We start from the raw sequence: 57,520 nt of genomic DNA on the forward strand, positions 1-57,520 counted from the left end.
GACCAACTGATGACGGCGCGGCAGATGCAGATCATCCGGGATCCGCGGCCCGTCGGTCAGGTAGGCGACCGGCAATTCATGACTGATGGCCAGGCTCAGCACCTCGCCCAGGCTCGCGGTTTCGTCGAGCTTGGTGAGGATGCAACCGGCCAGGCCGCAGCGCTTGTAACTATGATACGCAGCGGTAAGAACCTGTTTCTGGCTGGTGGTTGCAAGCACCAGGTAATTTTTCGACTTGATGCCACGCCCGGCCAGGCTTTCCAACTGCATGCGCAAGGCCGGGTCGCTGGCTTGCAGGCCGGCGGTATCGATCAGCACCACGCGCTTGCGCAGCAGCGGGTCGAGGGCGTTGGCCAGGGACTGGCCCGGGTCGACATGGGTCACCGGCACATTGAGAATGCGGCCCAGGGTCTTGAGCTGCTCCTGGGCACCAATACGGTAGCTGTCCATGCTCACCAGCGCGATATTCTGAGCGCCGTACTTGAGCACGTAACGGGCGGCCAGCTTGGCCAGGGTGGTGGTCTTGCCCATGCCGGCAGGGCCGACCATGGCGATCACACCGCCCTCTTCCAGGGGTTCGATTTCCGGGGTGGCGATCATCCGCGCCAGATGGGCCAGCAACATGCGCCAGGCCTGGCGAGGCTCTTCGATCTCGGTGGTCAAGGCCAGCAGGTCGCGGGACAACGGGCCGGACAGGCCGATGCGTTGCAGGCGGCGCCACAGGTTGGCCTGTTGCGGTTTGCTGCCTTGCAACTGGTTCCAGGCCAGCGAGCCCAACTGCACTTCGAGCAGTTCACGCAAACCGTTGAGTTCAAAGCGCATCGAATCGAACACGCGCTGGTCAACCGCCGCTGCCGGGGCTGGCGCAGCGGGACGCGGCGGCTCTTTGAAGGTCGGCTCAACCAATGGCTCGGCGGCGGTCAGCGGCAGGCCGGCGAACAACTGACGATTGGTGGTGGCATCGCTGTCGCCACGCATGCTCAGTTCAGCCTGGGCCGAGACGATGCGCGAAGCGGTCTTGCGCAGCTCGTCTTCGAGCTCCATGTTCGGCACGCGCGGCGCCAGGGCCGAAGGGGTGTAATCCAGGGCAGCCGTCAGCTCGACACCGCCGGCAATACGACGGTTGCCGATAATCGCGGCGTCGGCGCCCAGCTCATCACGAACCAGTTTCATGGCCTGACGCATATCGGCGGCGAAAAAACGCTTCACTTGCATAACCCACTACCCTCAGCCGTTGGGCCCTACTGTCGCGACGATAGTCACTTGCTTGTTGTCAGGAATTTCCTGATAAGCCAAAACGTGCAAATTCGGTACTGCCAGGCGCCCAAACCGCGACAACATCGCCCGGACCGGGCCTGCCACCAGCAGGATCACCGGTTGGCCTTGCATTTCCTGGCGTTGCGCGGCGTCGATCAACGAACGCTGCAGCTTCTCGGCCATGCTTGGCTCCAGCAGAACGCCCTCTTCCTGGCCTTGTCCTGCCTTCTGAATACTATTGAGCAATATTTGTTCCAACCTGGGTTCCAAGGTGATCACAGGCAGCTCGGAGTCAAGCCCTACAATGCTTTGCACGATTGCACGCGACAATCCGACGCGCACCGCGGCCACCAGCGCGGCAGTATCTTGACTCTTGGCGGCATTGTTGGCGATAGCCTCGGCAATGCTGCGAATGTCGCGCACCGGCACCTGTTCGGCCAGCAACGCCTGCAATACCTTGAGCAACTGGGACAGCGACAGAATGCCCGGCACCAGCTCTTCGGCGAGTTTTGGCGAGGCTTTGCCGAGCAAACCCATCAATTGCTGGACTTCTTCGTGGCCGATCAGCTCGTGGGAGTGCTTGTACAGGATCTGGTTGAGGTGGGTGGCGACCACGGTGCTGGCGTCCACCACGGTGTAACCCAGGGACTGCGCCTGGCTGCGCTGACTGATTTCGATCCATACCGCGTCCAGGCCAAAAGCCGGATCTTTGGCGGTAATGCCGTTGAGGCTGCCGAACACCTGCCCCGGGTTGATTGCCAGCTCGCGGTCCGGGTAGATCTCGGCTTCCGCCAGGATCACGCCCATCAGGGTCAGGCGGTAGGCGCTGGGCGCCAGGTCAAGGTTGTCGCGGATATGCACGGTGGGCATCAGGAAGCCCAGGTCCTGGGACAGCTTCTTGCGCACGCCCTTGATCCGCGCGAGCAATTGACCACCCTGGTTGCGGTCCACCAGCGGAATGAGGCGGTAGCCGACTTCCAGGCCGATCATGTCGATCGGGGTCACGTCATCCCAGCCCAGCTCCTTGGTTTCCTGGGCGCGGGCAGGGGATGGCAGCAGTTCCTGCTGGCGCGCAATCTCCTGCTGGGCCTGGACCTTGACCGCATTCTGCTTTTTCCAGAACAGGTAGGCCGCACCGCCGGCCAGGGCCGCCATGGTCAGGAACGATACGTGGGGCATGCCCGGCACGATGCCCATGATCGCCATGATGCCCGCCGCCACGGCCAGGGCCTTGGGCGAGGCGAACATCTGCCGGCTGATCTGCTTGCCCATGTCTTCGGAGCCCGAAGCACGGGTCACCATGATCGCCGCTGCTGTGGATAACAACAGTGATGGCAATTGCGCCACTAAACCGTCACCGATGGTCAGCAAGGCGTAGACCTTGCCCGCATCGCCGAAGGTCATGCCGTGTTGGAAGATACCGACGGCCATGCCGCCGATGAGGTTGATGAACAGAATCAGCAGGCCGGCGATGGCGTCACCGCGCACGAATTTGCTGGCACCGTCCATGGAGCCGTAGAACTCGGCTTCCTGGGCCACTTCCAGGCGGCGTGTCTTGGCCTGGTTCTGGTCGATCAGGCCGGCGTTGAGGTCGGCGTCGATCGCCATTTGTTTGCCGGGCATGGCGTCGAGGGTAAACCGCGCGCTCACCTCGGAAATCCGCCCGGCACCCTTGGTCACCACCACGAAGTTGATGATCATCAGGATCGCGAACACCACGATACCCACCACGTAGTTACCGCCGATCACCACCTCACCAAAGGCCTGGATCACCTTACCGGCGGCGGCGTGGCCGTCCTGACCGTGGAGCATCACCACGCGGGTGGACGCCACGTTCAGCGCCAGGCGCAGCAAGGTGGCGACCAGCAGGATGGTCGGGAATACCGCAAAATCCAGCGGCCGCAGGGCGTACACGCAGACCAGCAGCACCACGACGGACAGGGCAATGTTGAAGGTAAAGAACACGTCGAGCAGGAACGGCGGCATCGGCAACATCATCATTGCCAGCATCACCAGCAACAACAACGGCACACCCAGATTGCCCCGCGAGAGGTCAGTCAGGGTGCTGCGCGCCGTGCCGAGCATTTGAGAGCGATCCACCAGTATTCCTCGTGTCCTTTGAAGCAAAGTTTTGACGCAGTTGGGCGTCCTGAAGGCGGTATTGCAAGAAGCCTTCCAACTTTTGTTTTGGAACGTCGATCGCTATGAACACTCACGTTTTTTCGGAAAGAACATATTTTAAATGTGGGAGGGGGCTTGCCCCCGATTGCAGCTTGCCAGACTAAGAGTCGGTGACTGACACAACGCCATCGGGGGCAAGCCCCCTCCCACACTTGGATGTGCGCGCAGCCGGTACTACTGGGGAAATTTCCGATAAGGTTTTGCGGTTGCCCCTAGGAAACTCGCTCTCTAGTCTCCGTACACCGCTGCAAACGCAGTGGGCGGGCGTCGCGGCCCGGCTTACCAATGCGCAGAAGCGCCATTGTCCGCTTTCAGTTGACGCCTTTTTATCGTCTACTGTGCGGCCTTATGGTGACTGTGCGCGGGATACCCTCGGGTATGCCGGGTCCATTGGTAACCGGTCCGCGAACCTGCGCACAGCTGCCACTCTCCATCGCGTCGCGGCGATCAGTGGCGGCTCCACTTACATGAGTGACTTTGCCTTCGAGTTGGACCGGACAAAACGCGAAGGTGCGCTGGGCGTAGCGCAGTTGATCGGGCTGGCGAAGCTGCTGGCTGACAGAGTGCTGGAGGACAGCGAGCACTTGATGGCCTGATGGCTGATCGTTCCTGTATCACCCTGCAGGAACGATCATCAAGCTCATAGGACGCGGACGTTCTCGGCCTGAGCGCCTTTGGGCCCTTGCGTAACGTCGAACTCCACTTTTTGGTTCTCTTCAAGCGTCTTGAAACCTTCGCCCTTGATGGCCGAATAATGGACAAAAACATCAACGCCACCTTTTTGGGCAATAAACCCAAAACCCTTCTCCGCGTTAAACCACTTCACCGTGCCTGTTGCCATTACGGTTCTCCTGACATCTCACTCAAGGACTTGTTGGATGACCCTGACATCGCACGCAAAGATACCGTCAGGTCGATGGATCCGCTGAAACACCACCTGCACCCCCACCGCAAGCCGGACGTCCCGCGAACCAATGAGGTCCACCGGAACAGTCTCGCCATCCACGACAATCAAACCCTTTCCAGTTTTCCGGTTATAGGATTTGACGATGCCTCTGGTAAACCGATTCAAAACCACTCTCCCTGCATCTCGTTTACAGCCTGCGCGCAGTGCATAGGGCAATAGAACCGCGAGCAGCGCGCTTTGGCTACTGTGAAGTCTGACAGGTAGACGACAGTTATCGATGAGTGGTAGGCAGGGCGGGAGTACGTCAGGAATCGCGGCGCAAATCCGGCGGAATCGGCAAATCCTTGAGCGGATCCGGGCGCTTGCCTTTGCCGGCGCGGTATTGGCGAATCTGATAGACATACGCCAGCACCTGAGCCACCGCCAGGTACAACCCGGCGGGAATCTCCTGGTCCAGGTCGGTGGAGTAGAAAATCGACCGCGCCAGCTCCGGCGACTCCAGCAACAGGATGTCGTTGGCCACCGCGATCTCGCGGATCTTCAACGCGGTAAAGTCACTGCCCTTGGCCAGCAGCATCGGCGCGCCGCCCTTCTCCGGGTCGTATTTGAGGGCGACGGCATAGTGGGTCGGGTTGGTGATGACCACATCGGCGTCGGGCACCGAGGCCATCATCTTGCGCTGGGACATCTCGCGCTGCAGTTGGCGGATGCGTTGCTTGACCTCGGGGCGCCCTTCCTGGTCCTTGTGCTCGTCGCGCACTTCCTGTTTGGTCATCAACAGTTTCTTGTGGCTTTCCCACAACTGGATCGGCGCATCCACCGCCGCGATGATGATCAGCCCGGCCGCCATCCACAGCGCACTCCAGCCCACCACCTGCACGCTGTGGATGATCGCCGACTCCAGCGGTTCATGGGCAATGAGCAGCAGGTCATCAATGTCGGACGACAGCACCATCAGCGCCACGAACAGGATCAGGATGAACTTGGCCAGCGCCTTGAGCAGCTCCACCAGGGCCTTGGTGGAGAACATGCGCTTGAGCCCGGCGCCAGGGTTCATGCGGCTGAACTTGGGCGCCATGCTGCCGGCAGCGAACAGCCAGCCGCCCAGGGCGACCGGGCCGATCAGTGCGGCGAGCAGCAAGGTGATCAGAATCGGCTGCACCGCCAGGATCGCGATCTTGCCCGAATGCAACAGGTACCGGCCCATGGCGTCAGGGTTGAGCAGCACCTCGCGGGGCAAGGCGAAGTTGTGTTTCATCAACTCCATCAAGTCCAGCGCCAGGCCGCCGCCGTAGATGAGCAACGCGCCGGCACCGGCCATCATGGTGGCGACGGTATTGAGCTCTTTTGAGCGGGCAATCTCGCCCTTTTCCCGGGAGTCCTTTTTACGTTTCTCCGTGGGGTCTTCTGTTTTGTCCTGACCACTCTCGCTCTCGGCCATGGCTCAGCGCGCCCGTGCCAGATCACGTAAGAACTGCAGGGCGTCGGTCGCCAGCGGTTGATACTGATTGAGAATGTCGGCCAGGCCGATCCAGAAAATCCCCATGCCCAATACCAGGGTCAGCGGGAAACCAATCGAGAAGATGTTCAATTGCGGCGCCGCACGAGTCATCACCCCAAAGGCGATGTTGACCACCAGCAATGCGGTGATCGCCGGCAACACCAGCAACAGCGAAGCACCCAATACCCAGCCGAGCCGCCCGACCACCTCCCAGAAGTGATTGACCACCAGCCCCGAGCCTACCGGCAAGGTGATAAAGCTTTCGGTCATCACCTCAAAGGCCACCAGGTGGCCGTTCATGGCCAGGAACAGCAAGGTCACCAGCATGGTCAGGAATTGCCCGATCACCGCCGCCGACACACCGTTGGTAGGGTCGACCATAGAGGCGAAGCCCATGCCCATCTGGATCGAGATGATTTGCCCGGCGATCACAAAGGCCTGGAAGAACAGCGTCAGGGAAAAGCCCATCAGCGCGCCGATCAGGATCTGCTCGGCAATCAGCAGCAACGCACTCAGATCAATGGCATTGACCGGCGGCATCGGCGGCAGCCCAGGCACGATCACCACGGTAATCGCCACCGCAAAGTACAGGCGCACGCGCCGTGGGACGAGTGTGGTGCCGAACACCGGCATGGCCATGAGCATGGCCGTGACCCGGAACAGCGGCAGGATGAAAGACGCCACCCAGGTGCTGATCTGGGTGTCGGTCAACGCCAGCAAGGACTGCATCGGGTCAGCCGATCAACTGCGGAATACTGCCGTACAACTGCAGGATATATTCCATGAAGGTCTGCACCAGCCACGGGCCGGCCACGATCAGAGTGACCAGCATCACCAGCAGGCGCGGCAGGAAGCTCAAGGTCTGTTCGTTGATCTGGGTCGCCGCCTGGAACATCGCCACCAGCAGGCCGACCAACAGGCTCGGCACCACCAGCACGGCGACCATCACGGTGGTCAGCCACAATGCTTCACGGAACAGGTCGACGGCGACTTCTGGCGTCATTGCGCTATACCCCGCCGAAACTGCCGGCCAGGGTGCCGATAATCAGCGCCCAGCCGTCCACCAGCACAAACAGCATGATCTTGAACGGCAGCGAGATGATCAGTGGCGACAGCATCATCATACCCATGGCCATCAGTACGCTCGCCACCACCAGGTCGATGATCAGGAACGGGATAAAGATCATGAAGCCGATCTGGAACGCGGTCTTCAACTCCGACGTGACGAACGCCGGCACCAGGATGGTCAGCGGCGCCTGGTCCGGGGTGGCGATGTCGGTGCGCTTGGACAGGCGCATGAACAGCTCAAGGTCGCTGGAGCGGGTCTGCGACAGCATGAAATCCTTGATCGGACCCTGGGCCTTGTCGATCGCATCCTGGGCGGTCATTTTCTCCGCCAGGTAGGGTTGCAAGGCTTGCTGGTTCACCTTGTCAAACACCGGCGCCATGATGAACAGCGTCAGGAACAGGGCCATGCCGGTGAGGATCTGGTTCGACGGCGTCTGCTGCAGGCCCAGTGCCTGGCGCAGGATCGAGAACACGATGATGATCCGCGTGAAGCTGGTCATCAGCATGACAAACGCCGGGATAAAGCTCAGCGCGGTCATGATCAGCAGGATCTGCAGGCTGACCGAATACTCCTGCGCGCCCGCAGCGTTAGTCCCTAGCGTAATCGCCGGGATCGACAACGGATCGGCGCCGAACGCCAATGGCGCGGCCAGCAACAGCATGAGCGTCAATAAAACGCGCATTACTTCTTATCCTTCTGATCCTTGCCCAGCAACTCCATCAGGCGCTGGGCGAATTCTGGCGTGGCGGACTGGCCCTGATCCACGCTCACCGGGGTCTTGAGCACGTGCAACGGGGTGATGCGGCCGGGGGTGATACCCAACAGGATCTGTTCCTCGCCCACCTGCACCAGCACCAGCCGATCACGCGGGCCGAGGGCGCGCGAACCGATCATCTCGATCACCTGGCCGTTGCCCGGCCCTACGCGCTGCACGCGGCGCATCAGCCAGGCCAGCACGAAAATCAGCCCGACCACCAGCAACAGGCCCAGCACCAGCTGGGTCAATTGTCCGCCGATACCGCTGCTCACCACTGGTGCGACCGCCGCCGTCGCTTGCGCGGCCGGCTCAGCCGCGAGGGCGCTCAATGGCAGCGCCAGAAACAGTCCCGCCATCGAATACTTCATATCAGCGCAACTTCTTGATGCGTTCGCTCGGGCTGATCACGTCGGTCAGGCGGATGCCGAACTTTTCGTTGACCACCACCACTTCGCCGTGGGCGATCAGGGTGCCGTTGACCAGCACGTCCAGCGGCTCGCCGGCCAGGCGGTCAAGCTCGATCACCGAACCCTGGTTGAGTTGCAGCAGGTTGCGGATGTTGATTTCGGTGCTGCCGACTTCCATGGAAATCGACACCGGAATGTCGAGGATCACATCCAGGTTCGGGCCATCGAGGGACACCGGCTCGTTGTTTTTCGGCACGCTGCCGAATTCTTCCATAGGCAGGCGGTTGCCGGCCGGAGCGGTGGCGGCGTCAGCGGCCAGCAGCGCGTCGATATCGTCCTGGCCAACATCGCCGGTTTCTTCCAGGGCAGCCGCCCATTCGTCAGCCAGGGCCTGGTCTTCGGCGGAAGTGTTTTCGTGTTCGGTAGCCATTACATGTCCTCGGCGGAGCAAACATTCATAAATAGGGTTGCATCAACGACGGGTGATCGGCTCGACCACCTGCAGCGCCAGGTTGCCCTTGTGGGAACCGAGCTTGACCTTGAATGACGGCACGCCGTTGGCGCGCATGATCATTTCTTCCGGCAGTTCGACGGGGATGATATCCCCCGGCTGCATGTGCAAAATATCGCGCAGGCGCAGTTGCCGACGGGCCACGGTGGCGCTCAACGGTACGTCGACGTCCAGCAGGTCTTCGCGCAAGGCCTTGACCCAACGTTCGTCCTGGTCGTCCAGGTCGGACTGGAAACCGGCGTCGAGCATTTCGCGCACCGGTTCGATCATCGAATACGGCATGGTCACGTGCAGGTCGCCGCCACCACCATCGAGTTCGATGTGGAAGGTCGACACCACAATGGCTTCGCTGGGGCCGACGATGTTGGCCATGGCCGGGTTCACTTCGGAGTTGATGTACTCGAAGTTGACTTCCATGATCGCCTGCCAGGCTTCCTTCAAATCGATGAAGGCCTGCTCCAGCACCATGCGCACCACCCGCAACTCGGTGGGGGTGAACTCACGGCCTTCGATCTTGGCGTGGCGGCCATCGCCGCCGAAGAAGTTGTCCACCAGCTTGAACACCAGCTTGGCGTCGAGGATGAACAGCGCGGTGCCGCGCAGTGGCTTGATCTTGACCAGGTTGAGGCTGGTGGGCACGTACAGCGAGTGCACGTACTCGCCGAACTTCATCACCTGCACGCCGCCCACCGCCACGTCCGCCGAACGACGCAGCATGTTGAACATGCTGATGCGGGTATAGCGGGCGAAACGTTCGTTGATCATCTCCAGGGTCGGCATGCGTCCACGGACGATGCGATCCTGGCTGGTGAGGTCATAACTTTTGACGCTGCCGGGCTCGGCAGCCATTTCGGTCTGTACCAGACCATCGTCGACGCCATGCAGCAGCGCGTCGATTTCATCCTGGGACAGCAGGTCTTGCACGGCCATGTCGTGATCCTACTGCAATACGAAGTTAGTGAAGAGCGCCTGCTCGACCACGACTTTGCCGAGCTCCTTCTGGGCCACTTCCTGCACGCTGGCCGTGACTTTCTGGCGCAGCATTTCCTGGCCCACCGGGGTGGCGAGTGTGTCGAAGCTCTGGCTGGAGAACAGCATGACGAGGTTGTTGCGGATCACGGGCATGTGCACCTTGAGGGCGTCCAGGTCCGAAGCGTTACGCGCCAGCAAGGTGATGCTCACCTGCAGGTAGCGTTGACGACCGTTCTGATTGAAGTTGGCGACAAAGGCCGGAAGCATCGGTTCGAAGATTGCCGGTTGCTTGACGTTAGTGGCGGTTTCGGCGGCGGGTGCCGGCTTGCTGGCACTGCTGTGCATGATGTACCAGGTGCCACCCACCGAGGCGCCGATAGCCAGGAGCAGGCCCAGGACTATCAACAGGATAAGCTTGAGCTTACCTTTGCCTGCGGGTGCTTTTGCTGCGTCTTCGCTCTTCGCCATGCCAATAATCCGTCACTATTCGGGGATTCATAGATCTACGGAGAGGCAAGAGCAAGTGTTATGCCAGAGTTGTCTGGAAGTCGAGGAGGTACGGGCACAGCAAATCAAATTGTGGGAGGGGGCTTGCCCCCGATAGCGGTGTATCAGTCACCCATGTTTCAGCTGACACGCCCTCATCGGGGGCAAGCCCCCTCCCACATTTCGTCCGGATCAGGCGTAGTAGTCGACCGCACTGGAGCCGATTACGGTTGAGGTGACCGGCGTCACGGCTTCAGCCACATCAAGGTGGTTGCCGCTGTCGCCATTGTCACCGCCCCGCCCGCCGCCACCGCTCACACCACGGGTCTGGGCCTGCTGCTGTTGTTGCTCCTGCCCACGGGACTGGTCCGACACGTTCACGTCCACCTGGCCCATGCCCTGCTGGGCAAACATCTCCCGCAAGCGCCCGGACTGGCTTTCCAGCGCTTCACGTACCACCGGGTGGGCGCTCATGAAGTTGACCTGGGCCTGTTGGTCGGCGGTCATGTTGACCTTGATATCCAGGCGACCAAGCTCAGCGGGTTGCAACTGGATCTCCGCCGACTTGAGGTTGGCACTGGACAGGTACATCACCCGGTTGACGATTTCATCGGTCCAGCCGCTCTGGTGCATGGCCAAGGGCGCATTGGTCACCGGTGGCAAGGCGTTGGCGGTTTTCGGCGTGGCCGCCTGGGTCAACGCGGCGAGGCGGTTGGCGAAGTCATCGACACGGGTGTCGCTGCTGGCGTTCTTCAGGTCCTTGAGACCGTCTTCGATCAACCCGCTGAAGGCCTTGTCGCCGCCCTGGTCGGTGCTGTCCTTGGTGGCTTGCTGGTCAACCATATTGGCCAGGCCGGCGGCGAAATTCTGTGCGGCAGTGGGTTGATCCTGAGTCGGTGCCGGAGCGGTTTTTGCCTGCGCCTGGCTGCTGGCCGATACGTGACCGCCCTGCTCCATCGCCAGGCGCACGGCGGGCATGGCATCCAGGGGATCTGCTTCAGGATCGAAGGCCGGCTTGGCTTCCTCGGTCGCTGCGACCGACGCAGCAACCACCGGCTGAGCCTTGTCATCCTTGGTCGTGGTCGCGGGCGCAGGTGTTTCAACCGGCACCGGCACGGCTACCGGGGTGACGGTGGCAATCAGCGCCGGGTCGACCACCGGGTCAGCCGGAGGTTGCTGCACCAAGGCAGGGTCGGCTGGCGCGTCGTCATCCTTGCTCGCGCTGTCGTCGGTTTTGGCCGGCGGCGTGGCAGGCAAGGTATTGCCGCTATCGGCAACGGCTGGCGTGCTGGCGGCAGGCTTGTCATTGCCCACTGCAGGCTTGGCGCTGGCATCGGACGACTTGCCTGCGGTGGGTTTGGCCGAGCTGTCGTCGGTCTTGACCGTGGGCTTGGACGCCTGGCTGGCAAACACTTGAGCGAAGCCAGGGCCCTTGTCCCGTGGGTCCGCAGCCACTGCCGATGGGTTGGCAGAGGGCGCTTGAGGCTTGGCCGCGGGGGCAGCCTGAAGGAGCGAATTCGGGGCGACTGGCATAGGTAAAGGTCTCCACTGCATGGGGGTCGGGGATGCAGTATTGAGAGGTAGAGCAAGAGTTGGGCCAGGTTTGGGGGCGGTTGGTTTTATTGAGTACATATCCGTTTTTTAGGTAACGGCCACTTAGGGTTCCGCCCTTACGGCGGCTCACTTTGGAAAAGCCGGAATGCCGGCCCAGCCCAAAGTAAGCAAAGGGCTCTTGCCCCAACACTCGGCACCTCGCCTAGGCTCGGTGTGCCCGTAATCCGACAGTGATTTGGGGGGCCGCCGCCCCGCGCCATCCATGGCGCGGGGCGGCTAAACCGGCATCCCTGCCGGTTTACCCCCCAAATCCCTGCCGAATTCCGGCCAGCGTGTTTGACGGGGCGCCTAAGATCAAAATCAAAAGCAAAGCGCGGCGGCCGAATAGCCGACCGAATCGTTGAAGCGTACGCGCTCCCCTGTAGGAGCAGGGCTTGCCCGCGAAGGTCGTTAACCATAACGCGGGAAGCCAGGATAAACGCGGCGCGCTCACTGGTTCTAGGGCTGCTTCGCAGCCCAACGCGGGGCAAGCCCGCTCGCCACAGTAAGTCGGTTACACAGAACAAAAAACGTATCTACGATGCGCAGCGAGTCGCTCTTGCTTTTGATCTTCGGCGCCCCGTCAAACACGCTGGCCGAACGCAGGCTTGAATCCGTGGGTAACCCGGCAGGACGCCGGGTTAGCCGTCCTGGGCCATGGATGGCCCATGACGGCGGCCCACGGATTCAAGCCGGAGTGAGGGAACACCGAGCCTAGGCGAGGTGCCGAGTGTTGGGGCGAAGCGTTTTTGGTTACTTTTTGCGCTCTTCAAAAAGTGACCCGCTGTAAGAGCGGAACCATAAGCCGCCGTTACCGCAGCAACGGATATGTACTCAATCAAATCTGAAACCGCTGCCGCTCCGACTCATACAACGGCTTCACCAACGCAAACTCCCGATCAATCTGATCCACCAACTCCCCCAGATCCCCAACCACAGGCCCAACGGACTCAACCTCCAACCGCTGACACAACTGCGCCAACCTCACCGCCCCCAGGTTTCCACTGCTGCCCTTGAAGCTATGCGCAATCCGCCCCAACGCCTTCGCATCATCCCTGGCCTTGCGCAGCGCTTCGACGCGCTTCTGGGAATCATCGAGAAAGGTATCAAGCAACTTGGGATACTCGCCTTCCATGACTTCCTGCAAACCCGACAGCACCTCCGGGTCCAGATGTAGATCAACCACTTGCTCGCTCCTTGATCAAGAATCGGCGGATTATGCCAGAGCCTCCCAGGAAAACTCCACGCAGACACTGCGCCCGCCATCCGACCAGCGTACATCGCTGCTCAATTGGCGCACCAGGCTCAAGCCCCGGCCGGACAGACGGTCGATATCCAACGGCCGCGCCAGCACCTGTTCCACATCGAAACCGGGGCCGCTGTCCTCGACGCGCAGGGTCATCCTGCCACCCGCCTCCGTCGGTACCACCTGCACATGCACCCGTATATAGCCGCTGTTGAGTTGTGCCAGGCGGTCATTACGCAGACGGTAATACTCGGCAAACCCCTGGGCGTCACGCTTGAGCCGTGAATCCAGGCCCAGCACGCCGTGCTCCAGCGCATTGGAATACAGCTCCGCCATCACGCTGTACAGCGCCCCGCTCTGCTCGCGCAGGCCGTGGATCTCCAGCAGCAGTTGCAACAGGTACGGCAATGGGTTGTAACGCTTCAAGGTCTCTGCACGGAATTCGAAACTCACCGACCAATCCAGCGGACAAGACTGCCCACTGTCGGCATACAACGGCCCGCTCGCACGCAGTTGCTGGTCGACTTGCAGGGTGATCTCCACCATGCTCACGTCATCCCGCGCTTTGCCTCGGAAGGCCGCCAGCGCCTGTTCGATATCTTCAAACAGCCGATCAGGCTCGCGGTTGGCGGCGAACACCTGCTGCAAACGTTCAGCGCCGAACAGCTGCTCATTGGCGTCAGCGGTATCCAGCACGCCATCGGACAACAGGAACACCCGGTCACCCAGGGCCATGGGCCAGACCTCGGTGCGATCATCAAAGGCTTGCGCCGACAGCACACCCAACGGCAAATGCCGCGATTCCAGTGGCGTGCGTTTACCCGTGGCGATTTCATGCACATAGCCTTCGGGCATGCCGCCGTTCCACACCTCCACCACCCGCCGCTGCGTGCTCAGGCACAACAGGGTGGCGCAGCAGAACATGTCCACCGGCAGGATGCGCTTGAGCTTGGCGTTCATCTCGCGCAGGGTCTGTGCCAGGCCGTAGCCCTTGGCGGTCATGCCGTAGAACACTTCTGCCAGGGGCATGGCCCCCACCGCCGCCGGCAGGCCATGCCCGGTGAAGTCACCGAGCAGCACGTGCATGTCGCCGGACGGGGTGTAGGCAGCCAACAGCAAATCACCGTTGAACAACGCGTAGGGCGATTGCAGGTAGCGAATATTCGGCGCGGCGTTGATACAACCGGAATGGGCAACCTTGTCGAACACCGCCTTGGCCACCCGCTGCTCATGCAGGAGGTAATCATGGTGTTTGGCGATCAGGTCGCGTTGCTGCAAGACCGTGGCCTGCAACCGACGCAGGCGGTCCATGGCATTGATCTTCGCCGCGAGAATCAGCTGGTTGTAGGGCTTGGGCAGGAAGTCATCACCGCCGGCATCCAGGCACTGGGCCAGCGCTTCGCTCTCGCGCAGGGAGGTGAGGAAAATCAGCGGCACCAGCTCTTCACCCGCCAATTGCTTGATCCGCCGCGCCGCCTCAAAACCGTCCATCACCGGCATCAGCGCATCCATCAACACCAACTGCGGTCTCTCACGGGTAAACACCGCGACCGCTTCAGCACCGTTGGTGGCCGTGAGCACCTGGTGGCCCTGGCGTCGGATGATGGTCGACAGCAACAGCAGGTCGGCGGCGCTGTCTTCGGCGATCAGGATCGTCAGCGGCTCAAGGACCGGGGCCAGGACGCTCAACTGATGTCGAACAGTTTGTCGAAGTTGGAGATACCGAGGATCTTGCGCACATCCGAATTGCTGTTGATCACCCGGATATCGGCGTCATCCCCGGCATGATCGCGCAGCAGCAACAGCATGCCGAGGGCGGAGCTGTCGAGGTAGGTCGTCTCTTTCAAGTCCACGACGTAGGTAGTGGGCACCTTGTAGAAACGCTCGTAGGCGTCACGAAACGCTTGATGGCTGCCGAAATCAAACCGGCCCTTGACCGCGATCGTCAACTTATTCCCATCCAGGGATACTTCTGACTCGACTGACATGTGACTGCTTCCTTGTCATTGGCAATGACACAAGGTTTAGCAGGTGCAGGGGATGTGGGCAACCTTCAATAGACGTCTTTGCGCGGCAAGCGCTGGGACAGCTCGTCGAGCAGCTTCTGCTCGCGCTTGTCTTCAAGCGCCCGCGCTTCGTCGATATAGCGCTGCACCAGCTTGCGCAGACCTTCGACCCGGGCAAACGCGGCCTGCCAGCTCTCACGCGCCTTGTCGAGGTTGTTCTGGTGCCAGGCCAGGCTTTGGCGCTGCTGGCCGACGGCGGTTTCCAACTGGTTGAGAAAGCCCTGGTAACCCATCAGCCATTGGCCAGACACGCCCTTGCTGCCGCGCTCGATCCATTGCTGCTGGTACTCGCCGCGAAAACGCTCCAGGTCGCCCAGCTTGCTTTCCGCCAGGCGGACTTGCCCCTGGAAGTAACCCAGGCGCTGCACGGCGGTTTTCTCGGCCTTTTCGGCCATGTCCACCACCGGAGCCAGGCGCGCGGCGCGGCTGTTGGCCATGGCTTAGCCGCCCGGCGCCGGGGCGAAGATCGACTGCAGGTGCGCTTCGCTTTCGCCCATGCTGATCTTGTCGTTGAGGCCCTGGCGCAGGTACGTCACCAACTGCGGTTGCAGGGCGATGGCCAGGTCGGTGTCGCGATCACCGCCCGCCACGTAGGCGCCGACGCTGATCAAGTCGCGGCTCTGCTGGTAGCGCGACCACAGCTGCTTGAACTGTTGCGCCCGGGCCATGTGTTCCGGCGTAACCACCGCTGGCATCACCCGGCTGATGGACGCTTCGATGTCGATGGCCGGGTAGTGCCCTTCTTCCGCCAGGCGCCGTGACAGCACAATGTGGCCGTCGAGCACGCCCCGCGCCGAGTCGGCAATCGGGTCCTGCTGGTCATCGCCTTCGGACAATACCGTGTAGAACGCGGTGATCGAGCCACCACCGGCCTCGGCGTTACCGGCGCGCTCAACCAGCTTGGGCAGTTTGGCGAACACCGACGGCGGGTAACCCTTGGTCGCCGGCGGTTCGCCGATGGCCAGGGCGATTTCCCGCTGGGCCTGGGCGAAACGCGTGAGCGAATCCATCAGCAACAGGACGTTCTTGCCCTTGTCGCGGAAATATTCGGCGATGCGCGTGCAGTACATGGCGGCGCGTAACCGCATCAGCGGCGCATCGTCCGCTGGGGATGCAACCACCACCGAGCGCTTGAGGCCTTCTTCGCCGAGACTGTGCTCGATGAATTCCTTCACCTCGCGGCCCCGTTCGCCGATCAGCCCGACCACGATGATGTCGGCCTCGGTAAAGCGCGTCATCATGCCCAGCAACACCGATTTACCCACGCCGGTACCGGCGAACAGGCCCAGACGCTGGCCACGGCCGACCGTCAATAATCCGTTGATGCTGCGAATGCCAACGTCCAGCGGCACGCTGATGGGGTTGCGGTTGAGCGGGTTGATGGTGGGACCGTCCATCGGCACCCAGTCTTCGGCCTTCATGCCGCCCTTGCCGTCCAGCGCACGACCGGCGCCGTCGAGTACGCGACCGAGCATGCTCATGCCCATCGGCAGGCGGCCGGTGTCGGCCAACGGCACCACGCGGGCACCAGGGGCAATGCCCGCCAGGCTGCCCACGGGCATCAGGAAAATCTTGCTGCCGGAAAAGCCCATCACTTCGGCTTCGACCTGCACCGGGTGGTAGCTGTCGTCGTTGATCACCATGCAGCGGCTGCCCATGGCGGCGCGCAGGCCTTCGGCCTCAAGGGTCAGGCCGACCATGCGCAGCAGGCGTCCTTCGAGGATCGGCTGGCCGGGCAACTCGGTGGCCTCGGCGTAACCGGCCAGGCGCTTGGCGAAGCTGGTGCGGTCAAGGCGCATCGACGGCGTCCAGGTCCACGCTCAGATCAGGCTCGGCCGGGTGCAGGGCCTGTTCGTGGAGCTGATCAAACAGCTTGGCCATGATCTGGCTGATGCGGGTCTCCACCGTGGCATCGATGCGACTGTGTTCGGTTTCGACGCGGCAACCACCGGGCTGCAACGACGCGTCCTCGACGATGCGCCAGGTTTCTTCATGACGCTCGCGCAGGGCCTTGACCTGTTCGAAATCCTGCGGGTTGATGTACAGCCGCACGTTGCCGACGCCCAGGGGCAGCAGCTTGAGGGCTTCGCGCATCACGCTTTCGATATGACTGGAATCCAGCGCCAATTCGCGCTGGATCACCTGGCGGGCGATGTGCTGCACCAGGTCGACCATGGCCTTTTCGATCTGCGAATCCTGCTCGGCGATGGGGTCGAACAGCGTGCCCATCAAGCGTTCCAGGCTGGCCAGCTTGAGGCTCAGGGCCTCTTCGGCCTCCTGGCGCACCTTGAGGGTGGTGCTGCGAAAACCGTCTTTTTCACCCGCCGCGAAGCCTTCGTTGTAGGCCTCCTGGCGGATGGCTTCCAGTTCTTCCAAGGTCAGTGGCTGGACTTCATCCAGTGGCACTTCTTCCATTTCCAGCGGAGGTTCTTCGACCGGTTCCGGCTCGGGTTCGGGCACATGCGGGTCGAAGCTGGGCAACGACCAGATGTCGAACCCACCGACGTCCCGTGCGCGAATCAGATCGCTGGGCGCCTCATCTTTGTTCGACATGGGAAGCGCCTTAGATCATTTCTTCGCCGCCCTTCCCGCCGAGAACGATTTCTCCGGCTTCGGCCATACGGCGGGCAATGGTGAGGATTTCTTTCTGCGCGGTTTCCACGTCGCTGACGCGTACCGGGCCCTTGGCTTCCAGGTCGTCGCGCAACAGTTCCGAGGCACGCTTGGACATGTTCTTGAAGATCTTCTCTTTGACGTTCTCGTCCGAACCCTTGAGGGCCAGCACCAGCACGTCCGAGGACACTTCGCGCAGCAACGCCTGGATGCCGCGGTCGTCGACATCGGAGAGGTTGTTGAACACGAACATGAGGTCTTCGATCTGACCGGACAGGGTGTCGTCGATCTCGCGGATCGAGTCCATCAACTGGCCTTCGACCGAGCTGTCGAGGAAGTTCATGATGTCAGCCGCACGCTTGATACCACCCAGGGTGGTGCGCGAGGCGTTCGAGTTGCCGGAGAACTGCTTCTCCAGAATCGTGTTGAGTTCTTTCAGCGCCGCCGGCTGCACGGTGTTCAGCGACGACACGCGCAGGATGATGTCCAGGCGCACTTTATGGTCGAAGTGGCCGAGCACTTCACCGGCCTGGTCGGGGTCGAGATACGCCACCACGATCGCCTGGATCTGCGGGTGTTCGTAGCGGATCACGTCGGCGACGGCACGCGGCTCCATCCATTTCAGGCTGTCGAGGCCGCTGGTGTTGCCACCGAGCAGGATGCGGTCGATCAGGCCGTTGGCCTTGTCTTCGCCCAGGGCCGAGGTGAGCATCTTGCGGATGTAGCTGTCGGAGCCGACGCCCAGGCTGGTCTGGTCGCCGACGATCTCGACGAACTCGCTCATCACCTGCTCGACCTGCTCGCGGTGCACATTGCGCATCTGCGCCATGGCCACGCCCACCCGTTGAACCTCTTTGGGCCCCATGTGGCGCAGCACTTGGGCGGCGTCGGTTTCACCCAGGGACAGCAGCAGGACTGCGGCTTTGTCGACCTTGGTGAGCTTGGCAACAGCGGCTCGATTATCACTCATCTGCGTTGATCCACTCTTTCACGACCTGGGCCACACGGCCCGGGTCTTCTGCCACCAGACTCTTGATTGCGTTCAGCTGAGCGTCGTAACCCTCGCTCGGGCTTGGCAACAGGATGCTTTGCGGGCCGCCGAGGCTGACGCGGTCGTTGGCCAGTTCGCCGTCCAGGCCGCCCATGCCACCCAACTCGACGTCGCTGCCACCATAGGCCGCCAGTTGTTTCTTGCCGTTGCCGGTGATGTTGTTGAGCACCGGGCGCAGCACGCCGAACACCAGCACCAGGATGAACAACACACCCAGCACCTGCTTGACGATGTCCCAGAACCACGGCTGCGAGTAGAACGCCGGCTCGGCGATCACTTCGCCACGCTCGGCAGAGAACGGCATGTTGATCACGCTGACGCTGTCACCCCGGCTGGCGTCAAAACCGACGGCGTCCTGCACCAGGCGCGTGAAGCGCGCCAATTCGTCGGCGCTCCATGGGGCACGGGTAACGGCGCCATCGGCGGCATTGACCTTGACCTGGTCATCCACCACCACCGATACCGACAGGCGATTGACGCGGCCTTGTTGCTGCTTGGTATGGCTGATGGAACGGTCGAGTTCGAAGTTCTTGGTCGACTGGTTACGCTTGTCCGCCGGGTACGGCGCGAGCATCGGCTGCCCAGTGGCCGGGTCCATGATCTGTTGGCCATTGGCGTCCAGCAGCGGCTGGCCTGGCTGGATGGCGCCAGCGCTGGCCGTAGCGCCACCGGTGGTTTGCGGAGCCGAGGCCGGGGCCGGCGGCTGGTTGCTCAGGGCGCCCGGTACGCCTTGTGGCGGGCCGTTGGCAGCGGTGCGTTGTTCGCTGGTGGACTGCTCGCTGCGCAACGCCGGCTGGTCCGGGTTGAACTGCTCGGAGGTCGATTCGACGGCGCTGAAGTCCACATCGGCGGACACTTCCGCCTTGTAGCGGTCGTTGCCCAGCACCGGCTGCAGGATGTTGTGCACACGCTGGGTGAGCATGCTTTCCACACGACGGCTGTAGTCGAACTGCTTGCCGGCCTGGGTCAGCGCGGAGTTTTCCGCCTGGTCGGACAGCAGGTTGCCCTTCTGGTCGACCACGGTGATTTGCGACTTGCTCAGCTCAGGCACGCTGGTGGCGACCAGGTTGACGATCGCCAGCACCTGGCCTGGCTCCAGGGAGCGGCCGGCAAACAGTTCCACCAATACCGAGGCACTGGGCTTGCGCTCATCGCGCACAAACACCGAGCTTTTCGGAATGGCCAGGTGCACGCGGGCACCCTTGACGTTGTTCAGGCTGGAGATGGTGCGCGCCAGTTCGCCTTCCAGACCGCGACGGTAGCGGGTGGCTTCCATGAACTGGCTGGTGCCCAGGCCCTGGTCCTTGTCGAGGATTTCGAAACCGATATTGGCGTCGGACGGGGTGACGCCGGCCGCCGCGAGTTTCATGCGTGCACGGGCCACATCGTCGGCCTTGACCAGCAGCGCCCCGGAGTTGGGCTCCACGGTGTAGGCGATGTCGGCGGCGGCCAGGGTTTCCATGATCTGCTTGGAATCCATGCCCGCCAGGCTGCCGTAGAGCGGCCGGTAATCCGGTTGCTGCGACCACAGCACCACGGCAAAACCAATCGCCACGCTCGCTGCCAGGCCGACCATCAGGCCCACCTGACGCAACATGGTCATTTCGGAGAGGTTTTCCAGGAACGACAGGCCAAACAGCGGCGGCTTGCCGTCTGCCTTGGCGGGTGCGTTGTCCACGACTGCTTCTGCCATGACTTAAATCTCGTCCTTAAACCGGCATCTGCATGATGTCTTGGTAAGCCTGAACCAGCTTGTTACGCACCTGGGTCAACGCCTGGAACGACACGCTGGCCTTTTGCGAGGCGACCATCACATCGGTGAGGTCCACGCCGCTTTTGCCGATCTCGAACGCGTTGGCCAATTGGCTGGAGGCTTGCTGGGTATCACTGACTTTGTTGATGGCCTGGCCGAGCATGTCGGCGAAGCTGCTTTGGCCCAATTCCGGCGCAGGCGCGACGGATTTCGGTTGAGCCATGGCATCCATTTGCATGGAGCGCATATCCAACATCAACCGATTGAACTCAATACCCTGGCTCATGAACTTCTCTCTCCGACAACCCGCATGTTTTTTGACGCTACGCCGCAATTACTAGGTGAAGTAGCAACAAGGGTGCCAGCTCTGGTTCAACTCGTAAGAAAAGGCGACAAACCTTGTCCGCCTTGTTACCGATTATGTGGCGAACAGATATGCCTCGACGTCCATGCCGGCGTCACGCATCTGCGCCAGCTTGTAGCGCAAGGTCCGCGGGCTGATCCCCAGGCGCTCGGCAGCCTCTTTGCGGCGGCCGCGCTCGGCGCGCAGGGTGTCGATGATCATCTGGAATTCGCGGCGACGCAGGTCGTCGCCCAACGCACCGGCGGTTTCGGTTTCGACCACCACGGGCGCAGGCGCCAGGGTCGGCAGCGGCGCAACCCCGCTGCCCATGGCCAGGCAGAAATCCTGGGGCTGGATCAGGCCGCCCTGCTGCAGGATCAACGCACGCTGGATGGCGTTGTCCAGTTCCCGGACGTTTCCCGGCCACGGATAGGCGACCAGGCAAGCCTGGGCCTCGGCCGACAGGCGTGCCTGGGCATGCTTCATTTTTTTGACGTGGTTGCCCAGCAGGCGCTCGGCCAGTGGAATGATGTCCGCCGGGCGCTCGCGCAACGGGCGCCAGGCCAGGGGAAAGACCGAGAGACGGTAGAACAAGTCTTCACGGAAGCGCCCCGCCGCCACTTCGCCCGCCAGGTCACGGTTGGTGGTGGCGACCACGCGGATATCCAGCTGGATCGGCTTGCGTGCGCCAACGCGCTCTACTTCACGCTCTTGCAGCACCCGCAGCAACTTGGCTTGCAGGCCCAGGGGCATTTCCGAAATTTCATCGAGCAAAATCGTGCCGCCATCCGCCTGCTCGAACTTGCCCGCCTGAGCCGCAATAGCGCCGGTGAACGAGCCTTTTTCGTGGCCGAACAGCGTGGCTTCGAGCATGTTGTCGGGGATCGCCGCGCAGTTGATTGCGATAAACGGCTGCTTGGCGCGGGTCGATTGCTGGTGGATGTAGCGGGCCAGCACCTCCTTGCCGGTGCCGGACTCGCCGGAAATCAGCACGGTGGAATCACTGCGCGCCACGCGGGCAGCCAGCTCCAGCAATTGTGCGCTGGCCGGTTCGAAGGCAATCGGACCTTCGCCGTCGCTGGCCGGGATCACGCCCAGGGCATGCCGTGCGACCAGTTCGATCAAAGCTCTGGGTTCGAACGGTTTGACCAGGTAATCCGCCGCCCCCTGGCGCATCGCGTCGACTGCACGTTCCACAGCGCCGTGGGCGGTCATCAGCAACACCGGCAACTGTGGCTGACGCGCGCGCAGCACACCGAGCAACTGGTGGCCGTCCATGCCCGGCATGTTCACGTCGCTCACCACCAGGCTGAAGGACTCTTGCTCCACCGCCTCCAAGGCGTCCTCGGCAGAACCGACCGCCCGGTAGTCATGGCCCGCCAACAGCAGCGTGTCGGCCAATGCTTCACGCAGCGCGCGATCGTCTTCCACCAACAGAACCTTGATAGCCATAACCGTTTACTCCGTGCTTGCCGCGCATGAAAACAGCGGCAAGGTCATCAATGCACAGGTGCCACGCCCGACACGGGAATGCAGCTGCAATTCTCCCTGATGGGCACGCGCCACTGCCTTGACCACGGTCAGGCCCAGGCCCGTACCGTTGGTCTTGGTGGTGAAAAAAGGTTCGCCCAGGCGCTGCAATACGGCAGGCTCGATACCGCTGCCGCTGTCGCTGATGCATAGGCGCAGGGTTTGTTCGCGGTTGTACAGGTGCACCTTGAGCCGCGCACCAGGGCCGCTGGCCTGGGTGGCGTTTTCGATCAGGTTGAGCAGCGAACCGACAAGGGTGTCGCGGTTGCACAGCAGCTCGCCGAGATGGCTGTCGCACTGCCAACGCACTTGCACGTCTTGAATGTGGGTGGCGGCCGCCGCTTGCAGCGCCTGCATCAACTCGGTAGGTGTGATGCGGTCGGTCAGCGGCAATTCACCACGGGCAAACACCAGCATGTCGCGCACCTGGTGCTCCAACTCATGCAGGCGCTCCTTGAGGCGCCCGGCAAAACGCTGGTGGGTGGCCGCGGGCAATTGTTCATCAGTCAAATGACTGGCGTAGATCAACGCCGCCGACAGTGGCGTGCGGATCTGATGTGCCAGAGAAGCGACCATGCGCCCCAGCGAGGACAAACGTTCGTGGCGCGCCAACTGGTCTTGCAGGTGACGGGTTTCAGTCAGGTCGTTGAGCAGCACAAGCTGGCCCGGCTCAGCGTCCAGAGCGCGCGTGGCGATGGACAAGCGGCGACCGTCCTTGAGCGAAATTTCATGGCCATCATCTTCACGCGGCGCAAAGCAGCGGGTGATTACGTGACGCCACAGCTCGCCTTCCAGCGGCAGGCCAAGCATGTCACAGGCCGCCGGGTTGGCTTCACGCACGCGGCCTTCTTCGTCGATGACGATCACGCCACCGGGCAACAGCGACAGCAGGTTTTGCAGGCGGTTGGCCAGGCGCTCCTTCTCGGCCAACTCTTCCATGCGCTGGGCACTGACCACCGCCAACTCGCCCTTGAGCTCCGAAACACGGGCTTCGAGCAGGCTGTAGGAATCGGTCAATTGGCTGGACATCTGGTTGAACAGCGAAAACGCCTGCTCCAGGCCCTGGCGGCTTTGCTGTTCTACAGAGGGAACCAGGCCTGCAATGGCAGGACTGGAAGAATGTTGGGCGGCGTGGGGCATCATGCTCTCTCGCTTGGCTGACCGTCAGTTAAACGGAACGTTGCGAGGGCTGTAGCAATACCCGTGCCGAAAAAAAACCACTGAAGTTTCAGTGATTTAAAAAACAGGCGTCAATCATCCGCCTGTTCGTCACCTTCTTTGCGGCTCATGCCGTACTTGCGCATCTTCTCCACCAGGGTGGTTCGACGAATGCGCAGGCGCTCGGCGGCACGGGCGACGATGCCGTTGGCGTCGTCCAGAGCCTGCTGGATCAGGCCTTGCTCCAGGTTGCCGAGGTAGTCCTTCAAGTCCAGGCCTTCGGGCGGCAGCATGGCGGTAGAGCCGAAGTCCGGGGCATGACCGTTGATGGCCACCCGCTCCTCCAGGTCGCTGCGCAGGCTGTCGACCAGTTGCTCGTCTTCGTCGTCGACGTAGCGGAATTTCTTCGGCAGCTCGACCACGCCGATCACACCGTAGGGGTGCATGATCGCCATGCGCTCCACCAGGTTGGCCAGCTCGCGCACGTTGCCCGGCCAGCCGTGGCGGCACAGGGACATGATTGCGGCGGAATTGAAACGGATCGAACCGCGCTTTTCGTGCTCCATGCGCGAGATCAGTTCGTTCATCAGCAACGGGATGTCCTCCACGCGCTCGCGCAGCGGGGCCATCTCGATCGGGAATACGTTGAGGCGGTAGTACAGGTCTTCGCGGAAGCTGCCGACCTCGATCATGCTTTCGAGGTTCTTGTGGGTGGCCGCGATGATGCGCACGTCAACGCTCTGGGTCTTGTTGCTGCCCACGCGCTCGAAGGTACGCTCCTGCAACACGCGCAGCAGCTTGACCTGCATCGGCAGCGGCATGTCGCCGATCTCGTCGAGGAACAGGGTGCCGCCGTTGGCCAGCTCGAAACGCCCGGCACGGCTGGTGATCGCCCCGGTAAAGGCGCCCTTCTCGTGGCCGAACAATTCGCTTTCAAGCAGCTCTGCCGGAATCGCCCCGCAGTTGACCGGCACAAAGGGCCCGTCGCGGCGCTTGGAGTGATAGTGCAGGTTGCGCGCAACCACTTCCTTGCCGGTGCCCGACTCGCCGAGGATCAACACGCTGGCGTCGGTATCGGCCACTTGCTGCATCATCTGGCGCACGTGCTGGATGGCGCGGCTGGTGCCGACCAGGCTGCGGAACAGGTTGGGTTCGCGATGGCGACCGCGCTCGCGGGCCTGGTCGTACATCTCGCGATAGACCTGGGCACGGTGCAGGGAGTCGAGCAATTTACTGTAGCTGGGCGGCATTTCAAGGGTGGAAAGCACCCGGCGGCGCTGGTCTTCTGGCAGTTCGACAGAAGAAATATCGCCCATCAGCAACACGGGAAGGAACTCATCCCAGGTTGACAGTGTCTTTAACAAGCCCAAAACAGCGCCAGGAGCGTTTACCGTCCCGATCAGCACACAAATGACTTCACGGCTCGATGACAATGAGCTGACCGCCTGCTGCCAGTCATGGCTGCCGCAGGGCAAATTTTCTTCGCCAAGAAAATTCAAAATCACCGCTAAATCGCGGCGGCGGACGCTATCGTCATCAATCAGCAGAATTTTGGTTTCACGCCACATGCAATAGCAACTTCCCTAGTAAAACTTCCTGCCCCGAAGTGAGGGCAATCGAGACGCCTGTAAGACTTTGTACCTTACTAGACGTCTGAAATCTGAAAACAGCACTAGTTAAGTCAAAAATGCTGGCACAGTCAAATATATGACGCGCCCATCGGACCAACTGCGGCTCTTCAGCCGAACAGATGGTAAACCTTTGACGCATTTTTCGCTTGGTTGATCTGCGACATCTCCTCGAAAATCGCCTGCCGCTCGCCCGTCGTCACCTCGAGCAATTGCTGGTAAACCGCCAGCAGCCCCTCAAGCTTTTCGCGCAACGCATCCTCGTCTACCGGCGCTTCGCTGAGCACCTCGTCGATGACATGACGACAGCCCAGGTCCAGCTCGCCGATGGCGTCCCAGTTGCGGTCCGCCAGCGCGCCCATCAGCGCCTCACGGGTTTCATCAATGCGTTGCAATGCTTGGCTCATGACGTGTTCCTCAAGGCCGCTTGGCCTTATTGTGCAGCGCCTTGTGGCGCGCCGATGGCATCCCAGCCTTCTTTCACGGTAATCAGCAAACGGGCGACTTCGTCAATCATGTCGGCGTCGTTGTGCAGATTGGCCTCCATCAAACGGTTGGTCATGTACACGTACAGACCTTCCAGTTGCTGAACGTATTCCTTGTTGTCGCTTTTTTCCGCGCTCAGGCCATCACGAAGCCCGATGAGGATGTCGGCGGCCTTGCCCAGCATCAGGCCCTTCGCGGCGATATCACCACGCGCCAACGCACCTTTGGCCTGCGCCATACGGTCGAGCCCACCCTCCATCAGCATTTGCACCAGGCGGTGCGGGCTGGCTTCGGAGATCTGGGCATGGGAATTGACCTTCTGGTATTGGCGAAGGGCTCTCATGGGATTCATTTTTCTACCTCGTGACAGGCAACAGCGAGATGGGTTGCAGTAACCATTATGTCGACTGGATCGCAAAAAACTTTAACCCGTCGGCCTTATGAAGAACAAAGCCCAGGTCAATGGACCCGGGCTTTTTCAATCCGCATTCAATCAGCTATCACTGCTTTGTGATTTGCTGATGGCATTTAGCGTACCGAGGATACTGTTGCTCTGCTGGCGCAGTTGCGCCACCAGCGTATCCATGGCGGTGTACTTGCGGGTCAAGGAGTCTTGCATGGTGGTGAGGCGTTCATCCAACGCAACTTGCTGCTTGTTGAGGTCTTTAAGGCTGTCGGACAACGACGTTGAACGCGTGGCCAGGATCCCGGTGGTGGCCTTGGCATAGCCATCGGTCGCCGCCGTCAGGCGCGCGAGCAGGCCGGTCTTGCCGCTGAAGATACTGTTGATGTCGGCGGCGTTTGTCAGTACGGCTTTGTCCCACTGTTTGGCATCAATGCTCAGCGCGCCGGTGTCCTGGTCGGTGGTAACACCGAACTGGGCCAGGGATTTCAAGGTGCCGTTGCCGGACAATGCGTTGAACTCGTTGCGGATCGCCGCCTGCAAGGTGCGCATGGTCGAGTCACCGGTCAAAGTGGCGGCGACGGAGTTACCGGCGGCATCCTTGGTCACCTTGGTCTCGGCGTTCATCGCCTTGAGCAGGGCGTTGTAGGTGTCGACGAAGCCCTTGACCCCGGACTTGAGGGCGGTGGTGCTGGTGCTGACGGAAATGGTCAAAGCATTGCGAGCCGTAGACGCGGTATCCGAAGGCGTGGTCAAGGGCGACACAGAGAGCAACTTGATACTTACACCACTCACTGCATCCGTGATGCTGTTGGTCTTGGACTCTGCAGCAATACCGTCAATGGTGTACTTGGCGTTCTTCGGCTCGCTGACCACTGTGTAACCGGTATCAATCCCCGAGTTGCCCGACATCGTCAGATCGGAACCAACACCGGAGTTGGTGGAGGTCAGGATAAGACGCGAACCGTTGGAGTCGGTAAGGATGTTGGCACTCAGGCCTGCGGTGCCGAACTGCGAGTTGATCGAGTCACGCACCTGTTGCAGGGTCGCGCCGGCCGGCACCTTCAGGTCGAAGTTCTTGCCCGACTGGCTGATCGTCAGCGTCGTTGGGGTGGTGCCACTGTTCACGACCGTCGACTGGCCACCGGCGAAGCTCTTGGTCGACAGCTTCGACGGCGTCGCCAACTGGTTGACGACCAGCGAGAAGCTACCGCTCGCCGCACCCTGGTTGGCCGTCATGGTGGCGACCTTCTCGTCCGAAGACGTACCGGTCAAGCCACTGAAGCTGTTATCGGTGCCCATGTTGGCCAGCGCACCCCGGAAGGCATCCAGGGCTGCCTGGATCTTGCCGATCGACGACAGCTGAGTGGTTGCCTTTTGCGACTGGATGTTGATCTGAGCCTGCTTAGGCGCTCGCTCGGCATCCACCAGGGATTTCACAATCGCCTGAGTGTCGAAACCCGACCCCACGCCGGTAATCGTTGTACCCGCCATCATCTTTCTCCTGTTCCGGTGGCTGCCGTTATCTTGACGACTAGCGCTTCAAGCGGTGACAGCAACAAGTTTCATGCCAGTTCACGCCTTGTCGTCAAACAACACATGACTGGCGCTGGCCAGACTCTGTGCCAGTTTCAAGGCCGTTTCCGAAGGAATCTGTCGGATCACTTCACCGGTGTCGGTGGCAATGACCTTGACTACAACCCTATGGGTGGAATCGTCAATGGAAAAGTCCAGGTTGCGCTGGGCCGCTTGTACGAATTCTTTAATATCGGTGACCGCTTTTTCCAGGCTGTCCTTTTGGGACTTGCCTGCGGTTGGCGCGGCCGCTTCAACCTTAGTCTTGTCTTTATCCGCAACCACAGGTGCCGGCGAGCCTTGAGAGGCCAGCGGCGGATAAGACAAGTTCAGTTTTACACTCATGTCCATGCCCAATCTCCTCTGATTGGAAAAGACGAAAGGGCACGTAAACGCGCCCTTCCGTCATTCACCACGTGCCGCTATTACTGAAGCAGCTTCAGTACAGCGGATGGCAGTTGGTTAGCCTGCGACAGGATCGCAGTGGAAGCCGACTGCAGGGTTTGCTGCTTGGTCAGTTCAGCGGCTTCGGAAGCGAAGTCGACGTCCTGAACGGTGGAGCGGGCAGCGGTGCTGTTTTTCTGGATGTTGGACAGGTTGTCTACAGTGCTGGTCAGACGGTTCTGTACCGCACCCAGGCCCGAACGGGAGCTGGAGATGGTAGCGATAGCCTGGTCGATCACGGACACAGCGTTCTGGGCCTTGGTGGCGTCAGTCACGTCGGTTTGCGAAACGGCGGTCTTGGTCGAAGCAGCCGAAGTAGCGGCACCGAAGATACCGGTCACACCAGCGCCTTCCAGGGAGTAGCCCTTGGCGGAGTCCATGTTCACAGCACCGGTAGCGATGATGCCGTCAGCCAGGGCAGTAGCAGTGCCGTAGGTGCCCGAACCGTCTTTGGTGGCAACAGTGATGGTGCCGGCAGCGGTCGAAGCGCTGAAGGCCAGGTTTTCACCGGTGTCGGATTTAACCGACAGAGTGCCTTTGGATTGGTCGTAGTTAACGCTGATGCCCAGTTTGGCGGAGTTGGACTTCAACTGATCAGCCAGGCTGGCAGTGTCGGTGACGCCGACGAACGTGGTGGCTTGGCCGCCAACGGTCATGGTGAACGAAGCTGGAGCGGTAGCAGCACCGGCGCCAACTACAAACTGAGCTTCAGTGCTGGCGGTAGCGTTCAGGCCACCGATGGCGCCGTTCAGTTGTGCGGCGATGGTTTTAGCGGAAGCAGCAGCTGCTACAGTGACGTTGGCAGTCTGGCCGTTACCGGTTACTGCGATTGCGCCGCCAGCTACACCAGCACCTGGAGCGATACCGATGCTCTTGATTTGCTGCGAACCGATGTTGTTGGCAGCAACGTTGTCCAGGGACAGGTTGATGGTTTCGTTAGCGTTGGCGCCAACCTGGATCGACTTGGTACCGTACGAACCGTCCAGCAGCTTCTGGCCACCGAAAGTAGTGGTCTGGGCGATACGGGTCAGTTCCGAAGTCAGGGCCTGGTATTCGTCGTTGTTCGACTTACGGTCGTCGGTGCTCAGGGAGCCGGTCGCCGAGGACAGAGCCAGGGTACGCATTTTTTGCAGAATGTCGGTCGAAGCCTGCATTGCGCCTTCAGCGGTCTGCGCGATGGAGATACCATCGTTGGCGTTCTTTACAGCTTGACCCAGGCCGTTGATCTGGCTGGTCATACGGGTGGCGATACCCAGGCCGGCGGCGTCGTCTTTAGCGCTGTTGATACGCAGGCCGGAAGACAGGCGCTGCATGGAAGTGGCCAGGGCGCCGCCAGCTTTGTTCAGGTTGCCCTGAGTAGTGATCGAAGCAATGTTGGTGTTTACTGTTAAAGCCATGACGAAATCCTCGTTGGATGGATACTGCGGCTTCCGGCCCTGGCAACCGCCGGGTGTGGCCTGAGAACCTACGTAATAGTTATCGTCGTGGTAGCCGGTTGCTTGAGGATTTTTTTCGATTTTTTTGCTGGCGTCGTGCCACTCCTTGCAATTCAAGGGCTTACGCAGGCAAAAAAGCCTGCTTTCATTGGGTTTTCTGGCGCCAAATAAAAAACGCCGATGCTCTTTCAAGCATCGGCGTTTTTTTGTGCTACCGGTTCAAGGTGTCACGGACGATAGAGAATCGCCGAGCCCCACGACAGGCCCACACCAAAACCGCTGATGGCCACGCGTTTCCAGGTGGCGTCCATCACATGCTTTTCCAGCAGCAGCGGAATGCTCGACGACACCGTGTTGCCGGTCTCGACCATGTCCTTGATGAACTTGTCCACCGGCGCATCTTCAAAACGACGCGCTACGGCGTCGACAATCGCCGCACTGCCCTGGTGAATGCAGAAGGCATCGATGTCGTCGGCCTTTAGGTCCGACTCATCGAGCAGCTCATGCAAATGCGCAGGCACCTTGAGCAAGGCGAAGTTGAACACTTGGCGGCCGTTCATGAAGAACACACCGTCGCTGACCTTCAGGTGCGGGGCGCCGGAACCGTCGGTGCCGAACTTGGACTTGCCGAGCAACCACGGCGCATCTTCGCCCATCCAGGTGGCGGTGGCGGCATCGCCGAACAGCATGGTGGTGTTGCGGTCTTCCGGGTCGACGATCTTCGAATACGGGTCGGCAGTGACCAGCAGGCCATTCTTCAGGCCAGCGGCTTCCATGAAACCCTTCATCGCGTAGATGCCGTAGACGTAGCCGGAACAGCCCAGGGAAATATCGAAGGCTGCAACGTGGGTCGGCAGGCCGAGCTTGTCCTGGACGATGGCAGCCGTGTGCGGCAGGCCCTCTTCATCGCCGTTCTGGGTGACGACGATCAGCGCGTCGATGGACTCGCGTTTCAGATCCGGGTTGTTGGCAAACAAAGCGTTGACCGCCTCGACACACAGATCGGAGGTTTCCTGCGCGGCTTCCTTGCGCGGCAGGAACGCCGACCCGATCTTGCCAATGATGAATTCTTCATCCTTGGCGAATTTGGCACCCTGGGCGTAGTTATCGATCCCGTCTGCCGGCACGTAACTGGCGATGCTTTTTATGCCAATCATTGTGGCTTCCCAATACTAAATAGCTGGAGAACACCCCTGGGACTACGCCCGGAGTGCTGACAATAAAGGGGATAACCCCATAAAAATCTCGCTGAAAGCCGCCACGCAAGGACCCTGTGACGACTTATCCTTTTCACACGATACAGTGAAGATGCGCTTTATGACTCACAGGTCACTCAATTTTGTGTGCTTTATGCAAAACCTTCAAACAATTAAACCCCAAAAACGACAACGGCCCGCCGTGTTTCCAGGGCGGGCCGCTTGACGTGACGCCACTTACATCTTGTTGAACAGGCTCAACTGCGAGATTTTCACGAACGCCAGTTGGGAGGCTTGCAACATGGTTTGCTGCAGCGCCAGGTTGATGGCCGCCTCACCCATGTCGATGTTGGCCAGATCGCTCATCGTGCTGGTCGTAGCAATGCTGATGCTCGAATTCTCAGTGGCCTGGATCTCCAAGGCATTCTGCCGCGCCCCGACGGAACCCCGCACATTGACGATCTGGGACATCGAATTGGCCAGGTTGGCGATGCTCGAATCAATGGCATCCTTGAGCTTGACCGTCGCTGCCGGATTGCCGTCGGCTGGTGCCTCCAGCGCCTTGCGCAATTGGCCAAGCGTATCCAGCGCATTCTGGGTCTTCTGGGTATTGGCACCCACCGAGAACTGATCGCCTGGCTGCGGCGGGCCGCTGCTCACGTCAAACGTCACGCCGGCCGCCGTCACCGTGGTACCGCCGCCGGTATCGCCGGTGGCGATCGCCTTGCTGGCGCTCGAATAGGGCTGGGCATACACCTCATAGGCCGTCGCGCTGGTGAACTTGATGATCGCCCCGCTGTTGGACGGGAACGTGCTGGCATAGTCCGCCTGGTTGGTGACCTGCGCGCCGGTCAGCTGTGCGCTCGACGTATTGCTCGGCGTGCGCGACACGCTGAACGTGTCCGGCTTGGCCTCCAGGCTGAAGGTACGGTCCTTGACCAACGCATCGGAGTTGGCGCCCGGCGCCACGTCCCCGAGGTTCATGGTGATGTCGAATTTCACCCCCCGCAGTGCAACGCTGGTGCTGCCTTCCTTGGTGGCGTCGAACGTGCCATTGCCCGGTATCTCGGAAGTCACGTCATTGCCGTTCTTGTCAGACACCTTGTATTGCGTGCTGCTGGTAAAGATCAGCTTGTAAGGCTGGCCGTCGGCGAATTTGTTGGCGTAGTCGCCGCTCGATGTCACCAGCCCGGCCGAAAGCGCCACCTTGTGGTCATTGACCGTAGGCGGCACGGTCTGCGGGTTCGGCGCAACCCAGGGGGCCTGGGTGCGACCGGCGTTGGCCGCGCCTTCAAGGATGGTCTTGCCGGTATCACCCGCGCTGACATTCAGCGTATTGGAAATCTGCAGGCTCAGCGGGGTTTCATCCCCCTGGTAGCTGTAGGTGCCATCGTTGTTGCGCGCATACGGCGGCGTCTGGGTCTTGGAGCCGGAAAACAAGTAGTTGCCGGCCGAGTCCTTGCTGTTGAGCAGGCCCAGGACCTGATCTTCAATCGCACCGACCTCACTGGCAATCGAGCGACGATCAGCATCACTGCCGACACCACCGGCCTTGAGTGCCAGCTCCGTGGCACGCTGCATGGCTTCACTGATCGCACCTAAAACACTCTCTTCGTTAGTCAGCGAGTTTTTCAGGCTGGTGATGTTGCCCGTGGACTGGGCCACCATGTCTTTCTGCTGCTGCAGCATCAACAACCGCGCCGCCGCCACAGGATCATCCGCGGCGGTCTGTACGCGCACACCGGAACTGGCCTGGTCCTGGGCCTTCACCACACCCGAATAGTTATCCGAATACTTGGCGGAACTGGTCTCGAAATACTGCTGTGTAGAAATACGCATCGTCCCAGGCTCCCTTAAAGACTATTGATCAATGTGCTGAAGGTTTCTTGCGCAGCCTTGATGATCTGCGACGATGCCGTGTAGTACTGCTGGAACTTGATCATGTCGCCCGCCTCTTCGTCCAGGTTGACCTGGGACACCGAGTTGCGCGCATTCTTGTTGGCGGTCAGCAATGCGTTCGTCGCCGTGCTGTCCGTACCGGCAGCCGCCGCTTTCGCGCCGACGGTAGATACCAACTTGCTATTGGCCCCTACGAGGCTGGTGCCGCCGGTGCCATCGGCGGCCGTGCCGATGGTCGCCTTGGTTTGCAGGCCGAGCAGCTCAAGGGCGTTGCGGTTATCGGACTTGCCGGAGGCATTGAACGAGAACGTCGTGCTGTCGCCGTTGGCCGGCGAACCGCCCACCGTGGTGTCGAAACTGAAGCTCTTGGCCGGCACCACCAGGGCACCGTTGGCATCGCGCATCGGCACGTTGATCGTGACCTTGTTGCCCTGCCCCGGAACAATGCTGCCGGTGCCGATCGGGTTGCCCTGGGCATCATTGAGTGTGTACGGCTGGGTGCCGTCGGCTGCCGGCTTGCCGAATACCATCTTCACCGGCATCGAATGCTCAATCCCCGTGCGCAACTGGGCAGTGGCGGCGCCGCCCTGGATATCCAAAGGCACCGTCAGGGTCGGCGGGGTAAACGTGCCGGTACCTTCGTTGGTCTTACTGGCCTGCCCGGATAGTGGCGCGGCAAAAGCGATCTTGTTCGGATCCGTCATCACGGTGCCAATGTCCTTGGCACCATTGGCGGTCGGGCTGACCTTGAAGCTGTCCCCGGTAGCCATCGGCCCCTTGCCGTCGAGCGCCAACGTGAAACCATCGATCACGGCCGGTGGCGTGGCGGTGACGTCAAAGGTCCCCATGGCCTTGCCATCGGAACGCACCACGGTGACGTTGTTCGGGTTGGCTCTGTCGTTGAAGGTGACCTTGTAATCGAAATTGGTCAGCTTGCTGCTGTCCTTGATCGACACGTTCAGGTTGCCGGAACCCGCGCTGTTGCCACCCGAAGCCTGGCTGCGCTGGGCAATGGCCGCGGCGCTGTTGATGTCCTTGAACAGCGAGCTGCCGAACTGGCCGTTGAGGTCCAGGCCCTGGCCCAACTGGTTGTTGATGGTATCTGCGGTGGCGATGGCGATGCGCCCCAAGTCATTGATGGCAGGCATCAGGACATCGCTGCGATAACGCAACAGACCGCCGATGCTACCGCCGCTGAGCACGTTGCCCAGATCGAGCGACTCACCGCCGCCCACGTTGAGCTGGATGGTGAACTGGCTGGTGTCGTTCTTGCTCGGTACGGCGGAGATGGTGTTGAACTGGTCACCCAATACCAGCGACTGGCCGGAACCGGTGCTGACGCTGAAGATGCCATTCTTCTCGGTGGCGGTCACGCCGACCAATTCGTTCAGCGAACGCACGGCTTCGGCACGCGCGTCCAACAGGTTGGCCGGGGCCGTGTTCGACGAACCCTGCACCTGGGCGATCTGCTTGTTGAGCGAGGCAATGGACGACGTCAGCTTGTTGACCTGGTCGCTCATCGACGACAGCTGGCTGTTGATGGTTTCTTTCTGCTGGCCCAACTGTGTAGAGATCGAGTTGAAGCGATTGCTCAGCGTCTGCGCCTTGGTGATCAACACCTGGCGGGCCGAGACATCGCTCGGGTTGGCCGAGGCAGTCTGCATGGCCGAGAAGAACTCACTGAGCACAGCCGACATACCGGTGGTCTTGTCCGACAGGGTCTTGTCGACAGCGCTGACCTGGTCTAGGTAAGCCTTGGCATCGCTGTTGAGCGAAGTGCTGTTCTGGTAGGCCGCGTCGAGGAACTCGTTATACACCCGGCGCACATCGGCCAGGGTGGTACCGCTGCCGATGTACACACCACCGTACTGGTTGGCCGCACTGGCGTTCTGGGTGGTCTGCTGACGCGAATAACCCGGAGTATTGGCGTTGGCAATGTTATTACTCAAGACCGACAGCGATCCTTGAGAGGCATTGAGCCCTGACATCCCGATACTGAGCAAACTCATGGTTCAGACCTTATAAATGTGTGGTTGCGCCAGCGGCAGCGTAATTCTGGTAACTGTCCATCGTTTTGGCGATCTGCGAAATCTTGCTGGCATAGGCCGGGTCGGTGGCGTAACCGGCTTTTTGCAACTCGCGGACAAACTGTTCCGGGTTGTCGGCCGATTTGATGACTTCTTTATAGCGATCATTGCTTTGCAGCAAGGTCACCAGATCATGGAAGCTGTCCTGGTATGAGTTGTAGGAACGGAACTGCGCCGTTTCCTTGACCATCGCCCCATCCCGGAACTCGCTGGTGATCGCACGGGCCTGGCCGCCCTGCCAACTCTGGCCGGCCTTGATGCCGAACAGGTTGTGGCTGCTGCTGCCGTCTTCGGCGCGCATCACCGATTTACCCCAACCGGTTTCCAGCGCAGCCTGGGCCACCAAGTACTTCGGATCGACACCGATGCGCGCCGCGGCCGCCTTGGCCATCGGCAACATGGTGGCGACAAATTCATCCTGCGAACTGAAGGCCTTCTTCGCCGGCGCCAAGGGTGGCTGGGCCACGGCGCGACCGTACACCTGCATGCGCCCGCTCGGCACGGCGAAGGTGCGCGCGCTGCTGTTGATCACGTTGTCGTCGGCCACGCTGTTACGCAGCGGCGCGCTTTTGGCATCGATAGCAACGGGCGCGTTGGGCACGATGCCGGCCAGCAGGCGATCGGTCAGCTTGCTCGGCAAGGCGATGCGACGCTGGTTCATCAGCTCCATGTCATTGCTGTGGGACGCCGCAGCGCCGACCTGCGGTTCAGCCACGCGGTACGCCCACAACGGACGCTGGCCATTGGAGCGGCCCAGCGGCCCTTCGGCCTGGGTGCCTGCCGCGATTTCCGTCGGCACGTCGACCTTCTTCGCAGGCCCGGCAGCCGCCGGACCTTGCAAGGTGGCGGCCTGGGCCTCCACCGGTTTGTTTTTCTGCATCTGGCGCATCAGCACGTCGGCCAGGCCGATGCCACCGCCTTCGCGGGACATCGAGACGGCCAGCTGCTGGTCGTACATTTCCTGGTATTGCTTGGCGGCCGGCGTGTTCATCGGGTTGTCTTTACCCAGCGCCTCGGTAGCCGAACGCATGGACTTGAGCATCTCGCTCAAGAACAGCGATTCGAACTCCTGCGCGACCTTGCGCATGTTGCCTTCGCTGTTCTTGTCGGCACCGACCTTGAGCTGGTTAAGCCGGTTCAGGTCGGAGTAAGACCCCGAATCCGCCGTGCTGCTGATCCCGCTCTTGCGCATATCCATGACCATGGCCTCAGATCACGATCAGGTCGGCTTGCAAGGCGCCGGCCTGTTTCAATGCTTCGAGGATCGCCATCAAGTCGCCGGGCGCTGCGCCCACCTGGTTCACCGCGCGGACAATCTCGTCCAGGGTGGTGCCAGGGCCGAACTTGAACATCGGCTTGGCTTCTTGCTGGGCATTCACCCGCGAACGCGGCACCACCGCCGTCTGGCCGTTGGACAACGGCCCAGGCTGGCTGACGATCGGGTCTTCGGTGATGGTCACGGTCAGGCTGCCGTGGGTCACGGCGGCTGGCGAGACCTTGACGTTCTGGCCGATCACGATGGTGCCGGTGCGCGAGTTGATGATGACTTTGGCCACGGCCTGGCCAGGGTCGACTTCAAGGTTTTCCAGGATCGACAGGTAGTCGACGCGCTGGCTCGGGTCCAGCGGCGCCGTCACACGGATCGAGCCGCCGTCGATGGCCTGGGCCACGCCCGGGCCGAGCATGTCGTTGATCTTGTCGACCACGCGCTTGGCGGTGGTGAAGTCGGAACGGTTGAGGTTCAGGGTCAGGCTGTTGCCCTGGTTGAAACCACTTGGCACGGTACGTTCAACCGTGGCGCCGCCCGGGATACGCCCGGCCGACGGCACGTTGACGGTGATCTTCGAACCGTCGCGACCTTCGGCGTCAAACCCGCCTACCACCAGGTTGCCCTGGGCGATGGCGTAGACGTTGCCGTCGATACCCTTGAGCGGCGTCATCAGCAATGTGCCGCCGCGCAGGCTTTTCGAGTTACCAATGGACGACACGGTGATGTCCACCACCTGGCCCGGTTTGGAGAACGCCGGCAGGTCGGCGCTGATCGACACTGCCGCGACGTTTTTAAGCTGCACGTTGCCCGACCCCGCCGGCACCTTGATGCCGAACTGCGAGAGCATGTTGTTGAAGGTCTGCAGGGTGAACGGGGTCTGGGTGGTCTGGTCACCCGTACCGTTGAGCCCCACCACTAGGCCGTAGCCGATCAACTGGTTGGAACGCACGCCGGAGATGCTGGCGATGTCCTTCAGGCGCTCGGCCTGGGCGACAGCGCTCAAGGAAAGCAGGAGTGCGGCCGCCATCAGCTGTTTGAAGTTCAAAGTGGCCACCTAGAAAGGGAACAGCGGGCTAAGGAAGAAACGGTCGAACCAGCCCGGCTGGCTTGCATCAGCAAACGAACCCGTACCCGAGTAGGTAATGCGTGCATCGGCAATCCGTGTGGACGGCACAGTGTTGTCGGTGGAGATGTCATCGGCACGGACCATGCCGGCAATGCGCACCAGCTCGTCACCGGTGTTGAGGGTCATCCACTTTTCACCGCGCACGGCGATGATGCCGTTGGGCAGCACATCGGCCACGGTAACGGTGATCGAACCGGTCAGGCTGTTGCCCTGCCCCGCCGAACTCTTGCCGTTGGTGGCACGATCACCGCTGTAGCCGGCGCTCAGGCTCAGGTCGCCATCGCCCAGCGGGTTGTTGGTGTTGGGCACGGCACCGAACAACGAGGTCAGGCCGATACCGGTCTTGCTGGTCTTGCCCACCTGGGAGTTGGCGTTCTTGCTGGCCTGGGTCTTCTCGTTCAGGGTAATGGTGATGATGTCACCGACCCGGAACGCTTTGCGGTCGCTGTACAGGTTCTGTTCGAAACCGGCCTGGTAGATCGAGCCATTGTTGGCCGCCGCCGGCAACGGCGTGCGTGGCAACACCGGCGCGTAGTACGGGTCATTGGGTTTTGGCGTCGGGGCGACACAGCCCGCAAGCACGGCAATCCCACTCAATGCCAGAACAGAAACATAGCGATTCATGACCCTTACCTCACGGTGTTGCAGGCGCCGTCAAGAGCGCCCCATAGACTTGATTACAGATTCTGCGTTACGAACGAAAGCATCTGGTCGGCGGTGGAGATCACCTTGGAGTTCATCTCGTAGGCGCGTTGGGTGGTGATCATGTTGACCATCTCCTCAACGGTGCTCACGTTGGAGGTTTCCAGGGTGCTTTGCAGCGTGGTGCCGAAGCCGTTCAAGCCAGGGGTGCCGATTTGCGGCGCGCCGCTGGAGGCGGTTTCCAGGAACAGGTTGTTGCCCATGGCCTGCAGGCCGGCCGGGTTGATGAAGTCGGCGGTCTGCAGGTTGCCGATCACTTGCGACGCGGGGTTGCCGGCCACGGTGATCGACACAGTACCGTCGTTACCGACGGTGAAGGTCTTGGCGTCGGCTGGAACGATCACGGCCGGCTCCAGGGCGAAACCGTTGGCGGTCACGATCTGGCCGTTGGAGTCCAGGTGGAAAGTACCGTCACGGGTGTAGGAAGTAGTGCCGTCCGGTTGCAGGATCTGGAAGAAACCACGGCCGTTGATGGCCATGTCCAGCGGCTGGCCGGTCTGCTGCAGGTTACCGGCGCTGAAGTTCTTCTGGGTGCCGACGATCTGCACACCGGTACCCAATTGCAGGCCGGACGGCAGTTCGCTGTCCTGGGTCGACTGGGCGCCTGGCTGCTTCTTGATCTGATAGAGCAAGTCCTGGAACTCGGCACGGTCACGCTTGAAACCCGTGGTCGACACGTTGGCCAGGTTGTTGGAAATGGTGGTCAGGTTGGTGTCCTGGGCGGACAGACCTGTTTTGGCAACCCATAGAGCCGGAAGCATGCTGTTCTCCTTCGTGCGCCTGTTTGTTGGCGCTGCGCCGCAAAATTAGTGTGTTGGATCAGCTCATCTGCATGACGCGTGTCATGGCCTGATCGTCTTCTTTAGCGCTGTTCATCATCTTGATGTGCAGCTCGAACTGCTTGGAAAGCGCCAGCACCGCAGTCATCTCTTCCACGGCATTGACGTTGCTCGCCTGCAGGAAGCCCGAGGTCAGCTTGACGTTCGCGTCGGCCTGGGCCGGCTGGCCATCCTTGGTGTGGATGGTGCCGTCGAGGCCTTTATTCATGTTTTTCAGGTCCGGCTGGACCAGCTTGATGCGGTCCACTTCGGCCATCACCCGCGGGCCTTCGCCCATGGCGCGGATGCTGATGGTGCCGTCGGCACCCACTTCGATTTTCTGCTGGGGCGGCACGGCAATCGGGCCACCGTTGCCCATGATCGGCATGCCGTTGCCAGCGCGCAGCACGCCCAACGCATCGACGTTCATGCTGGCGCTGCGCACGTAGGCCTCGCTGCCGTCAGGGGTCTGCACGGCCAACCAACCGTCACCGTTGACGGCCACGTCCAGGTCACGGCCGGTCTCGATCATGGCGCCAGGGGTGAAGTCGGTGGCCGGACGCTCGGTCATGGCAAACGCCCGCGCCGGAAAGCTGTCACCGAACACCGGCATCGAACGCGCCTGCTCCAGGTCACGTTGGAAACCATTGGTGGAAATGTTCGCCAGGTTGTTGGCATGGGCCTTCTGCGCCAGAGCATTCTGGCTGGCGCCGGTCATTGCCACATAAAGGTACTTGTCCACGCTTCTTCCTCTTTCTGACGGACGCTTGCCGCCCACCGCTGTACTGATGAGGCTTAAGCAATTTGCGAACCAACTTTTGAAAATAGCGAGAAGTGCAGGCGGGGCGGGGGTTTGCCGTGAGGTGGGGTGAATTCCGCATTGAGCGCGAGTCGAAAAAACGGCGGACTACTGCCGCCTGCGGCAAGCCCCGTCTTTGAAAACGACAAAGATCAAATGTGGGAGGGGGCTTGCCGCCTCCCACATTGGGTTATTTATCGGTCTTGAGGATTTCGTAGTCGCGCAGCTTATTGGCGATGGTGGTGTGCGACACCCCCAGGCGCTTGCCCATCTGCCGACTGCTGGGATGCTCGGCGTACAAGGCTTCCAGCACCGCCTTCTCGAACCGCCCGACAATTTCTTCCAGGCCACCCTCCAGCGAAAAATCGCCAAGTGGCTGACGCACGCCATAGTCCGGCAACCGGATGTGCTCGACCTTGACCGTCCCGCCGTCGCACAACGACACCGCCTGGAACAGCACGTTTTCCAACTGCCGCACATTGCCTGGCCAGTGGTAATGACTGAGGCGCTCCATTGCGGCGGGCGCCAACCTGGGCAGCGGGCAACCGATCTGTCGGCTGGCCTGGTCGAGAAAGTGCTCGACCAGCGGCGCCAGGCCGTCCAGGCATTCGCGCAACGGCGGGATATGCAGGGACAGCACATTGAGGCGGTGATAAAGGTCCTGGCGAAATTCGCCACGGGCGCACAGCTCGGACAAATCCACTTGGGTGGCGCAGATCACCCGCACATCGAGGTACACCTCTTCATCGCTGCCGACGCGACGGAAGCAACCGTCCTGCAAAAAGCGCAGCAGTTTCACCTGCAAGCGCGCGCTCATTTCCCCTACACCGTCGAGAAACAACGTACCGCCCGCCGTCAGCTCCAGCAGGCCGAGCTTGCCTTCGGCCCGCGCGCCCTCAAACGCGCCAGGACCGTAGCCGAACAACTCGGTTTCGGCCATCGACTCAGGCAGGCCGGCGCAGTTGAGCGCCATCAACGGCGATTGCCCACGCGGGCTGGCCAGGTGACAGGCCCGCGCCAGCAGTTCCTTGCCGGTGCCGGTTTCGCCTTCTATTAATAGCGGCGCGTCCAGTGGCGCCATGCGCCGGGCTTCGCGCACCACCGCGGCCATGACTTTGGAACTCTGGAAGATGCTGTCGAAGCCGCGCAGTTCCTGCTTGCGCACGTTGTAGATGCGCTCACCGACGCGGTCGGCGCGGTGCAGGGTCAATACAGCACCGGCCATGGCCTCGCTGTCGTCATGCTCGGAGGATTGCAGCGGCGCGATGTCCGCCAGGAACACGTCGCCCTTGACCTTGACCCGCAGGCCGTTGATCCGCGACTTGCTCGCGCGCACCAGCTCCGGCAAGTCGAAGTCCTCGGCATAGCGCGACAACGGAATGCCCGGCACTTCATCCACCCGCACCCCGAGCAACTGCGCCGCCGCGCGGTTGGCGGCGACGATGGAGCCGCCCATGTCGATGGACAACACCGGAAACTCCAGGGCGCCCAGCAGTGCATTGAGTTCCATATGCCGGCGCTCGCTGGGCATCAGCCCGACTCTTTTGACGCCAAACACCCCGGCAATCGCCTCGAATTGCGGGCGCAGGGCCTGAAACTGCATGTTCACCAGGTTCGGGCAGTACAGGTAAATGGCGTTGCCATGCTCCCCACCGACCTCGCCCTTGGCGACGTTGACGCCGTATTCCACCAGCAGGTTGAGGATGTCCCGCAGGATGCCAATGCGGTTCTGGCAGTGCACTTTGATACGCATGAAGAGGCCCGAAAAGTGGGGAAGCGCCGCGTCTTTTTGTCGCTGGGCGCAGATAGTCGTCAAGATTATGTGACAGGCGGAGTGACTTTCCCAGCCCAATGCAACGGCCAGCCCCACAAGCGTAACGAATACTTTACGGAAAATGGTAAGTTTTCCTACGCCAAGGCGTTTTAAACAGATGGAATCCGGCCTCGCCCGGGTTATCAATAGGCTCATCGCAGGACATAACAAGAACGAATGCCTAGCAGGAGAGCCGTATGAAGCAGACGCAGTACGTGGCCCGCGAGCCCGACGCGCAAGGTTTTATCCACTACCCGCCGGAAGAACACGCGGTGTGGAACACCCTGATCACTCGCCAGTTGAAGGTGATCGAGGGTCGCGCCTGCCAGGAATACCTGGACGGCATTGACAAGCTCGGCCTGCCACACGATCGCATCCCGCAACTGGGTGAAATCAACAAGGTGCTGGCCGAGACTACCGGCTGGCAGGTCGCCCGTGTGCCGGCGCTGATTCCCTTCCAGACCTTCTTCGAATTGCTCGCCAGCAAACAGTTTCCAGTGGCGACCTTTATTCGTACTCGCGAAGAACTGGACTACCTGCAAGAGCCGGATATTTTCCACGAGATTTTCGGCCACTGCCCGCTGCTGACCAACCCCTGGTTCGCCGAATTCACCCACACCTACGGCAAGCTCGGCCTGGCGGCCACCAAGGAGCAACGGGTGTATCTGGCGCGCCTGTACTGGATGACCATCGAATTCGGCCTGGTGGACACGCCCGCAGGCCGGCGCATCTACGGCGGCGGCATTCTGTCATCGCCCAAGGAGACCGTGTACAGCCTGTCGTCCGAGCCCGAACACCAGGTGTTCGACCCGCTGGAAGCCATGCGCACGCCGTACCGCATCGACATTCTGCAACCGTTGTATTTCGTGTTGCCCAATCTGAAGCGCCTGTTCGAAGTCGCGCAGGAAGACATCATGGGCATGGTCGAGCGCGGTATGCAGTTGGGTCTGCACGCGCCGAAGTTTCCACCGAAACCCAAAGCGGCTTGAACCTTACATCTTCAGGCCAGGTGAGTCTGTTCCCTGGCCGCGCGTTGCTTTAGGGTGACGCTACTGATCATCAAACACTCGAATTCAGGACACCATCATGACCACCTTGAACCAAGCCCATTGCGAAGCCTGCCGCGCCGATGCCCCGCAAGTCAGCGATGAGGAACTGCCGGTACTGCTCAAGCAGATCCCTGACTGGAACATCGAAGTCCGCGACGGCGTGATGCAACTGGAAAAGGTTTTCCTGTTCAAGAACTTCAAGTTCGCCCTGGCCTTCACCAACGCCATGGGTGAAATCTCCGAAGCCGAAGGCCATCACCCTGGCCTGCTCACCGAGTGGGGCAAGGTCACCGTGACCTGGTGGAGCCACTCCATCAAGGGCCTGCACCGCAACGATTTCATCATGGCCGCCCGCACCGACGAAGTGGCCAAGGACGCCGAGGGCCGCAAGTAATGCACTTCGATGCCATTGGCCGCGTACCCGGCGACCCGATCCTCGGGCTGATGGACCTGTACGCCCAGGACGCCAACCCGAACAAGTTCGACCTGGGCGTGGGCGTCTACAAGGACGACCAGGGCCTGACGCCGATTCCGCACTCGGTGAAACTGGCCGAGCAGCGCCTGGTTGACACGCAAACCACCAAGACCTACATCGGCGGCCACGGCAATGCCGCATTTGGCAAGCTGATCAGCGAACTGGTGCTCGGCGCCGACTCCCCGCTGCTGCGCGACCGTCGTGCCGGCGCCACCCAGACCCCAGGCGGCACCGGTGCCCTGCGTTTGAGCGCCGACTTTATTGCGCAAAACCTACCGGGCCGTGGCGTGTGGCTGAGCAACCCGACCTGGCCGATCCACGAAACCATCTTCGCCAAGGCCGGCCTCCAGGTCAGTCATTACCCCTACGTGGGTGCCGACAATCGCCTGGACGTGGCGGCGATGCTCGCCACTTTGTCCAGCGTGCCCCAGGGCGATATCGTGCTGCTGCACGCCTGCTGCCACAACCCGACCGGTTTTGACCTGTCCCAGGATGACTGGCGCCAGGTGCTGAAGATCGTGCGCGAGCGCCAACTGCTGCCGCTGATCGACTTCGCCTACCAGGGCTTTGGCGATGGCCTGGAGCAGGATGCCTGGGCGGTGCGACTGTTCGCGGCCGAGTTGCCGGAAGTGCTGGTCACCAGCTCCTGCTCGAAAAACTTCGGCTTGTACAGCGACCGTGTCGGCGCGCTGATCGTGTGCGCAGCGGATGCCGAGAAGCTGACGGATGTGCGCAGCCAACTGGCGAACACGGCGCGCAACCTGTGGTCGACGCCGCCAGACCATGGTGCGGCGGTGGTGGCGACGATCCTGGGTGATGCCGAGCTGAAAAAGCAGTGGAGCGACGAGGTCGAGGCCATGCGCTCGCGGATCGCACACCTGCGTTCCGGGCTGGTGGAGGCGTTGGCACCCCATGGTCTGTCGGAGCGGTTTGCGCACATTGGCGCACAGCGTGGGATGTTTTCCTATACCGGCCTGAGTGCCGGGCAGGTTACACAACTGCGGGAGAAACACAGCGTGTATATGGTGAGTTCTGGCCGGGCGAATGTGGCCGGGATTGATGCCACGCGGTTGACGCTGCTGGCCGAAGCCATCGCCGACGTTTCCCGCTGACGAAACCCGGAATGAATGTGGGAGAGGGCTTGCCCCTCCCACATCTGGCTTGTGTGCAACTTCAGCCCGCGACCATTTCGGCCTTGAGCTGCGCTTCCCTGGCCTGCGCATCCGCCAACCGATACAACTCGATACTCCCATCCCAGTGCTCGATCAATGCCGTGCACGACTCCACCCAATCCCCGCAGTTGAGGTAGTCCACCTCGCCCACCTTGCGGATCTCCGCATGATGAATATGCCCGCAGACCACCCCGTGCAGCTCGCGCTTGGTCACTTCGTGGGCGATGGCTTCTTCGAAATCACTGATGAAATTCACCGCCGTCTTGACCTTGTGCTTGAGGTACGCCGACAGCGACCAATAGCCATAGCCATAGCGCGCCCGCCAATGGTTCAGCCAACGGTTGAGCGTGAGGGTGAATTCGTAGGCCGAATCGCCGAGGAATGCCAGCCAGCGGTGATAGCGGGTGATCACGTCGAACTGGTCGCCGTGGATCACCAACAGATGGCGGCCATCGGCAGTCACATGAATGGCTTCGTCCACCAGTTGGATATTGCCCAGGATCAGCTTGGAATAACGGCGCAGGAATTCGTCGTGGTTACCGGTGACGTAGATCACCTCGGTGCCGCGCTTGGCCATGGTCAGCAGGCGACGGATCACGTTGGTGTGAGCCTGGGGCCAATACATGCCGCCACGCAGTTTCCAACCGTCGATGATATCGCCCACCAGGTAGACCTTGTCGGCGTGATAGCCCTTGAGGAACTGCGACAGATGCTCAGCCTGGCAATCCCGCGTGCCCAGGTGCACATCGGAAATCCACAGGGTACGCACCCGTTGCTTGCGGCTGGGCTTGGTGAACTCGGCACTGGTCATGGGTATCCCTCGACGGTGTTTTCGCGAGCTTGCGCCCTGGCGATTAATAGCCCATGACAACTGTGCGTCAGTCTGATGACAGCGCCTGCCGGCCGCAAAGCGTTGTAGACTGCCGGCTTGCCAGCATGGAGACCACTATGGGACCCGCCCTCACCCTGCGCCATTACCTCGAAGCGCCCCTCGCCCACAGCCATGATCATGCGCAGTTGGTGTTCGGCCTGTCCGGGCACCTGGACCTGGAAGTCGATGGGCGTGGCAGCCAGGTCCGCGAAAGCAGCGTGATGGTGCTGCCCTTCTCCGCCCACCATGCGTGCGGCAGCCGTGATGGCAGCCGCTGCCTGGTGCTGGATGTGCCCACCGAGCATTGGTTGCTGCAATCGCTGGGCGAACATGCCGACGCCAGCCGCCGCTTGCTCGACCAACCGGCGCGGCTGGCCCTGGATACGCGGCAGAACCAGTTGGTGCAATGGCTGGCGCACAGCCCGGTGGATGACCCGCTGATCGTCCAGCAAGGCGCCGTGCTGTTATTGGCCAGTCTCAATCATCCCCAGGCCCAACCCCTTTCGGCACGGCGTCTGCCGTACGCGGCGTTCAATGCGCACATCGAGCGCCACCTTGCGCACCCGCTGCAGGTGGCGGACCTGGCGCGCATCGCCGACCTGTCGGTGGCACGCTTGCATGCCCGCTTCATCGCCGAATGCGGACAAACGCCGATGGACTACATCCGCAGTCGGCGCCTGCACATCGCCTTGGACCTGCTGCGCCAAACGCCGTTGCCCATCGGCGACATCGCCGATCGCGTCGGCTACACCTCGCAAAGCGCCTTTGCTGCCGCGATGCTGCGTGAGTTTGGCGCGTCGCCGGGGGCTTTGCGACGCAACGCGTAGGAAGAGTCCTGCGATAAAAAACGCGAGCCGCACGACAGACATCCGCACCGGCGACCCACTAGACTGCGCACTTGCCACCCGCTTGTCTCAAGGATCGCAATGACTCCCCGCTCAGCCCTCGGCGCCCTGCATATCGGCGCATTGATGTTTGGCCTAACCGGCGTATTCGGCAAACTCGCGGCCGCTTCGCCAGCCATCATCGTGTTTGGTCGCGCGGCGTTTGCCGTGGTGGCCCTGGCGGTGTTTGCCCGGTTCGCCAGCAACACGGCGTGGAAGATACTGGAGCTGCGCGACTGGCGCCGGCTGCTGGTGAGCGGTGTGTTGCTGGCGGCGCACTGGGTGACCTTCTTTATTGCCGTCAAGGTAGCCGGTGTGGCCGTCGCAACCTTGGGCTTCACCGCGTTCCCGGCGTTTACCGTAATCCTCGAAGGGCTGATTTTCCGCGAGCGGATCCGCACCAACGAAATTGTACTGGTGGCGCTGGTCAGCGTCGGGCTGGTGCTGGTCACCCCGGACTTCAACCTTGCCAGTGAAGCCACGGGCGGCTTGCTCTGGGGGATCGCCTCGGGGCTGTTGTTTTCACTATTATCGCTGAACAACCGCGCCAGCTCCGGCCGCATCCCCGCAGTGCAGGCGGCGCTGTGCCAGAACGTGGTGGTCGCGGTTTGCCTGTTGCCGGTGGCGGCACCGGGGTTGACCGAGGTACGGGCAATCGACTGGCTATGGATCGGTTTGCTCGGCGTGTTCTGCACGGGCCTGGCCCACAGCCTGTTTGTCGCAAGCCTGGCGGTGATCAAGGCGCGCACGGCTTCGGTGGTATTTGCCATGGAGCCGGTCTACGGCATCACCGCCGCCTGGTTGCTGTTTGCCGAAACGCCGACGCTGCGCATGCTCCTGGGCGGCGCACTGATCATCGTCGCCATTGTGCTGTCGGGGTTGATGGGCAGCGCCAGCCAGGCCAAACAACCCACTGCAACGGCCTGATCTATACTTTAAACATCCGCAACAGTCAGCAGTCGTTCAACGGATATCCGACAGCTCGATGACAGCCTGGGTGTGTTCTGAAGTTGCTGCAAGCGAGTGGTCACAACCTCAACGCGATGCGGGAGCTTTACCATGGAAATGCTCATCAGCTTATTGGTACAGATCATCAGCGGGGCAGTCGGCGGCAACGTCGCCGGCATGACCAAACAGAGCCTCGGGACCGGGCTCAATACACTGATCGGGGGTGTCGGCGGACTGGCGTTGGGCCAGGTCGTCGCGGCATTCACGGGCACCTCGGGCGGTGAAGCGCTGGATGTGGCGGCAGTTGGCAGCAACATTGTGGGGGGTGGTATAGGCGGCCTCATACTGACGTGGCTGATTGGCTTCATCAAACAAAAGATGGCCGCCAAATAGGGCCGCACCAGAGGGTCACCGCCCTTGATAGGGCGGTGACGTTCACTGCGTACGGTCGTTGTGCCCCAGGTCACGCTGCGGGTCGATCCGGTCGCGTACGCGCTGCTTGAGCACCTTGGCTTCGGGAAAGCCCCCGTCCGCCTTGCGCTCCCAGATCTGTACGCCATCACAGGTGATGCGAAACGCGCCGCCGGTGGCCGGCTCCAGTGAGACCTTGCCCAGGTCATCGGCAAACGTACTCAACAGTTCCTGAGCCAGCCACGCGGCACGCAGCAGCCACTGGCACTGGGTGCAATAGGTGATGACGACCTCGGGTTTGCTTGTGGACATAATTTGAAAGGCTCCTGGCATGACGGGCTCGACGGATCGAGTGGCTATAATACCGACCTTTATCGCCCAGCCCCGAGATTCCTGATGCGCCGCCTGCTGTCCTGCCTGTTGCTGTGCCTGTTCCCTCTGCTTGCCGACGCCGTTGAACCGCCCCGTCCGAAAATCGGCCTGGTGCTGTCTGGCGGCGCCGCCCGAGGCCTGGCCCATATCGGCGTGCTCAAGGCGCTGGAAGAACAAGGCATCCAGATCGACGCGATTGCCGGCACCAGCATGGGCGCGGTGATCGGTGGGCTGTATGCCTCTGGGTACAAGATCGATGAACTGGAAAAGCTGGCGCTGAGTATCGACTGGCAACAGGCCCTGTCCGACGCACCGCCGCGGGAAGACGTGCCGTTCCGGCGCAAACAGGATGACCGGGACTTCCTGGTCAAGCAGAAACTCAGCTTTCGCGACGACGGCAGCCTGGGCCTGCCACTGGGTGTGATCCAGGGCCAGAACCTGGCGCTGCTGCTGGAAAGCATGTTCGCCCACACCAGCAACACGCGTAACTTCGACAAGTTGCCCATCCCCTTCCGGGCGGTGGCGACCGACATCACCACCGGCGAGAAGGTGGTGTTCCGCAAGGGCCACCTGCCCCAGGTGATCCGCGCCAGCATGTCGATCCCGGCGGTGTTCGCACCGGTGGAACTGGACGGTCGGCTACTGGTGGATGGCGGCATGACCGACAATATCCCGCTGGATGTGGCGCGAGAGATGGGCGTAGACATCGCCATAGTCGTGGACATCGGCACCCCGCTGCGTTCACGCAAGCAACTGGCCACGGTGGTGGACGTGCTCAACCAGTCCATCACCTTGATGACTCGGCGCAATTCCGAGGAACAACTCAAGGACCTGCACCCCAAGGACGTGCTGATCCAGCCGCCTCTCGCCGCCTATGGCGTGACCGACTTCGGCCGCGCCAAGGACATGATCGACGCCGGCTACCGCGCCACCCGTGCCCTTGACATGCGCCTGGCCCACCTGCGCCCCGCCGAGCCGGTCGACCCGCAATTGGTGGCCGCGCGCACGCCGGGCGAACGCACCCCGGTGATCACCGCGATCAGCGTGGAGAACGATTCGAAAGTCAGCGACGACGTGATCCGCTACTACATTCGCCAACCCCTGGGCGAGCCGCTCAACCTGGGACGCCTGCAAACGGACATGGGCACCCTGTACGGCCTGGATTATTTCGAGCAAGTGCAATACCGCGTGGTCAAGAAGGGCCAGGACAACACGCTGGTGATCAGCGCGCGGGGCAAGCGCAGCGGCACCGACTACCTGCGCCTGGGCCTGAACCTGTCGGATGACATGCGCGGCGACAGCGCCTTCAACCTCGGCGCCAGCTACCGCATGAATGGCATCAACCGGCTCGGTGCGGAATGGCTCACGCGGGTGCAGATCGGGGACCGCCAGGAGCTGTACAGCGAGTTCTACCAGCCGATGGACACCGGCTCGCGCTACTTTGTCGCACCGTACATCAGGGCCCAGGCGCAGAACGTCGAGCTGATCCTGGACAACGACCCCATCTCCGAATACCGCTTGGAACGCTACGGTTTTGGCTTGAACGTCGGCCGCCAGATCGGCAACAGCGGCGAGATCCGCTTCGGCGTCGGCGAAGCCTGGGGCAAGGCGGACGTGCGCATCGGCGACCGCGACCTGCCCAGCGTGAGTTTCAGCGAAGGCTTCTATGAACTGAAGTACTCCTTCGATTCCCTGGACAACGTGTACTTCCCCCACACCGGCGAAGACATCGGCCTGGCCTACCGCGAGTTCGAACCCGGCCTGGGCTCGGACCAGCGCTACCGCCAGTGGGAGTTCAAGCTCGACAAAGCCATGAGCCACGGTCCGGACACCCTGGTGCTGGGTGGACGCTACGGGCGCACCCTGGATGATTCGGATGTGGTGATTTCCAGCTTCCTGCTGGGCGGGGCGCGACAGCTATCGGGCTTTCGCCAGGATGCGATCTCGGGGCAGAACATCAGCCTGATGCGGGCGGTGTACTACCGCAGGCTTACGCCCCGTTCGTACCTGCCACTGGATTTCCCGTTGTACCTGGGCGCTTCACTTGAACGCGGCCGGGCGTGGAACAACGACAACGAATTCGACAGCGGCTATATCAACGCGGCGAGTATTTTCCTGGGGTTCGATACGCCGTTGGGGCCGCTGAATTTCAGCTATGGGTTCAACGATGACAACCAGAAGGCGGTGTATCTGAACCTGGGGCAGACGTTTTAGCGTCTTGCACAGAACCCGTGTGGAGAGCGGCGCTATTGTGGCGAGCGGGCTTGTCCCGCGTTGGGCTGCGAAGCGGCCCCAAAAACAGACGACTGATTTCTAGCTGAAAAAACGCGGTGACTTTAGGGGGGCTGCTTCGCAGCCCAACGCGGGACAAGCCCGCTCACCACAACAAATCTGCTCACCACCACAGCACCGCTGGCCACAGCAAGCCCGCCCGGTGGTTTCTTCAGGACTTTTCCAGATTCGCCAGGATGTGCCCATGCACGCGCATGCACACGCTCAGGTCGGCTTCGTCCACCCCCACAAACAGCTCGTGGCGCAGGGCGGTGGCAATGGTTTCGATTTGTTCGATCAGGGGGCGTGCGGTATCACACAGCACGATGCGCTTCGCACGACGGTCTTCCACCACCGCCTGGCGTTGCACCAGGCCTTGGCCTTCAAGGCTGTCCAGCAGGCGAGCCAGTGTAGGCCCTTCGACGCCGACGCTTTGCGCCAGCTCACGCTGGGTGGGTGCTTCTTCAAAACGAGCCAAGTGCAGCAGAACCAGCCAGCGCGCCTGAGATAAACCAAGCCCCGCCAGACGGCGGTCCAGCTCGGCGCGCCACCCACGGGACATTTGCGCCAGCTGCATGCCAAAACGATGTTGATCGGTTAAAGACATAAAAAACTCATTGTTTAGACTGAAAATAAAGTGTGGCTAATTATTAGTCAGCTAAGCATGAGCTTTGCCCATAGGCAAGAGTTGCTATGTACTGATTCGTTACATTGTCGTAATTGCCACACTAAATTTCGAACTCAGACTGCAAAGCCGCGCGCACGCAGTACAAAACCCCCTCTGGAACACGCCCGGTAAACAGCGGCGCAATCTCCGCAACAGGTGGTAATTCGCCCTCGCCGTCGAGGAACGCATCCTGGATCTCACCGAGCAGATCCTCTGGCAAATCAAGGGCCTGCTCCAACGACAACTGCTGCTTGCCGATGGATTCGGCAAGCAAGGTGTAGACGTTTTTTTCCGAACATTGCAACTGACCGGCGATCTGGATCGGGGTCATGCCGGCGCGTGCCAGGCTGATCAGTTCGTGGCGGATATCGGCGACCTCCTTCGGCGCTTCGGCATGGCCGCCGAGCACTTCGAGGAACGCCTGGCCGTAACGCTCCAGCTTTCGCGCCCCCACGCCGCTGACGCGCGCCATCTCGGCCATGGTGGTGGGCTGTTCGCGCAACATTTCCAACAGCGTCGAGTCGGGGAAAATGACGTACGGCGGCACGCTGTGTTCCTGTGCCAGTTTGCGCCGAAGGGTGCGCAAGGCTTCCCACTGCTCCCGTTCCTCGCCACGCACCAGTTGGCTGGCCTGACTGGTGCTGGTCCTTGCGGTGGTCTGCGGCTTGAGGTCGCGGCGTAACTCCAGGCTGACCTCGCCTTTCAGCAAGGGCCGGCAACTGTCATTCAGACGCAGGCCGCCGAATCCTTCGATGTCGATGTCTACCAATCCACGCGCGACCATCTGCCGGAACAGAGAACGCCATTCGCCTTCGGCGCGGGCCTTGCCGACACCGTAGACCGAGAGTTTTTCGTGGCCGAAGCTGCGGACCTTCTCGTTGTCCTTGCCCAGCAGTACATCCACCAGATGGCCCACACCATAACGCTGACCAGTGCGGTAGATAGCGGACAAACCCTGGCGTGCCGGCTCGGTGGCATCCCAGGTCTGCACGCCATCAACGCAGTTATCGCAGTGGCCGCAGGGTTCAGGCATGTCTTCATCGAAATATGCCAGCAGGGTCTGGCGCCGGCAGCGGGTTTCCTCACACAGCGAGAGCATCGCGTCGAGCTTGTGCTGCTCCAGGCGCTTGTGTCGCTCGTCGCCTTCGGAGTTCTGCAACATCTGCTTGAGCATCACCACGTCTTGCAGGCCGTAGACCATCCACGCATCCGCCGGCAAACCGTCACGGCCGGCACGCCCGGTTTCCTGGTAGTACGCCTCGAGGGATTTGGGCAAATCCATGTGCGCCACGAAGCGCACGTTGGATTTGTCGATGCCCATGCCGAACGCGATGGTGGCCACCATGATCAGGCCTTCCTCGTTGAGGAAGCGCTTCTGGTGCGCCGAACGCGTTTCGTTGGGCAGGCCGGCGTGGTACGGCAGCGCCGGGTAGCCCTGCTCGCAGAGAAACGCAGCCACTTCATCGACCTTCTTGCGCGACAGGCAATAGACGATGCCCGCATCGCTGCGCCGCTCGGAGAGGAACGCCAGCAACTGCTTGCGCGGCTGCTCCTTGGGCACGATGCGATAGAAAATATTCGGTCGATCGAAGCTTGAGAGGAAGCGTTCGGCGTTCTGCAGATGCAGGCGCTCGACGATTTCTTCCCGGGTGCGCTTGTCGGCGGTCGCGGTCAGCGCAATGCGCGGCACATCGGGAAACAGCTCCGCCAATTGGCCGAGCTGCAAATACTCGCGGCGGAAGTCATGACCCCATTGCGATACGCAGTGGGCTTCATCGATGGCGAACAGGGCGATTTCCAGGCTCTGCAAAAACGCCAGCATGCGCGGCTGCACCAGACGCTCGGGCGCCAGATAGAGCATCTTCACTTCACCGCGCTTGATGCGAGCGGCCAGGTCACGCTGCTGTTCGGCACTGAGGGTGGAATTCAACGATGCGGCGGCGACACCCAGCTCTTCCAGGGTTGCCACCTGGTCGTCCATCAATGCGATCAAAGGCGATACCACCACCGCCAAGCCATTGCGCAACAGCGCCGGCACCTGGAAGCACAAAGACTTGCCGCCACCGGTAGGCATCAGGACCAGTGCGTCACCGCCACTGGCCACGCGCTCAATGATCGCACCCTGGCGGCCACGAAAACTGTCGTAGCCGAAGATGTCCTTGAGGACGCGTTGAGCCTGCTCGAGCATGTAAAACTCCAAAATGGTGCCGAAATCCCTCTGTACAGGCTGGCCGAAAAAACACGCTTTCACGGGAAATAATCCGTAAGCGAAGTTTTCGCGGGCTGGCGCTTGGCCTGCAAGGGCATCACAAAACGCGGCAGTATACCCGAGCGATCTGCGGCAAAGGGCATCACTGACGAATAGCCGCCACGATCTAAAATGCCGTGCGGCTGGCCTGGGCGCTCAAGAAAGCCTAGAATTCAGCATCGTTTATTCCCAAGGTAACTCTTCAATGTCCTTCGCTGAGCAACTAACCCGCCTGCAAGCCTTCCTCGACGCCGATGAGCTGCATGACGAGGCGCTGGACTACGTGGCCGCCCACGGCTACCTGACCGCCTTGTCGATCTGCTCCGAGGTCGTGCCTGACCGTGAATGGATCGACGCGCTGTTCGCCGAAGAGCCGCACTACACCGACGCTGCCCAACGCGAAGAAATCGAAGCCACCCTGCTGGCCCTCAAGGCCCACATCGGTCGCCAGCTGGCCTCCGACGAAGAGTTCGAGCTGCCGTGCGAACTGGACCTGGGCGAAGAGCCGGATGACTCCGACCTGCGCGGCTGGTGCATCGGCTTCATGGAAGGCGTGTTCCTGCGCGAAGCCGCCTGGTTCGAAACCGCCGAGGAAGAAGTCAGCGAAATGCTGCTGCCGATCATGGTCGGTTCGGGTCTGTTCGACGACCAGCCGGAGTTCTCCGACATCGCCGCCGACGCCAACCTGATGGACGACATGATCGTGCAGATCCCGGAAGCCCTCACCGCGCTGTACCTGCTGTGCAACGCCCCTGACGAAAAACCGGCGATCCTCAAGCCACGTCACCACTGAGTCGTTTGCCCGTGACACCCATGGGCAACCGTCCGCTGCTCCTGCGCTACCTGCTGCTGGCCATTGGTTGGCTGAGCGTAGCGCTGGGGGTCATCGGCATTTTCCTACCGGTATTGCCGACCACGCCCTTCCTGCTGCTCGCCGCTGCCTGCTTCGCCCGAAGCTCCCCGCGTTTCTACCACTGGCTGGTGCAACACCCGCGCCTTGGCCCGTGGATCCGTGATTACCTGGACGGCAACGGCATCCCGCTCAAGGGCAAGGTCTACGCCATCGGCTTGATGTGGCTGAGCATCGGCGTGTCCTGCTATTTAGTGCCCCTACCGTGGGCGCGCGGCTTCATGCTGACCAGCGCCGTGCTGGTGACAATCTACATCCTGCGCCAGAAAACCCTGCCACCGCGCTGAATGACCTGCGACATTCGATCCCACACGACCTTGGTCGACACTGACTAACCCCAGGCATCATGCGAGACTGTCCAACCGGGCCTGGAATGCCCGGGCGTTCCTATGCTCGGAGTTACCATGACGCTGTCCAGCGGGCTGATCGCCGCCGTTGCCCTGGCCTATATGGCCATTATGTTTGCCATCGCCTTCTACGGTGACCGTCGCCGTGCGCCACTGCCGCCGCGCATGCGTGCCTGGGTGTACAGCCTGTCGCTGGCAGTTTATTGCACCAGTTGGACCTTCTTTGGCGCCGTAGGCCAGGCCGCCGAACAGCTGTGGGCGTTTTTACCGATTTACCTGGGGCCGGTGCTGCTGCTGGTGCTGGCACCCTGGGTGCTGCAGAAGATGATTCTGATCAGCAAGCAGGAAAACATCACCTCCATTGCCGACTTTATTGCCGCGCGCTACGGCAAATCCCAATCGCTGGCGGTGGTGGTCGCACTCATCTGCCTGGTCGGCGTATTGCCTTACATCGCCCTGCAACTCAAAGGCATCGTGCTGGGGGTGAACCTGTTGATCGGCGCGGGCGCGGACACCACCGGCACCCGCGCCCAGGACACCGCGTTGATTGTGTCGCTGGTGCTGGCGCTGTTCACCATCGTGTTTGGTACGCGCAACCTCGACGCGACGGAGCACCACCGGGGCATGGTGCTGGCGATCGCGTTTGAATCCCTGGTCAAGCTGTTCGCCTTTCTGGCGGTCGGCGCGTTTGTGACCTACGGCCTGTACGACGGTTTCGGCGACCTGTTCAGCCAGGCCATGTTGGCGCCACGGCTGGAGGAATACTGGAAAGAGACCGTCAACTGGCCGTCGATGGTGGTGCAGACCGGCGTGGCAATGATGGCGATCATCTGCCTGCCGCGGCAGTTTCATGTCACGGTGGTGGAAAATATCGACCCTCAGGACCTGCGTCTGGCCAAATGGGTGTTCCCCGCCTACCTGATCCTGGCTGCTCTGTTTGTAGTACCGATCGCCCTGGGCGGCAAGATGATGCTGCCGGGCTCGGTGCTGCCGGACTCCTACGTGATCAGCCTGCCCATGGCCGAAGCCCACCCGGCGCTGGCGGTGCTGGCCTTTATCGGCGGCGCCTCGGCGGCCACCGGCATGGTGATTGTGGCGAGCATCGCCTTGTCGACCATGGTCTCCAACGACATGCTACTGCCGTGGCTGCTGCGCCGCTCCAGTGCCGAGCGCCCGTTCGAAGTGTTCCGCCACTGGATGCTGTCGGTACGCCGAGTCAGCATCGTCATCATCCTGTTGCTGGCCTACGTCAGCTACCGCCTGCTGGGGTCCACCGCGAGCCTGGCGACCATCGGCCAGATCGCCTTTGCCGCCGTGACTCAACTGGCACCGGCGATGCTCGGTGCGCTGTATTGGAAACAGGCCAACCGACGCGGCGTGTTTGCCGGGCTGGCAGCGGGCATCTTCCTATGGTTCTACACCTTGGTCCTACCGGTAACGGCGAAAAGCCTGGGCTGGTCCCTCAGCCTTTTCCCAGGACTGACGTGGATGCATTCCCACCCACTGGGTCTGTCCGTGACGTCGTTGACCCTGGGCACCGTGTTCTCGCTGGCGGGCAACTTCACGCTGTTCGTGTGGGTGTCGATGCTGTCGCGCACGCGGGTTTCCGAACACTGGCAAGCCGGGCGTTTTATTGGCCAGGAAATCAGCCAACGCGCCAGCGCCCGCTCGATGCTGTCGGTGCAGATCAGTGATTTGCTCAGCCTGGCCGCGCGCTTTGTGGGTGAAGAACGCGCCCAGCAGAGTTTTATCCGCTTCGCCTATCGTCAGGGCAAAGGCTTCAACCCCAACCAGAATGCCGACAACGACTGGATCGCCCACACAGAGCGGTTGCTGGCCGGTGTACTCGGTGCCTCCTCGACCCGTGCCGTGGTGAAAGCCGCCATTGAAGGGCGGGAAATGCAACTGGAGGACGTGGTACGCATCGCCGACGAAGCCTCGGAAGTGCTGCAGTTCAACCGCGCCTTGCTGCAAGGCGCTATCGAGAACATCACCCAGGGTATCAGCGTGGTCGACCAGTCCCTCAAGTTGGTGGCCTGGAACCGGCGTTATCTGGAGCTGTTCAACTACCCGGACGGACTGATCAGCGTCGGCCGGCCGATTGCCGACATCATCCGCTACAACGCCGAACGTGGCTTGTGCGGGCCAGGTGAGGCCGAAGTGCATGTGGCGCGCCGCCTGCACTGGATGCGCCAGGGCCGTGCGCACACGTCTGAACGCTTGTTTCCCAATGGTCGCGTGATCGAGCTGATCGGCAACCCGATGCCCGGCGGTGGCTTCGTGATGAGTTTCACCGACATCACTGCGTTCCGTGAAGCCGAGCAAGCCCTTACAGAGGCCAACGAAGGCCTGGAACAACGGGTCACCGAGCGCACCCACGAACTGTCGCAGTTGAACGTGGCGCTCACCGACGCCAAGGGCGTGGCCGAGTCCGCCAGCCAGTCGAAGACGCGTTTCCTGGCGGCGGTCAGCCATGATCTGATGCAACCCCTGAATGCCGCACGCCTGTTCTCCGCCGCCCTCTCCCACCAGCAGGACGGCCTCTCCAGCGAAGCCCGGCAATTGGTGCAGCACCTGGACAGCTCACTGCGTTCCGCCGAAGACCTGATCAGCGACCTGCTGGATATTTCGCGCCTGGAAAACGGCAAGATCAATCCGCAGCGCCAGCCTTTTGTGCTTAACGAACTGTTCGACACCTTGGGCGCCGAGTTCAAGGCGCTGGCCCAGGAGCAAGGTCTGCGCTTCCGCCTGCGCGGCAGTCGTTTGCGCGTGGACAGCGACATCAAGTTGCTCCGCCGGATTCTGCAGAACTTTCTTACCAACGCATTCCGTTATGCCGACGGCCCGGTGCTACTCGGCGTACGCCGACGTAAAGACGCGCTGTGCCTGGAAGTGTGGGACCGTGGCCCGGGAATCCCACCGGATAAACAAAAGGTGATCTTCGAGGAATTCAAGCGCCTGGACAGCCACCAGACCCGCGCCGAGAAAGGCCTGGGGTTGGGCCTGGCGATCGCCGACGGCCTGTGCCGCGTGCTGGGCCACCGCCTGAGTGTGCGTTCATGGCCCGGCAAGGGCAGCGTATTCAGCGTGCGCGTGCCGCTGGCCCGCAACCAGACCAGCCCGCAGGTCAGGACGCCGCAGGAAACCGGCCTGCCGCTGAGCGGTGCGCAGGTGCTGTGCGTGGATAACGAAGAAAGCATCCTGATCGGCATGCGCAGCCTGCTGACGCGCTGGGGCTGCGAAGTCTGGACCGCCACCGACCAGGCGCAATGCGCGGCATTGCTGGCCGATGGCGTGCGTCCGCAACTGGCGCTGGTGGACTACCATCTGGACCATGGCGAAACCGGGACTGAACTGGTGGGTTGGCTGCGCGCGCAATTGGCGGAGCCGATTCCCGGCGTGGTGATCAGCGCCGACGGCCGCCCGGAGATGGTGGCCGAGGTGCATGCGGCGGGGTTGGATTACCTGGCCAAGCCGGTGAAACCGGCAGCGTTGCGGGCATTGTTGAGTCGGCATCTGCCTTTGTAGGAGACGGCAGGCCGACGCCTACCGTTACTCGGGCAGATGGGCCACGCCATCTGAGTCGGTCATCGCCCGTTCCAGCAAATCAGCAGGAAGACTCTTGCTGGCCCGCGCACCGAGCAATCTCAATTGCTCAGTCCGGCTGACCAGATTTCCGCGCCCATCTGTCAGCTTGTTACGCGCGGCGCTGTAAGCCTTATCCAACTGCTGCAAACGGTTACCCACTTCATCCAGGTCCTGGATAAACAACACGAACTTGTCGTACAGCCAACCGGCGCGCTCGGCGATCT

At 61.5% G+C, this 57,520-nt stretch carries 54 protein-coding genes (2 of these 54 only partly in view); 11 read left to right on the forward strand and 43 right to left on the reverse strand.

Going from position 1 to position 57,520, the window contains the following annotated elements; translation table 11 throughout:
• Both flhF and flhA read right to left on the reverse strand, forming a co-directional pair.
• Nucleotides 1-1,215, reverse strand: the 5' portion of a protein-coding gene (flhF, locus tag BM110_RS19190) for a flagellar biosynthesis GTPase FlhF (protein WP_071489815.1). Its footprint begins 102 nt before the window's first position; only the first 1,215 of its 1,317 coding nucleotides appear in the window; the start codon lies at nt 1,213-1,215; its stop codon lies beyond the left edge, outside the window.
• Between the two features lie 12 nt (nt 1,216-1,227).
• Complete coding sequence (flhA, locus tag BM110_RS19195) at nt 1,228-3,342, reverse strand: flagellar biosynthesis protein FlhA (RefSeq protein WP_219731804.1); 2,115 nt, start codon at nt 3,340-3,342, stop codon at nt 1,228-1,230.
• Between the two features lie 506 nt (nt 3,343-3,848).
• Here flhA and BM110_RS29905 point away from each other — a divergent pair.
• Nucleotides 3,849-4,034 (forward strand): DUF6124 family protein, encoded by a 186-nt coding sequence (locus BM110_RS29905; RefSeq protein WP_371914797.1) that lies wholly within the window; start codon nt 3,849-3,851, stop codon nt 4,032-4,034.
• A 44-nt stretch (nt 4,035-4,078) separates the two neighbouring features.
• On the opposite strand, the gene BM110_RS19200 is transcribed toward BM110_RS29905, so the two are convergent.
• The 36 genes from BM110_RS19200 to BM110_RS19380 form a co-directional block, all read right to left on the reverse strand.
• On the reverse strand, nt 4,079-4,279 hold the full coding sequence (locus BM110_RS19200; protein ID WP_093513997.1) for a cold-shock protein: 201 nt from the start codon (nt 4,277-4,279) through the stop codon (nt 4,079-4,081).
• 370 nt (nt 4,280-4,649) lie between these two features.
• Nucleotides 4,650-5,786, reverse strand: coding sequence for a flagellar biosynthesis protein FlhB (gene flhB / locus BM110_RS19210; protein WP_071489819.1), 1,137 nt, complete (start codon nt 5,784-5,786; stop codon nt 4,650-4,652).
• A 3-nt stretch (nt 5,787-5,789) separates the two neighbouring features.
• On the reverse strand, nt 5,790-6,575 hold the full coding sequence (gene fliR / locus BM110_RS19215) for a flagellar biosynthetic protein FliR (RefSeq protein ID WP_071489820.1): 786 nt from the start codon (nt 6,573-6,575) through the stop codon (nt 5,790-5,792).
• Between the two features lie 4 nt (nt 6,576-6,579).
• Entirely contained in the window at nt 6,580-6,849 is a 270-nt protein-coding gene (fliQ, locus tag BM110_RS19220) for a flagellar biosynthesis protein FliQ (RefSeq protein WP_010208761.1), read from the reverse strand.
• 4 nt (nt 6,850-6,853) lie between these two features.
• Nucleotides 6,854-7,597: a flagellar type III secretion system pore protein FliP gene (gene fliP / locus BM110_RS19225; RefSeq protein ID WP_016976565.1), complete on the reverse strand. Its 744-nt coding sequence runs from the start codon at nt 7,595-7,597 to the stop codon at nt 6,854-6,856.
• Complete coding sequence (gene fliO, locus BM110_RS19230; protein ID WP_093513998.1) at nt 7,597-8,040, reverse strand: flagellar biosynthetic protein FliO; 444 nt, start codon at nt 8,038-8,040, stop codon at nt 7,597-7,599. Before fliO ends, fliP begins: the two co-directional genes overlap by 1 nt.
• A 1-nt stretch (nt 8,041) precedes the next feature.
• On the reverse strand, nt 8,042-8,509 hold the full coding sequence (fliN, locus tag BM110_RS19235) for a flagellar motor switch protein FliN (protein WP_058427232.1): 468 nt from the start codon (nt 8,507-8,509) through the stop codon (nt 8,042-8,044).
• Nucleotides 8,510-8,551: 42 nt separating this feature from the next.
• Nucleotides 8,552-9,520, reverse strand: a complete 969-nt coding sequence (gene fliM, locus BM110_RS19240; protein ID WP_071489822.1) for a flagellar motor switch protein FliM — start codon at nt 9,518-9,520, stop codon at nt 8,552-8,554.
• Between the two features lie 9 nt (nt 9,521-9,529).
• Nucleotides 9,530-10,030, reverse strand: a complete 501-nt coding sequence (fliL, locus tag BM110_RS19245) for a flagellar basal body-associated protein FliL (protein ID WP_092243038.1) — start codon at nt 10,028-10,030, stop codon at nt 9,530-9,532.
• Nucleotides 10,031-10,240: 210 nt separating this feature from the next.
• Nucleotides 10,241-11,581, reverse strand: coding sequence for a flagellar hook-length control protein FliK (locus BM110_RS19250; protein ID WP_093513999.1), 1,341 nt, complete (start codon nt 11,579-11,581; stop codon nt 10,241-10,243).
• 898 nt (nt 11,582-12,479) lie between these two features.
• Entirely contained in the window at nt 12,480-12,827 is a 348-nt protein-coding gene (locus BM110_RS19255; protein WP_092243033.1) for an Hpt domain-containing protein, read from the reverse strand.
• 30 nt (nt 12,828-12,857) lie between these two features.
• Nucleotides 12,858-14,576: an ATP-binding SpoIIE family protein phosphatase gene (locus tag BM110_RS19260; protein WP_071491279.1), complete on the reverse strand. Its 1,719-nt coding sequence runs from the start codon at nt 14,574-14,576 to the stop codon at nt 12,858-12,860.
• Entirely contained in the window at nt 14,573-14,875 is a 303-nt protein-coding gene (locus tag BM110_RS19265) for an STAS domain-containing protein (RefSeq protein ID WP_058424909.1), read from the reverse strand. Before BM110_RS19265 ends, BM110_RS19260 begins: the two co-directional genes overlap by 4 nt.
• Nucleotides 14,876-14,940: 65 nt before the next feature.
• The gene (gene fliJ / locus BM110_RS19270) at nt 14,941-15,390 is read right to left on the reverse strand and encodes a flagellar export protein FliJ (RefSeq protein ID WP_071491280.1); all 450 of its coding nucleotides are present in this window, start codon (nt 15,388-15,390) and stop codon (nt 14,941-14,943) included.
• 3 nt (nt 15,391-15,393) lie between these two features.
• Entirely contained in the window at nt 15,394-16,752 is a 1,359-nt protein-coding gene (gene fliI, locus BM110_RS19275) for a flagellar protein export ATPase FliI (RefSeq protein WP_071491281.1), read from the reverse strand.
• Nucleotides 16,742-17,506: a flagellar assembly protein FliH gene (gene fliH, locus BM110_RS19280; protein WP_093514000.1), complete on the reverse strand. Its 765-nt coding sequence runs from the start codon at nt 17,504-17,506 to the stop codon at nt 16,742-16,744. Before fliH ends, fliI begins: the two co-directional genes overlap by 11 nt.
• 10 nt (nt 17,507-17,516) lie before the next feature.
• Nucleotides 17,517-18,536 (reverse strand): flagellar motor switch protein FliG, encoded by a 1,020-nt coding sequence (gene fliG / locus BM110_RS19285; RefSeq protein ID WP_010208743.1) that lies wholly within the window; start codon nt 18,534-18,536, stop codon nt 17,517-17,519.
• Nucleotides 18,529-20,310, reverse strand: a complete 1,782-nt coding sequence (fliF, locus tag BM110_RS19290; RefSeq protein ID WP_092243027.1) for a flagellar basal-body MS-ring/collar protein FliF — start codon at nt 20,308-20,310, stop codon at nt 18,529-18,531. The genes fliG and fliF overlap by 8 nt, the downstream gene beginning before the upstream one ends.
• Before the next feature lie 16 nt (nt 20,311-20,326).
• Nucleotides 20,327-20,656: a flagellar hook-basal body complex protein FliE gene (fliE, locus tag BM110_RS19295; RefSeq protein ID WP_015885194.1), complete on the reverse strand. Its 330-nt coding sequence runs from the start codon at nt 20,654-20,656 to the stop codon at nt 20,327-20,329.
• A 132-nt stretch (nt 20,657-20,788) separates the two neighbouring features.
• Nucleotides 20,789-22,165, reverse strand: coding sequence for a sigma-54-dependent transcriptional regulator (locus BM110_RS19300; protein ID WP_093514001.1), 1,377 nt, complete (start codon nt 22,163-22,165; stop codon nt 20,789-20,791).
• A 6-nt stretch (nt 22,166-22,171) separates the two neighbouring features.
• The gene (locus BM110_RS19305; RefSeq protein ID WP_093514081.1) at nt 22,172-23,383 is read right to left on the reverse strand and encodes a sensor histidine kinase; all 1,212 of its coding nucleotides are present in this window, start codon (nt 23,381-23,383) and stop codon (nt 22,172-22,174) included.
• A 110-nt stretch (nt 23,384-23,493) separates the two neighbouring features.
• A complete protein-coding gene (locus BM110_RS19310) occupies nt 23,494-24,969 on the reverse strand; it encodes a sigma-54 dependent transcriptional regulator (protein ID WP_093122308.1) in 1,476 nt (491 codons plus the stop codon).
• 170 nt (nt 24,970-25,139) lie between these two features.
• Nucleotides 25,140-25,436, reverse strand: a complete 297-nt coding sequence (locus BM110_RS19315) for a flagellar protein FliT (RefSeq protein WP_071491286.1) — start codon at nt 25,434-25,436, stop codon at nt 25,140-25,142.
• Nucleotides 25,437-25,462: 26 nt separating this feature from the next.
• Nucleotides 25,463-25,867: a flagellar export chaperone FliS gene (gene fliS / locus BM110_RS19320; protein WP_058424915.1), complete on the reverse strand. Its 405-nt coding sequence runs from the start codon at nt 25,865-25,867 to the stop codon at nt 25,463-25,465.
• A gap of 141 nt (nt 25,868-26,008) precedes the next feature.
• The gene (fliD, locus tag BM110_RS19325; protein WP_093514002.1) at nt 26,009-27,412 is read right to left on the reverse strand and encodes a flagellar filament capping protein FliD; all 1,404 of its coding nucleotides are present in this window, start codon (nt 27,410-27,412) and stop codon (nt 26,009-26,011) included.
• Between the two features lie 81 nt (nt 27,413-27,493).
• Entirely contained in the window at nt 27,494-27,844 is a 351-nt protein-coding gene (locus BM110_RS19330) for a flagellar protein FlaG (RefSeq protein WP_093514003.1), read from the reverse strand.
• Between the two features lie 74 nt (nt 27,845-27,918).
• Nucleotides 27,919-29,334, reverse strand: a complete 1,416-nt coding sequence (locus BM110_RS19335) for a flagellin N-terminal helical domain-containing protein (RefSeq protein WP_071491539.1) — start codon at nt 29,332-29,334, stop codon at nt 27,919-27,921.
• 266 nt (nt 29,335-29,600) lie between these two features.
• Nucleotides 29,601-30,530: a ketoacyl-ACP synthase III gene (locus tag BM110_RS19340; RefSeq protein WP_058424918.1), complete on the reverse strand. Its 930-nt coding sequence runs from the start codon at nt 30,528-30,530 to the stop codon at nt 29,601-29,603.
• A 276-nt stretch (nt 30,531-30,806) separates the two neighbouring features.
• A complete protein-coding gene (locus BM110_RS19345) occupies nt 30,807-32,408 on the reverse strand; it encodes a flagellar hook-associated protein 3 (protein ID WP_093514004.1) in 1,602 nt (533 codons plus the stop codon).
• 14 nt (nt 32,409-32,422) lie between these two features.
• The gene (flgK, locus tag BM110_RS19350) at nt 32,423-34,477 is read right to left on the reverse strand and encodes a flagellar hook-associated protein FlgK (RefSeq protein ID WP_093514005.1); all 2,055 of its coding nucleotides are present in this window, start codon (nt 34,475-34,477) and stop codon (nt 32,423-32,425) included.
• A gap of 10 nt (nt 34,478-34,487) precedes the next feature.
• Complete coding sequence (flgJ, locus tag BM110_RS19355) at nt 34,488-35,759, reverse strand: flagellar assembly peptidoglycan hydrolase FlgJ (RefSeq protein ID WP_093514006.1); 1,272 nt, start codon at nt 35,757-35,759, stop codon at nt 34,488-34,490.
• Nucleotides 35,760-35,763: 4 nt separating this feature from the next.
• A complete protein-coding gene (locus tag BM110_RS19360; RefSeq protein WP_033901075.1) occupies nt 35,764-36,852 on the reverse strand; it encodes a flagellar basal body P-ring protein FlgI in 1,089 nt (362 codons plus the stop codon).
• Between the two features lie 27 nt (nt 36,853-36,879).
• Nucleotides 36,880-37,575 (reverse strand): flagellar basal body L-ring protein FlgH, encoded by a 696-nt coding sequence (gene flgH, locus BM110_RS19365; RefSeq protein ID WP_015885208.1) that lies wholly within the window; start codon nt 37,573-37,575, stop codon nt 36,880-36,882.
• Nucleotides 37,576-37,628: 53 nt separating this feature from the next.
• A complete protein-coding gene (gene flgG, locus BM110_RS19370; protein WP_025855853.1) occupies nt 37,629-38,414 on the reverse strand; it encodes a flagellar basal-body rod protein FlgG in 786 nt (261 codons plus the stop codon).
• Between the two features lie 58 nt (nt 38,415-38,472).
• Nucleotides 38,473-39,213, reverse strand: coding sequence for a flagellar basal body rod protein FlgF (locus BM110_RS19375; RefSeq protein ID WP_071491292.1), 741 nt, complete (start codon nt 39,211-39,213; stop codon nt 38,473-38,475).
• 247 nt (nt 39,214-39,460) lie between these two features.
• Nucleotides 39,461-41,023: a sigma-54-dependent transcriptional regulator gene (locus BM110_RS19380; RefSeq protein ID WP_071491293.1), complete on the reverse strand. Its 1,563-nt coding sequence runs from the start codon at nt 41,021-41,023 to the stop codon at nt 39,461-39,463.
• A 257-nt stretch (nt 41,024-41,280) separates the two neighbouring features.
• Here BM110_RS19380 and phhA point away from each other — a divergent pair, with 257 nt between their 5' ends.
• The 3 genes from phhA (at nt 41,281) to BM110_RS19395 (ending at nt 43,719) form a co-directional block, all read left to right on the forward strand.
• Nucleotides 41,281-42,072: a phenylalanine 4-monooxygenase gene (gene phhA, locus BM110_RS19385; RefSeq protein ID WP_092243009.1), complete on the forward strand. Its 792-nt coding sequence runs from the start codon at nt 41,281-41,283 to the stop codon at nt 42,070-42,072.
• Nucleotides 42,073-42,169: 97 nt separating this feature from the next.
• A complete protein-coding gene (locus tag BM110_RS19390; RefSeq protein WP_010208721.1) occupies nt 42,170-42,526 on the forward strand; it encodes a 4a-hydroxytetrahydrobiopterin dehydratase in 357 nt (118 codons plus the stop codon).
• Nucleotides 42,526-43,719, forward strand: coding sequence for an amino acid aminotransferase (locus BM110_RS19395; protein ID WP_093514007.1), 1,194 nt, complete (start codon nt 42,526-42,528; stop codon nt 43,717-43,719). Before BM110_RS19390 ends, BM110_RS19395 begins: the two co-directional genes overlap by 1 nt.
• A 61-nt stretch (nt 43,720-43,780) precedes the next feature.
• On the opposite strand, the gene BM110_RS19400 is transcribed toward BM110_RS19395, so the two are convergent.
• Nucleotides 43,781-44,590 carry a UDP-2,3-diacylglucosamine diphosphatase gene (locus BM110_RS19400; RefSeq protein ID WP_071491296.1) on the reverse strand — a complete coding sequence of 270 codons (810 nt, stop codon included), beginning with the start codon at nt 44,588-44,590 and terminating at the stop codon, nt 43,781-43,783.
• A 137-nt stretch (nt 44,591-44,727) separates the two neighbouring features.
• On the opposite strand from BM110_RS19400, the gene BM110_RS19405 reads away from it, so the two are divergent.
• From BM110_RS19405 to BM110_RS19415, 3 genes are all read left to right on the forward strand, one after another.
• On the forward strand, nt 44,728-45,477 hold the full coding sequence (locus BM110_RS19405; RefSeq protein ID WP_093514008.1) for a helix-turn-helix transcriptional regulator: 750 nt from the start codon (nt 44,728-44,730) through the stop codon (nt 45,475-45,477).
• Between the two features lie 99 nt (nt 45,478-45,576).
• Complete coding sequence (locus BM110_RS19410; protein ID WP_092242999.1) at nt 45,577-46,461, forward strand: DMT family transporter; 885 nt, start codon at nt 45,577-45,579, stop codon at nt 46,459-46,461.
• Nucleotides 46,462-46,593: 132 nt separating this feature from the next.
• Nucleotides 46,594-46,875 (forward strand): hypothetical protein, encoded by a 282-nt coding sequence (locus BM110_RS19415; protein WP_092242996.1) that lies wholly within the window; start codon nt 46,594-46,596, stop codon nt 46,873-46,875.
• Nucleotides 46,876-46,917: 42 nt separating this feature from the next.
• Here BM110_RS19415 and BM110_RS19420 read toward each other — a convergent pair whose 3' ends face one another.
• On the reverse strand, nt 46,918-47,205 hold the full coding sequence (locus tag BM110_RS19420; RefSeq protein WP_093122276.1) for an Rdx family protein: 288 nt from the start codon (nt 47,203-47,205) through the stop codon (nt 46,918-46,920).
• Nucleotides 47,206-47,289: 84 nt separating this feature from the next.
• Here BM110_RS19420 and BM110_RS19425 point away from each other — a divergent pair, with 84 nt between their 5' ends.
• Complete coding sequence (locus tag BM110_RS19425) at nt 47,290-49,479, forward strand: patatin-like phospholipase family protein (protein WP_071491300.1); 2,190 nt, start codon at nt 47,290-47,292, stop codon at nt 49,477-49,479.
• Nucleotides 49,480-49,708: 229 nt separating this feature from the next.
• On the opposite strand, the gene BM110_RS19430 is transcribed toward BM110_RS19425, so the two are convergent.
• Nucleotides 49,709-50,143, reverse strand: coding sequence for a MarR family transcriptional regulator (locus BM110_RS19430; protein WP_058424932.1), 435 nt, complete (start codon nt 50,141-50,143; stop codon nt 49,709-49,711).
• Nucleotides 50,144-50,264: 121 nt separating this feature from the next.
• Nucleotides 50,265-52,391: a DNA helicase RecQ gene (recQ, locus tag BM110_RS19435; protein WP_093514009.1), complete on the reverse strand. Its 2,127-nt coding sequence runs from the start codon at nt 52,389-52,391 to the stop codon at nt 50,265-50,267.
• A gap of 265 nt (nt 52,392-52,656) precedes the next feature.
• On the opposite strand from recQ, the gene BM110_RS19440 reads away from it, so the two are divergent.
• The 3 genes from BM110_RS19440 to BM110_RS19450 all read left to right on the forward strand — a co-directional run bounded on the left by BM110_RS19440 (nt 52,657) and on the right by BM110_RS19450 (nt 57,236).
• Nucleotides 52,657-53,244: a UPF0149 family protein gene (locus BM110_RS19440; protein WP_058424934.1), complete on the forward strand. Its 588-nt coding sequence runs from the start codon at nt 52,657-52,659 to the stop codon at nt 53,242-53,244.
• Nucleotides 53,245-53,264: 20 nt separating this feature from the next.
• Entirely contained in the window at nt 53,265-53,648 is a 384-nt protein-coding gene (locus BM110_RS19445; protein ID WP_071491302.1) for a YbaN family protein, read from the forward strand.
• A gap of 117 nt (nt 53,649-53,765) precedes the next feature.
• Nucleotides 53,766-57,236 carry a hybrid sensor histidine kinase/response regulator gene (locus tag BM110_RS19450; protein WP_093514010.1) on the forward strand — a complete coding sequence of 1,157 codons (3,471 nt, stop codon included), beginning with the start codon at nt 53,766-53,768 and terminating at the stop codon, nt 57,234-57,236.
• Between the two features lie 24 nt (nt 57,237-57,260).
• Here the strand turns inward: BM110_RS19450 and rmuC are convergent, their stop codons facing one another.
• Nucleotides 57,261-57,520, reverse strand: partial view of a DNA recombination protein RmuC gene (gene rmuC / locus BM110_RS19455; RefSeq protein WP_170856059.1) — the 3' end only. It continues 1,105 nt past the right edge of the window; the window shows 260 of its 1,365 coding nt (coding positions 1,106-1,365); the start codon falls outside the window, past its right edge; it ends in the stop codon at nt 57,261-57,263.

The sequence above is a fragment of the Pseudomonas sp. NFPP28 genome (assembly GCF_900115535.1).
Classification (GTDB): domain Bacteria; phylum Pseudomonadota; class Gammaproteobacteria; order Pseudomonadales; family Pseudomonadaceae; genus Aquipseudomonas; species Aquipseudomonas extremorientalis.

Bases quoted from the DNA above. Each gene is read 5' to 3' on its own strand.
- flhA (WP_219731804.1), bottom strand. From the start codon at position 3,342: ATGCTCGGCACGGCGCGCAGCACCCTGACTGACCTCTCGCGGGGCAAT.
- BM110_RS19200 (WP_093513997.1), bottom strand. From the start codon at position 4,279: ATGGCAACAGGCACGGTGAAGTGGTTTAACGCGGAGAAGGGTTTTGGG.
- flhB (WP_071489819.1), bottom strand. From the start codon at position 5,786: ATGGCCGAGAGCGAGAGTGGTCAGGACAAAACAGAAGACCCCACGGAG.
- fliR (WP_071489820.1), bottom strand. From the start codon at position 6,575: ATGCAGTCCTTGCTGGCGTTGACCGACACCCAGATCAGCACCTGGGTG.
- fliQ (WP_010208761.1), bottom strand. From the start codon at position 6,849: ATGACGCCAGAAGTCGCCGTCGACCTGTTCCGTGAAGCATTGTGGCTG.
- fliP (WP_016976565.1), bottom strand. From the start codon at position 7,597: ATGCGCGTTTTATTGACGCTCATGCTGTTGCTGGCCGCGCCATTGGCG.
- fliO (WP_093513998.1), bottom strand. From the start codon at position 8,040: ATGAAGTATTCGATGGCGGGACTGTTTCTGGCGCTGCCATTGAGCGCC.
- fliN (WP_058427232.1), bottom strand. From the start codon at position 8,509: ATGGCTACCGAACACGAAAACACTTCCGCCGAAGACCAGGCCCTGGCT.
- fliM (WP_071489822.1), bottom strand. From the start codon at position 9,520: ATGGCCGTGCAAGACCTGCTGTCCCAGGATGAAATCGACGCGCTGCTG.
- fliL (WP_092243038.1), bottom strand. From the start codon at position 10,030: ATGGCGAAGAGCGAAGACGCAGCAAAAGCACCCGCAGGCAAAGGTAAG.
- BM110_RS19250 (WP_093513999.1), bottom strand. From the start codon at position 11,581: ATGCCAGTCGCCCCGAATTCGCTCCTTCAGGCTGCCCCCGCGGCCAAG.
- BM110_RS19265 (WP_058424909.1), bottom strand. From the start codon at position 14,875: ATGTCAGTCGAGTCAGAAGTATCCCTGGATGGGAATAAGTTGACGATC.
- fliJ (WP_071491280.1), bottom strand. From the start codon at position 15,390: ATGGCCAACAGCCGCGCCGCGCGCCTGGCTCCGGTGGTGGACATGGCC.
- fliI (WP_071491281.1), bottom strand. From the start codon at position 16,752: ATGCGCCTTGACCGCACCAGCTTCGCCAAGCGCCTGGCCGGTTACGCC.
- fliH (WP_093514000.1), bottom strand. From the start codon at position 17,506: ATGTCGAACAAAGATGAGGCGCCCAGCGATCTGATTCGCGCACGGGAC.
- fliG (WP_010208743.1), bottom strand. From the start codon at position 18,536: ATGAGTGATAATCGAGCCGCTGTTGCCAAGCTCACCAAGGTCGACAAA.
- fliF (WP_092243027.1), bottom strand. From the start codon at position 20,310: ATGGCAGAAGCAGTCGTGGACAACGCACCCGCCAAGGCAGACGGCAAG.
- fliE (WP_015885194.1), bottom strand. From the start codon at position 20,656: ATGAGCCAGGGTATTGAGTTCAATCGGTTGATGTTGGATATGCGCTCC.
- BM110_RS19300 (WP_093514001.1), bottom strand. From the start codon at position 22,165: ATGGCTATCAAGGTTCTGTTGGTGGAAGACGATCGCGCGCTGCGTGAA.
- BM110_RS19305 (WP_093514081.1), bottom strand. From the start codon at position 23,383: ATGCCCCACGCCGCCCAACATTCTTCCAGTCCTGCCATTGCAGGCCTG.
- BM110_RS19310 (WP_093122308.1), bottom strand. From the start codon at position 24,969: ATGTGGCGTGAAACCAAAATTCTGCTGATTGATGACGATAGCGTCCGC.
- BM110_RS19315 (WP_071491286.1), bottom strand. From the start codon at position 25,436: ATGAGCCAAGCATTGCAACGCATTGATGAAACCCGTGAGGCGCTGATG.
- fliS (WP_058424915.1), bottom strand. From the start codon at position 25,867: ATGAATCCCATGAGAGCCCTTCGCCAATACCAGAAGGTCAATTCCCAT.
- fliD (WP_093514002.1), bottom strand. From the start codon at position 27,412: ATGGCGGGTACAACGATTACCGGCGTGGGGTCGGGTTTCGACACTCAG.
- BM110_RS19330 (WP_093514003.1), bottom strand. From the start codon at position 27,844: ATGGACATGAGTGTAAAACTGAACTTGTCTTATCCGCCGCTGGCCTCT.
- BM110_RS19335 (WP_071491539.1), bottom strand. From the start codon at position 29,334: ATGGCTTTAACAGTAAACACCAACATTGCTTCGATCACTACTCAGGGC.
- BM110_RS19340 (WP_058424918.1), bottom strand. From the start codon at position 30,530: ATGATTGGCATAAAAAGCATCGCCAGTTACGTGCCGGCAGACGGGATC.
- BM110_RS19345 (WP_093514004.1), bottom strand. From the start codon at position 32,408: ATGCGTATTTCTACACAGCAGTATTTCGAGACCAGTTCCGCCAAGTAT.
- flgK (WP_093514005.1), bottom strand. From the start codon at position 34,477: ATGAGTTTGCTCAGTATCGGGATGTCAGGGCTCAATGCCTCTCAAGGA.
- flgJ (WP_093514006.1), bottom strand. From the start codon at position 35,759: ATGGTCATGGATATGCGCAAGAGCGGGATCAGCAGCACGGCGGATTCG.
- BM110_RS19360 (WP_033901075.1), bottom strand. From the start codon at position 36,852: ATGGCGGCCGCACTCCTGCTTTCCTTGAGCGCTGTCGCCCAGGCCGAG.
- flgH (WP_015885208.1), bottom strand. From the start codon at position 37,575: ATGAATCGCTATGTTTCTGTTCTGGCATTGAGTGGGATTGCCGTGCTT.
- flgG (WP_025855853.1), bottom strand. From the start codon at position 38,414: ATGCTTCCGGCTCTATGGGTTGCCAAAACAGGTCTGTCCGCCCAGGAC.
- BM110_RS19380 (WP_071491293.1), bottom strand. From the start codon at position 41,023: ATGCGTATCAAAGTGCACTGCCAGAACCGCATTGGCATCCTGCGGGAC.
- phhA (WP_092243009.1), top strand. From the start codon at position 41,281: ATGAAGCAGACGCAGTACGTGGCCCGCGAGCCCGACGCGCAAGGTTTT.
- BM110_RS19390 (WP_010208721.1), top strand. From the start codon at position 42,170: ATGACCACCTTGAACCAAGCCCATTGCGAAGCCTGCCGCGCCGATGCC.
- BM110_RS19395 (WP_093514007.1), top strand. From the start codon at position 42,526: ATGCACTTCGATGCCATTGGCCGCGTACCCGGCGACCCGATCCTCGGG.
- BM110_RS19400 (WP_071491296.1), bottom strand. From the start codon at position 44,590: ATGACCAGTGCCGAGTTCACCAAGCCCAGCCGCAAGCAACGGGTGCGT.
- BM110_RS19405 (WP_093514008.1), top strand. From the start codon at position 44,728: ATGGGACCCGCCCTCACCCTGCGCCATTACCTCGAAGCGCCCCTCGCC.
- BM110_RS19410 (WP_092242999.1), top strand. From the start codon at position 45,577: ATGACTCCCCGCTCAGCCCTCGGCGCCCTGCATATCGGCGCATTGATG.
- BM110_RS19415 (WP_092242996.1), top strand. From the start codon at position 46,594: ATGGAAATGCTCATCAGCTTATTGGTACAGATCATCAGCGGGGCAGTC.
- BM110_RS19420 (WP_093122276.1), bottom strand. From the start codon at position 47,205: ATGTCCACAAGCAAACCCGAGGTCGTCATCACCTATTGCACCCAGTGC.
- BM110_RS19425 (WP_071491300.1), top strand. From the start codon at position 47,290: ATGCGCCGCCTGCTGTCCTGCCTGTTGCTGTGCCTGTTCCCTCTGCTT.
- BM110_RS19430 (WP_058424932.1), bottom strand. From the start codon at position 50,143: ATGTCTTTAACCGATCAACATCGTTTTGGCATGCAGCTGGCGCAAATG.
- recQ (WP_093514009.1), bottom strand. From the start codon at position 52,391: ATGCTCGAGCAGGCTCAACGCGTCCTCAAGGACATCTTCGGCTACGAC.
- BM110_RS19440 (WP_058424934.1), top strand. From the start codon at position 52,657: ATGTCCTTCGCTGAGCAACTAACCCGCCTGCAAGCCTTCCTCGACGCC.
- BM110_RS19445 (WP_071491302.1), top strand. From the start codon at position 53,265: ATGGGCAACCGTCCGCTGCTCCTGCGCTACCTGCTGCTGGCCATTGGT.
- BM110_RS19450 (WP_093514010.1), top strand. From the start codon at position 53,766: ATGACGCTGTCCAGCGGGCTGATCGCCGCCGTTGCCCTGGCCTATATG.